Source organism: Nonomuraea sp. NPDC005650, assembly GCF_040605375.1.
In the GTDB taxonomy this organism is placed as follows: Bacteria; Actinomycetota; Actinomycetes; order Streptosporangiales; family Streptosporangiaceae; genus Nonomuraea.
The window spans coordinates 84,352-128,992 of the sequence record NZ_JBEXCR010000040.1 but is presented as its reverse complement, the minus strand read 5'-3'; the positions used below and the strand labels follow the sequence as shown (position 1 = coordinate 128,992).

48 protein-coding genes and 1 rRNA gene (1 of these 49 cut by a window edge) are annotated in these 44,641 nt (G+C 69.2%); 22 read left to right on the top strand and 27 right to left on the bottom strand.

The window, feature by feature from the left end:
• Positions 1–88 (top strand): 5S ribosomal RNA (gene rrf, locus ABZS69_RS49600); the annotation flags it as partial.
• A 54-nt stretch (positions 89–142) separates the two neighbouring features.
• Here the strand turns inward: rrf and ABZS69_RS49595 are convergent.
• Positions 143–1,129: a hypothetical protein gene (locus ABZS69_RS49595; RefSeq protein ID WP_355386615.1), complete on the bottom strand. Its 987-nt coding sequence runs from the start codon at positions 1,127–1,129 to the stop codon at positions 143–145.
• Between the two features lie 36 nt (positions 1,130–1,165).
• On the bottom strand, positions 1,166–1,618 hold the full coding sequence (locus tag ABZS69_RS49590) for an Lrp/AsnC family transcriptional regulator (RefSeq protein WP_355386612.1): 453 nt from the start codon (positions 1,616–1,618) through the stop codon (positions 1,166–1,168).
• A gap of 127 nt (positions 1,619–1,745) precedes the next feature.
• Here ABZS69_RS49590 and ABZS69_RS49585 point away from each other — a divergent pair, with 127 nt between their 5' ends.
• Together ABZS69_RS49585 and ABZS69_RS49580 are read left to right on the top strand one after the other, a co-directional pair.
• Positions 1,746–2,633, top strand: coding sequence for a phenylalanine 4-monooxygenase (locus tag ABZS69_RS49585; protein ID WP_355386609.1), 888 nt, complete (start codon positions 1,746–1,748; stop codon positions 2,631–2,633).
• A 33-nt stretch (positions 2,634–2,666) separates the two neighbouring features.
• Positions 2,667–3,605: a serine hydrolase gene (locus ABZS69_RS49580; protein ID WP_355386606.1), complete on the top strand. Its 939-nt coding sequence runs from the start codon at positions 2,667–2,669 to the stop codon at positions 3,603–3,605.
• On the opposite strand, the gene ABZS69_RS49575 is transcribed toward ABZS69_RS49580, so the two are convergent.
• The 5 genes from ABZS69_RS49575 to pstS are packed head-to-tail and all read right to left on the bottom strand — an operon-like array spanning position 3,574 to position 8,053.
• Positions 3,574–4,299, bottom strand: a complete 726-nt coding sequence (locus tag ABZS69_RS49575; protein ID WP_355386603.1) for a response regulator transcription factor — start codon at positions 4,297–4,299, stop codon at positions 3,574–3,576. The two genes, ABZS69_RS49580 and ABZS69_RS49575, sit on opposite strands and share 32 nt — an antisense overlap.
• The gene (gene pstB, locus ABZS69_RS49570; protein WP_355386600.1) at positions 4,299–5,075 is read right to left on the bottom strand and encodes a phosphate ABC transporter ATP-binding protein PstB; all 777 of its coding nucleotides are present in this window, start codon (positions 5,073–5,075) and stop codon (positions 4,299–4,301) included. Before pstB ends, ABZS69_RS49575 begins: the two co-directional genes overlap by 1 nt.
• Before the next feature lie 15 nt (positions 5,076–5,090).
• Positions 5,091–5,966, bottom strand: a complete 876-nt coding sequence (gene pstA, locus ABZS69_RS49565) for a phosphate ABC transporter permease PstA (RefSeq protein ID WP_355386597.1) — start codon at positions 5,964–5,966, stop codon at positions 5,091–5,093.
• Complete coding sequence (gene pstC / locus ABZS69_RS49560) at positions 5,963–6,943, bottom strand: phosphate ABC transporter permease subunit PstC (protein ID WP_355386594.1); 981 nt, start codon at positions 6,941–6,943, stop codon at positions 5,963–5,965. Before pstC ends, pstA begins: the two co-directional genes overlap by 4 nt.
• Positions 6,944–6,949: 6 nt before the next feature.
• The gene (pstS, locus tag ABZS69_RS49555) at positions 6,950–8,053 is read right to left on the bottom strand and encodes a phosphate ABC transporter substrate-binding protein PstS (protein ID WP_355386591.1); all 1,104 of its coding nucleotides are present in this window, start codon (positions 8,051–8,053) and stop codon (positions 6,950–6,952) included.
• Positions 8,054–8,175: 122 nt separating this feature from the next.
• Between pstS and ABZS69_RS49550 the strand changes: the two genes are divergently transcribed.
• Positions 8,176–8,649, top strand: a complete 474-nt coding sequence (locus ABZS69_RS49550; protein WP_355386588.1) for a low molecular weight protein-tyrosine-phosphatase — start codon at positions 8,176–8,178, stop codon at positions 8,647–8,649.
• Positions 8,636–9,421, top strand: coding sequence for a fructosamine kinase family protein (locus ABZS69_RS49545; protein ID WP_355386586.1), 786 nt, complete (start codon positions 8,636–8,638; stop codon positions 9,419–9,421). The genes ABZS69_RS49550 and ABZS69_RS49545 overlap by 14 nt, the downstream gene beginning before the upstream one ends.
• Here the strand turns inward: ABZS69_RS49545 and ABZS69_RS49540 are convergent.
• Complete coding sequence (locus ABZS69_RS49540) at positions 9,418–10,251, bottom strand: TetR/AcrR family transcriptional regulator (protein WP_355386583.1); 834 nt, start codon at positions 10,249–10,251, stop codon at positions 9,418–9,420. The genes ABZS69_RS49545 and ABZS69_RS49540 overlap by 4 nt on opposite strands.
• A 63-nt stretch (positions 10,252–10,314) precedes the next feature.
• Between ABZS69_RS49540 and ABZS69_RS49535 the strand changes: the two genes are divergently transcribed.
• Positions 10,315–12,021: a right-handed parallel beta-helix repeat-containing protein gene (locus tag ABZS69_RS49535; RefSeq protein WP_355386581.1), complete on the top strand. Its 1,707-nt coding sequence runs from the start codon at positions 10,315–10,317 to the stop codon at positions 12,019–12,021.
• On the opposite strand, the gene hisN is transcribed toward ABZS69_RS49535, so the two are convergent.
• The 3 genes from hisN to aroA form a co-directional block, all read right to left on the bottom strand.
• Positions 11,996–12,793, bottom strand: coding sequence for a histidinol-phosphatase (gene hisN / locus ABZS69_RS49530; protein WP_355386642.1), 798 nt, complete (start codon positions 12,791–12,793; stop codon positions 11,996–11,998). The two genes, ABZS69_RS49535 and hisN, sit on opposite strands and share 26 nt — an antisense overlap.
• A gap of 707 nt (positions 12,794–13,500) precedes the next feature.
• A complete protein-coding gene (gene rsgA, locus ABZS69_RS49525; protein WP_355386639.1) occupies positions 13,501–14,544 on the bottom strand; it encodes a ribosome small subunit-dependent GTPase A in 1,044 nt (347 codons plus the stop codon).
• A gap of 249 nt (positions 14,545–14,793) precedes the next feature.
• Entirely contained in the window at positions 14,794–16,080 is a 1,287-nt protein-coding gene (aroA, locus tag ABZS69_RS49520; RefSeq protein ID WP_355386579.1) for a 3-phosphoshikimate 1-carboxyvinyltransferase, read from the bottom strand.
• Between the two features lie 389 nt (positions 16,081–16,469).
• Between aroA and ABZS69_RS49515 the strand changes: the two genes are divergently transcribed.
• Both ABZS69_RS49515 and ABZS69_RS49510 read left to right on the top strand, forming a co-directional pair.
• On the top strand, positions 16,470–17,216 hold the full coding sequence (locus ABZS69_RS49515) for an SOS response-associated peptidase (RefSeq protein ID WP_355386576.1): 747 nt from the start codon (positions 16,470–16,472) through the stop codon (positions 17,214–17,216).
• Between the two features lie 155 nt (positions 17,217–17,371).
• The gene (locus tag ABZS69_RS49510; protein ID WP_355386573.1) at positions 17,372–17,704 is read left to right on the top strand and encodes a TraR/DksA C4-type zinc finger protein; all 333 of its coding nucleotides are present in this window, start codon (positions 17,372–17,374) and stop codon (positions 17,702–17,704) included.
• Between the two features lie 74 nt (positions 17,705–17,778).
• Here the strand turns inward: ABZS69_RS49510 and ABZS69_RS49505 are convergent, their stop codons facing one another.
• Entirely contained in the window at positions 17,779–18,519 is a 741-nt protein-coding gene (locus tag ABZS69_RS49505; RefSeq protein WP_355386570.1) for a methyltransferase domain-containing protein, read from the bottom strand.
• 132 nt (positions 18,520–18,651) lie between these two features.
• On the opposite strand from ABZS69_RS49505, the gene ABZS69_RS49500 reads away from it, so the two are divergent.
• From ABZS69_RS49500 to ABZS69_RS49470, 7 genes are all read left to right on the top strand, one after another.
• Complete coding sequence (locus tag ABZS69_RS49500; RefSeq protein ID WP_355386567.1) at positions 18,652–19,356, top strand: sigma-70 family RNA polymerase sigma factor; 705 nt, start codon at positions 18,652–18,654, stop codon at positions 19,354–19,356.
• Positions 19,356–19,622, top strand: coding sequence for a mycothiol system anti-sigma-R factor (rsrA, locus tag ABZS69_RS49495; RefSeq protein ID WP_355386564.1), 267 nt, complete (start codon positions 19,356–19,358; stop codon positions 19,620–19,622). The genes ABZS69_RS49500 and rsrA overlap by 1 nt, the downstream gene beginning before the upstream one ends.
• 9 nt (positions 19,623–19,631) lie before the next feature.
• Positions 19,632–20,573, top strand: coding sequence for an NAD-dependent epimerase/dehydratase family protein (locus ABZS69_RS49490; RefSeq protein ID WP_355386561.1), 942 nt, complete (start codon positions 19,632–19,634; stop codon positions 20,571–20,573).
• 222 nt (positions 20,574–20,795) lie between these two features.
• Complete coding sequence (locus tag ABZS69_RS49485; RefSeq protein WP_355386558.1) at positions 20,796–22,145, top strand: HD-GYP domain-containing protein; 1,350 nt, start codon at positions 20,796–20,798, stop codon at positions 22,143–22,145.
• Positions 22,142–23,434, top strand: a complete 1,293-nt coding sequence (locus tag ABZS69_RS49480) for an HD domain-containing phosphohydrolase (protein WP_355386555.1) — start codon at positions 22,142–22,144, stop codon at positions 23,432–23,434. The genes ABZS69_RS49485 and ABZS69_RS49480 overlap by 4 nt, the downstream gene beginning before the upstream one ends.
• 123 nt (positions 23,435–23,557) lie before the next feature.
• A complete protein-coding gene (locus tag ABZS69_RS49475; protein WP_355386552.1) occupies positions 23,558–24,913 on the top strand; it encodes a biotin carboxylase N-terminal domain-containing protein in 1,356 nt (451 codons plus the stop codon).
• 32 nt (positions 24,914–24,945) lie between these two features.
• Positions 24,946–25,158 (top strand): biotin/lipoyl-binding carrier protein, encoded by a 213-nt coding sequence (locus tag ABZS69_RS49470; protein WP_355386549.1) that lies wholly within the window; start codon positions 24,946–24,948, stop codon positions 25,156–25,158.
• Here the strand turns inward: ABZS69_RS49470 and ABZS69_RS49465 are convergent.
• The gene (locus ABZS69_RS49465; protein ID WP_355386546.1) at positions 25,148–25,537 is read right to left on the bottom strand and encodes a hotdog domain-containing protein; all 390 of its coding nucleotides are present in this window, start codon (positions 25,535–25,537) and stop codon (positions 25,148–25,150) included. The genes ABZS69_RS49470 and ABZS69_RS49465 overlap by 11 nt on opposite strands.
• Before the next feature lie 260 nt (positions 25,538–25,797).
• On the opposite strand from ABZS69_RS49465, the gene ABZS69_RS49460 reads away from it, so the two are divergent.
• Positions 25,798–27,384 (top strand): protein kinase, encoded by a 1,587-nt coding sequence (locus ABZS69_RS49460; RefSeq protein ID WP_355386543.1) that lies wholly within the window; start codon positions 25,798–25,800, stop codon positions 27,382–27,384.
• A gap of 3 nt (positions 27,385–27,387) precedes the next feature.
• Here ABZS69_RS49460 and ABZS69_RS49455 read toward each other — a convergent pair whose 3' ends face one another.
• A complete protein-coding gene (locus ABZS69_RS49455; RefSeq protein ID WP_355386540.1) occupies positions 27,388–29,028 on the bottom strand; it encodes an acetolactate synthase in 1,641 nt (546 codons plus the stop codon).
• A gap of 276 nt (positions 29,029–29,304) precedes the next feature.
• Here ABZS69_RS49455 and ABZS69_RS49450 point away from each other — a divergent pair, with 276 nt between their 5' ends.
• Positions 29,305–30,834, top strand: a complete 1,530-nt coding sequence (locus tag ABZS69_RS49450; protein WP_355386537.1) for a transposase — start codon at positions 29,305–29,307, stop codon at positions 30,832–30,834.
• Here ABZS69_RS49450 and ABZS69_RS49445 read toward each other — a convergent pair.
• From ABZS69_RS49445 to ABZS69_RS49425, 5 genes are all read right to left on the bottom strand, one after another.
• The gene (locus ABZS69_RS49445; RefSeq protein WP_355386535.1) at positions 30,717–31,496 is read right to left on the bottom strand and encodes a hypothetical protein; all 780 of its coding nucleotides are present in this window, start codon (positions 31,494–31,496) and stop codon (positions 30,717–30,719) included. The genes ABZS69_RS49450 and ABZS69_RS49445 overlap by 118 nt on opposite strands.
• Complete coding sequence (locus tag ABZS69_RS49440; RefSeq protein ID WP_355386532.1) at positions 31,493–32,149, bottom strand: response regulator transcription factor; 657 nt, start codon at positions 32,147–32,149, stop codon at positions 31,493–31,495. The genes ABZS69_RS49445 and ABZS69_RS49440 overlap by 4 nt, the downstream gene beginning before the upstream one ends.
• Positions 32,140–33,300 carry a histidine kinase gene (locus tag ABZS69_RS49435; protein ID WP_355386529.1) on the bottom strand — a complete coding sequence of 387 codons (1,161 nt, stop codon included), beginning with the start codon at positions 33,298–33,300 and terminating at the stop codon, positions 32,140–32,142. The genes ABZS69_RS49440 and ABZS69_RS49435 overlap by 10 nt, the downstream gene beginning before the upstream one ends.
• Positions 33,301–33,406: 106 nt before the next feature.
• Positions 33,407–34,117 (bottom strand): dethiobiotin synthase, encoded by a 711-nt coding sequence (bioD, locus tag ABZS69_RS49430; RefSeq protein ID WP_355386526.1) that lies wholly within the window; start codon positions 34,115–34,117, stop codon positions 33,407–33,409.
• Positions 34,118–34,156: 39 nt separating this feature from the next.
• Positions 34,157–34,441 carry a hypothetical protein gene (locus ABZS69_RS49425; protein ID WP_355386523.1) on the bottom strand — a complete coding sequence of 95 codons (285 nt, stop codon included), beginning with the start codon at positions 34,439–34,441 and terminating at the stop codon, positions 34,157–34,159.
• 353 nt (positions 34,442–34,794) lie between these two features.
• Here ABZS69_RS49425 and ABZS69_RS49420 point away from each other — a divergent pair, with 353 nt between their 5' ends.
• The 3 genes from ABZS69_RS49420 to ABZS69_RS49410 all read left to right on the top strand — a co-directional run bounded on the left by ABZS69_RS49420 (position 34,795) and on the right by ABZS69_RS49410 (position 37,238).
• On the top strand, positions 34,795–35,046 hold the full coding sequence (locus ABZS69_RS49420; protein WP_355386520.1) for a GntR family transcriptional regulator: 252 nt from the start codon (positions 34,795–34,797) through the stop codon (positions 35,044–35,046).
• A gap of 135 nt (positions 35,047–35,181) precedes the next feature.
• Positions 35,182–36,942, top strand: coding sequence for a hypothetical protein (locus tag ABZS69_RS49415; protein WP_355386517.1), 1,761 nt, complete (start codon positions 35,182–35,184; stop codon positions 36,940–36,942).
• An 8-nt stretch (positions 36,943–36,950) separates the two neighbouring features.
• On the top strand, positions 36,951–37,238 hold the full coding sequence (locus tag ABZS69_RS49410; RefSeq protein WP_355386514.1) for a hypothetical protein: 288 nt from the start codon (positions 36,951–36,953) through the stop codon (positions 37,236–37,238).
• Positions 37,239–37,263: 25 nt separating this feature from the next.
• Here the strand turns inward: ABZS69_RS49410 and ABZS69_RS49405 are convergent, their stop codons facing one another.
• The 3 genes from ABZS69_RS49405 to ABZS69_RS49395 form a co-directional block, all read right to left on the bottom strand.
• On the bottom strand, positions 37,264–37,704 hold the full coding sequence (locus tag ABZS69_RS49405; RefSeq protein ID WP_355386511.1) for a hypothetical protein: 441 nt from the start codon (positions 37,702–37,704) through the stop codon (positions 37,264–37,266).
• Between the two features lie 274 nt (positions 37,705–37,978).
• Positions 37,979–38,698 carry a GntR family transcriptional regulator gene (locus tag ABZS69_RS49400; protein WP_355386508.1) on the bottom strand — a complete coding sequence of 240 codons (720 nt, stop codon included), beginning with the start codon at positions 38,696–38,698 and terminating at the stop codon, positions 37,979–37,981.
• Positions 38,695–38,952, bottom strand: coding sequence for a hypothetical protein (locus ABZS69_RS49395; RefSeq protein WP_355386505.1), 258 nt, complete (start codon positions 38,950–38,952; stop codon positions 38,695–38,697). Before ABZS69_RS49395 ends, ABZS69_RS49400 begins: the two co-directional genes overlap by 4 nt.
• 226 nt (positions 38,953–39,178) lie before the next feature.
• Here ABZS69_RS49395 and ABZS69_RS49390 point away from each other — a divergent pair, with 226 nt between their 5' ends.
• Positions 39,179–40,648 (top strand): histidine kinase N-terminal domain-containing protein, encoded by a 1,470-nt coding sequence (locus ABZS69_RS49390; protein WP_355386502.1) that lies wholly within the window; start codon positions 39,179–39,181, stop codon positions 40,646–40,648.
• Between the two features lie 296 nt (positions 40,649–40,944).
• Here ABZS69_RS49390 and ABZS69_RS49385 read toward each other — a convergent pair whose 3' ends face one another.
• Entirely contained in the window at positions 40,945–41,199 is a 255-nt protein-coding gene (locus ABZS69_RS49385; RefSeq protein WP_185068358.1) for a WhiB family transcriptional regulator, read from the bottom strand.
• 274 nt (positions 41,200–41,473) lie between these two features.
• Positions 41,474–42,421 carry a diacylglycerol kinase family protein gene (locus ABZS69_RS49380; RefSeq protein WP_355386636.1) on the bottom strand — a complete coding sequence of 316 codons (948 nt, stop codon included), beginning with the start codon at positions 42,419–42,421 and terminating at the stop codon, positions 41,474–41,476.
• Between the two features lie 97 nt (positions 42,422–42,518).
• On the opposite strand from ABZS69_RS49380, the gene ABZS69_RS49375 reads away from it, so the two are divergent.
• Positions 42,519–42,902, top strand: a complete 384-nt coding sequence (locus ABZS69_RS49375) for a hypothetical protein (RefSeq protein ID WP_355386498.1) — start codon at positions 42,519–42,521, stop codon at positions 42,900–42,902.
• On the opposite strand, the gene ABZS69_RS49370 is transcribed toward ABZS69_RS49375, so the two are convergent.
• The 3 genes from ABZS69_RS49370 to sodN all read right to left on the bottom strand — a co-directional run.
• Complete coding sequence (locus tag ABZS69_RS49370; protein ID WP_176573444.1) at positions 42,899–43,678, bottom strand: RNA polymerase sigma factor SigF; 780 nt, start codon at positions 43,676–43,678, stop codon at positions 42,899–42,901. The two genes, ABZS69_RS49375 and ABZS69_RS49370, sit on opposite strands and share 4 nt — an antisense overlap.
• 17 nt (positions 43,679–43,695) lie before the next feature.
• Positions 43,696–44,121, bottom strand: a complete 426-nt coding sequence (locus tag ABZS69_RS49365) for an anti-sigma factor (RefSeq protein ID WP_127936220.1) — start codon at positions 44,119–44,121, stop codon at positions 43,696–43,698.
• 128 nt (positions 44,122–44,249) lie between these two features.
• A protein-coding gene (gene sodN / locus ABZS69_RS49360; RefSeq protein WP_350729297.1) for a superoxide dismutase, Ni crosses the window boundary here: on the bottom strand, positions 44,250–44,641 show its 3' portion. 10 nt of this gene lie beyond the right edge of the window; 392 of the gene's 402 nt are visible here — the last part of the coding sequence; the start codon falls outside the window, past its right edge; the stop codon is at positions 44,250–44,252.

Here is a 44,641-nt window from a genome sequence, read left to right as displayed (position 1 = left end):
CGGTTACATTCCGAACCCGGAAGTTAAGCTTCTCTGCGCCGATGGTACTGCACTCGGGAGGGTGTGGGAGAGTAGGTCGCCGCCGGACAATCTTTATAGAAAGGCCCCACGCCTCGGCGTGGGGCCTTTCTTGTTTTGCGGGCTAATCCGCCGCCCGCACCAGCTCGATCAGCTCTGACCTGGGCGGACGCGTCTCTCCGGCCTTCGTGTAATGCCCCGTCCGGGTGTCGACGCGGAAGACAATCTCGTGGAACAGAACGTCCGTCCCGCAGCTCAGCAGAACCTCCTGAGAGCTCGACCACTGACTGACATCGCAAATGCCTGACCTGTCCTTCAGCGGAAGCGAAAGGCGTACGTCGTGGAGCACCTTTCCGGTCCCGGTGTCGATGGTGACCAGCCGGGCCGGGCGGATGTCGGCGCCGCCGGCGGGGAAGTTTCTGGAGACGACCTGCGCGGCCTGGCCCGTCCCGTTCGGGGCCAGGGTGCCGGTCGCCTCGACGGTGCGGAGCCGGGCCGGTAGCGGCGTCGTGGTGGTGCCCGAGGCGTCGATCACCGAGAACGACTTGTCGCCCGCGACCATGAGCCTCGACCCGTCGTCGTCCAGCTCGACCAGCTGTGTGTCCCCGGGCAGCCGCCACATCGTCCGGCCGGTGGCGACGTCCACCACGAAGCCGGGAGGCTCCTTCACGCCGTCCTGTACCGCGGCGTAGGACACGTACAGCCAGCGCCCCTTGTCCAGCAGCGTGGGCCGGGACTCCAGCAGGTCCGTAGCTACCCCTGGCGCGGCCTCCTGGGCCGCGCGGACGGTTCCTCCCACCAGGTCCCGGACCACGAGGCGGCCGTCGCCGGCCCGCTGGTAGGCCAGGTAGCGGCCGTCCGCGGTGAGGTCGACGTGGCCCCCCTTCACCGCGTCCGTGAGCTGCCAGGTCTTCCCGCCGGACGTCACCACGAACCAGTGGTCGCACTTCTGGTCCTGGCTGTCGCACAGGTACGCGTAGGCGGCGGGCTCGCCGGCCTGCGTGGCGGGCCGGGCGCGTACCGGCTGATCCGGGGCACGGGCGGCGGTCCACACCAGGATCAGGGCCGCGCAGGCCGCCACCACGGCGGCGATCACTACAAGTTTCCTCATGACATCCCTCCCATCAGGTTGGATGCCGACGAGGTTCTAGCGGTTTTCGAGGAGGGGCTCGATGCGGTAGGGGATCTGGGTGGACAGGGCGATGGTCGTGTCCGTGCGTCGCACCGCCGGAGACGCCAGGATGCTGGCGATGATCTCCTGCAGGTGTTCGGTGGTGTGCGCGACCACCCGGCACAGCAGGTCGTGCTGGCCGCTCGTGCCGTGCACCTCCAGGATCTGCGGCACGGCACGCAGCGCTTCCACCGCCTCCGTCAGCCGCCCCTGGGCGATCTGCAGCCACACGAACGCCAGGATGGGGTAGCCGGCCCGGGCCGGCGACACGTTCGGGCCGAAGTCCTCGATCACGCCGCGCGCCGTCAGCTTCTCCACCCGGGCCTGTACGGTGCCGCGCGCCACCCCCAGCAGCCGGGCCAACTCCGTCAGGCCGACGCGGGGATGGGCGCGCATGGTCACCAGCAACCTGGCGTCGAGGTCGTCCATGGCGGTCCCTCCCCGGACTGTGCGATTCGACCAGAAGATGTGGACTTCGGGGTGCGGAATCAAGCGTATCGCGCAGCAAAACTGGGCGCTCTTGCCAGGAAAACCCGGAGTTGCTGTCATTTGGAACATGTTTGAGGAAGCACAGTACTTCGCCCCGATCGCTGCCCAGGAAGACGGGTCGGTGGTGGTCGAGCTGTCCGCGTCCCACCCGGGGTTCGCGGACGAGGTCTACCGGGCGCGGCGGAACGCGATCGCGGGGCTGGCGGTCGACTACCGTCCGGGGACGCCCATTCCGGCGGCCGAGTACACCGAGCAGGAGCACGGGGTCTGGGCCCTGGTCACCGGGGAGCTGGCGGTCAAGCACGCCAAGTACGCCACCGCCGAATACCTCGACGGCACCGCGCGGCTGGGGCTGCCGCAGGAGCGGATCCCGCAGCTCGAAGAGGTCTCGCGGCTGCTGGAGCCGCTGACCGGGTTCCGGTATCTGCCCGCCGCGGGGCTGGTGCCGCTGCGGGACTTCTACGGGGTGCTGGCCGACGGCCACTTCCACTCGACGCAGTACATCCGGCACCACTCCGTGCCCTTCTACACGCCGGAGCCCGACGTCATCCACGAGGTGATCGGCCACGCCAACGCGCTGGCCAGTGATCGGTACGCCGCCCTGTACCGCCTGGCCGGGCAGGCCGCGCGGCGGGTCCAGTCCGACGAGGCGCTGGAGTTCGTGTCGAAGGTCTTCTGGTTCACGCTGGAGTTCGGGGTGATGGCGGAAGGGGACGAGCTCAAGGCGTACGGTGCCGGGATCCTGTCGTCGTACGGGGAGATCGAGGAGTTCTGCGGGATGGACATCAGGCCGCTGGACCTGTCCGCCATGGGGACGACGCACTACGACATCACGAAATATCAGGACGTGCTGTTCCGGGCCGAGTCCCTCCAGCATCTGGAGGACGTCGTGGGGGACTTCTGGGCCACGTGCGACGACGATTCGATCGCGAAATTTATCGCCGCTGCCATCTAGCGGCCTGTCACGATTTTTCGTGATAATTCGTCAATGATCGCGGGCCGCGCCCAGGCGATACCACGAGCGGTCATCGCCCTCGCCCTGCTCACAGCTCTCGTACCGATGCCTGCCCAGGTTCAGGCCCGGTCACCGGCGCCCGTGCGGCGGGAGCCCCAGGCGGCCCTGGGCGTGCGCGAGGCGGCCTTCGGGGCGCGGCTGGAGGAGATCTCGGCCGAGGAGAACCTGGCGCCGATCCCGGCCAAGCGGATCGGCGAGCGGCTCGACCGGTATCTCGCGGGCCGGTCCGGGCGGGTCAGCGCCATGGTCAAGGACCTGGCGACCGGCCGGCTCTACCGCTACCACCCGGGCGAGCGCCTGATCACCGCCAGCACGGCCAAGGTGCAGATCCTCATGGCGCTACTGCTGCGGACCTCGTGGAAGAAGCTGCCCGCGGCCGTCCGGCACGACGCCGACCTCATGATCCGCTACAGCGACAACCACGCCGCCGACCGCCTCTGGTTACGCGCCGGCGGCGCGCCCGGCTTCACCAGGGCGGGCAGGACGTTCGGCCTCAAGGACACCCAGGGCGTCCCGGGCGAGTGCGTGGACCTGTACTGCTGGGGAATTACCCGAACGTCGGTGGACGACCAGATCCGCCTCATGCGGGCTCTGGTGTCCGGCAAGAGCCCGCTGAAGGCCAAGGACCGCGGCCAGGTGCTGAATCTCATGGGGCGGGTCGTCGACGGCCAGAACTGGGGCATCAGCGCCGCCGCGTGCGCCGGCGACCGCGTGGCCCTGAAGAACGGCTGGCTCAAGCGCGTCTCGACGAAGCTCTGGGCCACGGTCAGCGTTGGCCTGATCAGGGGCGACGGCCACGACTACGCCGTTGCCGTACTCACCGAGGGAAGTCCCGAGGTGGGGTACGGCATAGCGACGGTCGAAGGCGTGACAAAGCGGATCATGCAGGATTTTCGGAAGTGCCCGGCGTGACCAGGCGGTAGCCGACGCCCCGTACGGTCTGGATGAGCTGGTCGTCCTCGTCGCCCAGGCGGGCGCGCAGGCGTTTGACGTGCACCGCGATCGTGTTCGTCGAGGTGTTGGCCGCGGCGTGCCACACGTGGCGCATGATCTGCTCGCGGGTCACCGTGCGATCGGCGTTGCGCATCAGGTACTGCAGTAATTCGAATTCCCGCAGGGGCAGGTGGACAGCCCGGCCGCCCACCCGTACCTGGTAGGCCTGCACGTCCAGCTCGACGCCGCCCACGGACAGCACCTGGCGGGCGCCGGGCGAGGCCGCGTGGATGAACGGCAGCAGCTCGGCGATCCGGTAGGGCCTGGCCACGCAGGCGGCCGCGCCGGCGGCGAGCGCGCGTACCGCCTGCTCGGCGTGGCCCTCGCCGACGCCGAGCAGGACGGGCACGGCACGTGCGAGCCGTACCGCGCGGACGAACTCCACCGCGTCTATGACCGGCAGGGTGGCCGACACGAGCACCACATCAGGCTGCAGGGCTCCGGCCTGGAGGAGACCCTGAGCCCCGTCGGACGCGCCCGTGACGGACACACCCTCCCTTTCGAGCGCCGTGGCGAGGTCTTCCACGACCGCGCCGTCGGGGTCGGCGATAAGCAGTACGGGCTTCGTCCGCGCGTCCCCGAACACCGTGGATGCCGCCTGCTGTTGGGTCATCAGCCGAAGCGCCCCGTGATGTAATCCTCTGTTGCCTTCTGGGACGGATTGGTGAACATGCGGGACGTCTCGTCCATCTCGATCACCTTGCCGGGCTTGCCCTGCTCAGCGAGGTTGAAGAACGCGGTCCTGTCGCTGACCCGGGCGGCCTGCTGCATGTTGTGGGTGACGATGACGATGGTGTAGTCGTCCTTGAGCTTGGCCATCAGGTCCTCGATGGCCAGCGTGGAGATCGGGTCGAGCGCCGAGCACGGCTCGTCCATCAGCAGGACCTGCGGCTTGACCGCGATGGCCCGGGCGATGCAGAGGCGCTGCTGCTGACCGCCGGACAGGCCGGCGCCCGGCTTGTTCAGGCGGTCCTTGACCTCGTTCCAGAGGTTGGCGCCCTTGAGCGACGCCTCCACGATCCCGTCGAGCTGCGACTTGCCGACCCGGCCGTTGAGCTTGAGGCCGGCGGCCACGTTCTCGTAGATCGACATCGTCGGGAACGGGTTGGGGCGCTGGAAGACCATGCCGATCGACCGGCGCACCGAGACGGGCTCGACGGTGGGGGCGTACAGGTCCTCGCCGTCGAGCAGGACCTTGCCCTCCACGCGCGCGCCCGGGATGACCTCGTGCATACGGTTGAGCGTGCGCAGGAACGTCGACTTGCCGCACCCGGACGGGCCGATGAACGCGGTGATCGAGCGAGGTTCGATGGTCATCGACACGTCCTCGATCGCCTTGTGCGACCCGTAGTACGCGTCGAGACCCGAGACCTGGATCTGCTTGGACATTGCGGCGGAAACCCCCTATCGGCCCCTGGCGGGCGCACGCCACCAGGCGATCAGGCGCGCCACCAGGTTGAGCAGCATGACGATCAGGATGAGCGTGAGGGCGCCGGTCCACGCCCGGTCGACGGCGGTGTCGTTGGGGCGAGCCGCCTGGTCGAACACGAAGAGCGGCAGGCCCATCTGCGGCCCGGTGAACGGATCGTTGTTGATGGAGTTGGTGAAGAACACCGTCATCAGCAGCGGCGCGGTCTCGCCGGCGACGCGGGCCACGGCCAGCATGACGCCGGTGACGATGCCGGTGAACGCCGTCGGCAGCACGACCTTCATGATCGTGCGCCACTTGGCCACACCCAGCGCGTACGAGGCCTCGCGCAGGTCGTTGGGCACCAGCCGGAGCATTTCCTCGGCCGATCTGACCACGGTCGGCATCATCAGGATCGACAGCGCCAGCGCGCCCGCCCAGCCGGAGAACTGGAAGCCCAGGACGAGGATCCAGAACGCGAAGACGAACAGGCCGGAGACGACCGAGGGGATGCCGGTCATGACGTCCACGAAGAAGCTGATCGACCGGCTCAGGCGGCCGCCGTTGCCGTACTCGACCAGGTAGATCGCGGTGAGCAGGCCGATGGGGACCGAGATGGCCGAGGCGAGCAGGACCTGCTCCAGAGTCCCGATGATCGCGTGGTATGCGCCGCCGCCCGCGTCGCGGGCGCCGATGCCGCGCATCGAGTGGGTCAGGAACTCGAGGTCGAACCGGGCCATGCCGTTGGAGATGACCAGCCAGAGCACCGAGATGAGCGGCACCACGGCCAGCGCGAACGCCAGGTAGACCAGCCCCTGGACGATCTTGTCCTTGATCCGGCGGCTGGTCGAGATGTGCTGGAGTGCTGTCATGCGCCGGCCCTCGAGTACTCTTTGCGGCGGTTGATGATGAGGCGCGCTCCCATGTTCACCAGCAGCGTGATGACGAACAGCACCAGACCGGAGGCGATCAGCGCTCCGCGGCCGATCTCGGTCGCCTCGCCGAAGCCGTTGGCGATGTTCGCCGCGATGCTGTTGGCGTGCGGCGTGAGGATCTCGAACGTGATGTCGAAGGTCGCGGGGAAGATCAGCGCGACCGCGATGGTCTCGCCCATGGCGCGGCCGAGGCCGAGCATGGCGGCGCTGATGACGCCCGGGCGGCCGAACGGCAGCACGGCCATCCTGATCATCTCCCAGCGGGTGGCGCCGAGCGCCAGGGCCGCCTCTTCGTTCATCTTCGGCGCCTGGAGGAACACCTCACGAGAGATCGCCGCGATGATCGGCAGGATCATGATCGCCAGCACGATCGAGCCCGCGAGCATGGTCTTGCCGCCGATGGCTCCTTCTCCGGCGAACAGCGGGAACCAGCCGAAGGTCTCGTTGAGCCACTGGGACGGCTCTCGGATCAGCGGCACCAGGAACGCCAGGCCCCACAGGCCGTAGACCACACTGGGCACGGCGGCGAGCAGGTCGACCAGGTAGCCGAGCCCCGCGGCCAGGCGGCGGGGCGCGTAGTGGGAGATGAACAGCGCCACGCCGACCGCGATCGGGGTGGCGATGACGAGCGCGAGTGCCGAGCTGAGCACGGTGCCGAAGGCCAGGGCGGCGATGCCGAACACCTTCTGGCCGTTGGGGTCCCAGGTCAGCTCGGTGAAGAAGGACGCCTTGTTCGCCTGCAGGGCGGGGATCGCCTCGCTGATGAGGAACACGGCGATGGCCGCCATGATCGCCAGCAGGAGGACGCCCGCCGCCGTGGAGAGGAAGCGGAAGGTGCCTTCACCATGGCTGCGCCGCGAGGCGGACCGGCTCATGGCCGGTCCGCCGTCACGGGTCTTCAGATCGTTGGCCATCGGCGGCTAGGAGATCGCCTCGACAGCGGTGCGGACCTTGGTGAGCAGGTCGCCGGCCAGCGGGGCGTAGCCCAGCTCCTTCAGGGCCGCCTGACCCTCGTCACTGGCGGTGTAGGTGAGGAAGCCCTTGACCAGCTTCGTCTCCTCCGCCGACAGGCCCTTCTCGCAGGTGATCTCGTACGTCACCAGGACGATCGGGTAGGCGCCCGGGGTCTTGGTGGCGTAGTCGATCGACAGGGCGAGGTCGTTGCCGGTGCCCTTGACCGTGGCGGTCTCGATGGTCTTGGCCGCGCTCTCGGGGGTGAGCTCGACGAACTCGTTGGCGCCGTTGGCGACCTTGGCCTTCTGCAGCGAGGAGTTCTCGGCGTAGGAGAGCTCGACGTAGCTGATGGCGCCCTCGGTGTCCTTCACCGAGGAGGCGATGCCGTCGGAGCCCTTGGCACCCTGGCCCTTGGCCTCGGCGGGCCACGCCTTGGCGGGCTCGTAGGCCCAACCGGCGGTGGCCTTGAGGAACTTGGTGAAGTTGTCGCTGGTGCCCGACTCGTCCGAGCGGTGGAACGCCTGGATCGGGGTGGCGGGCAGCTTGGCGCTGGGGTTGTCGGCCTTGATGGCGGCGTCGTCCCACTTGGTGATCTTGCTGTCGAAGATGCCGCCGAGGGTCTTCGGCGACAGCTGCAGGCCCTCGACGCCGGGCAGGTTGTAGACCACCGCGATGGGGCCGGTCACCATCGGGATGTTGATGGCCTTGCCGGTCTTGCAGCGGGCGTCGGCCTGCGCGGGCTGGTCATCCTTCAGCGCCGAGTCAGAGCCGGCGAAGGCGATCGTGCCCTGAATGAACGACTGCACACCCGCGCCGGAGCCGCTGGGCTGGTAATTGATCGTGACACCGGGGTTCGTGGCCGTGAAGTTCTTCGTCCACTCGGTGATCGCATTGGCCTGGGCCGAGGATCCGGCGGCGTTGATCGTGCCACTCAGACCATTGTCATTGCCCGCGGCGGGCGCGCTGGCGGACGAGGTGCTCCCCGCAGGGGCATTGTTGTCTGTGCCGCACGCAGCGAGGGAGAGCGCGCCGACGACGGCGACGGCGGCGAGCCGGCCTGCATACTTCACGGTTGGGTTTCCTCCCACTTGGTCCTTAGTCGCCATGAAAGCTATGCAGCCAAGGTGACCGCAGCCCCCTGACAAGGGTGAACGTTCGGTGAACGGGCCCGGTCGCCCCCATGATGGGAGTTATGACTTATCGCGTATGCCTGGTGTGCATGGGCAACATCTGCCGATCCCCCATGGCGGAGGTGGTGCTCCGCCAGACGCTCGAGGAGCGCGGGCTGGGTGACCGCGTCACCGTGGAGAGCGCCGGAACCGGCGGCTGGCACGCCGGGGACCCCATGGACGAGCGGGCGCTGGCCATCCTCGAACAGCACGGTTACGACGGCTCGGCGCACCGGGCCCGGCAGTTCACCAAGGACTGGTTCGACCGCTACGACCTGGTGCTGGCCATGGACCGGGACAACCTGGCCAATCTGCGGCGGATGGCGCCCGCGGGGGTGGAGGCTCGGCTGTTCCGCTCGTTCGATCCCGCGGCGGAGGAGGGGGCCGAGGTGCCTGATCCGTACTACGGGGGCCGCGAGGGGTTCGAGGAGGTGCTCGGGCTGGTCGAGTCGGCCTCCGAGGGCGTGGCCAAGCACATCGCCGATGAGATCGACTGAGGAGCTGGGCGCGTCGCACGGCCGGCGGCTGCTGCGGGGCGTGCTGGACGACGGGCGCGAGGTGTTCGCCAAGACCGGGGACGCCTCCGAGGTGTTCGCCTCGGAGGCCGCCGGGCTGCGGTGGCTGGGCGAGGCCATCGAGGTGCCCGAGGTGGTGGAGGTGGGGCCCGATCGGCTGGTGTTGTCGTGGGTGCGGGAGGAGGCGCCCAGCGCGGCGGCGGCCGAGCGGTTCGGGCGTTCGCTGGCCCGGCTGCACCGGTCGGAGGCCGCGGACTTCGGGGCGCCGTGGCCGGGGTTCATCGCCGAGCTGCCGATGGACAACTCGCCCGCGCCGGACTGGCCCGCCTTCTACGCCATCCGGCGGGTGCTGCCCTTCCTGCGGCAGGCGCGGCTGCCCGCCGCGGACGTGGCGCTCATCGAGCGGGCCGTGGAGCGATTCGCCGAGGTCGCGGGGCCTGCCGAGCCGCCCGCGCGCATCCACGGGGACCTGTGGAACGGGAACGTGCTGTGGTCGGGCGGGTCGGGTGTGCTGATCGATCCGGCGGCCCACGGCGGGCACCGGGAGACCGATCTGGCCATGCTGGCGCTGTTCGGGCTGCCGTACCTCGATCGGGTGCTGGGGGCCTACCGGGAGGAGTTCCCGCCGGCGGAGGGGTGGCGGGGGCGGGTGCCGCTGCACCAGCTGCATCCACTGCTCGTTCACGTGGTGTTGTTCGGCGGGTCCTATCGTGACGGGTTGATGAACGCGGTGCGGGCGGTGCTGGCGCTCTAGCCGGTCTTGCGTTTGCGGTAGGCGCGTTGCTGGCAGGCGCGGGAGCAGTAGACGCGGGGACGGCCGGACGGCGCGGGCTCCAGTGGTGTGCCGCATTCCGGACAGCTGGAGCTTTCGTCACGACTTTCATCACGCTCGTGGACGAGGACCTCGATGCCGTCGAGCTGGCGGCGCAGGCCGAACTCGAACGAGTCCTCCGGGTGGTCCCAGCCGCCCTCCTCCCAGAGGCGGGAAAGGGTGGGGAAGCTGTTGAGGCGCTCGTAGAGGGCGTCCTGCGCGCCCCACCACTCCTGCTCGGACACGCCGCTGCGCCGCTCCTCGCGCAGGGTCTCGACCAGGGTCAGGGCCTCGGCGTCCACGAACCGGCCCAGCATGTTCACGACGGCGATCACCTCGGACGGGGTGAGGCCGGTGTCGGCGAGGGTGCTCAGCATGTGGTCGAAGTGCGCGATGGCGTTGGGGCCGGGCAGGTGGCGGGTGCCGCGCACCTCGGCCATCCAGGGGTGCCGCCGGCGCAGCCGCCATCCCTGCCTGGCCGCGGCCTCCAGCCGCTCCCGCCATCCCTGCCCTTTTTCGGGCGGGTCCGGCCGCTCGCCGTAGGCCTCGTCGAGCATCAGGTCCACGAGCTGGTCGCGGCCGGGGACGTGGCGGTAGAGGGACATGGTCGTGAAGCCGAGCCGGTCGGCGACCTTGCGCATCGACAGGCCCTCCAGGCCCTCGGCGTCGGCGATCTCGATGGCGGCCCGCACGATCCTGCCCACGCTCAGGCCGGGTCTCGGCTCGCGGTCCTGCTCCCGCCAGAGCAGCTCGATGTCGGGGTCGGTTGTCATATCGCCTCCTCCTGTTTATGGTGTCTACTACGTGTACGGCATAAACAGCAAAGGCGGTCTTCGATGTTCCACTTCCACGTCTCATCCTCCGGCGACGACTCCGGGCCCGGCTCGGCCGATCGCCCGTTCGCCACTCTTTCACGCGCGCGCTCCGCGGCCCGCGAGGCGGCCGGCGGCGCCCTCGTACACCTCCGGGGCGGGACCCACGTGCTCACGGAGCCGTTCTCGCTCGGCGAGGCCGACTCGGGGACGGTCTACCAGGCGTACGGGCACGGCACGCCCGAGCAGGAGGAGGCGGTGGTGAGCGGCGGCCGGCCGATCACGGGGTGGCAGGTGCGGGACGGCGTCTGGGCGGCGGAGGTCGGCGACCTCGACACGCGCCAGCTGTACGTGGACGGCCGCCGGGCCGAGCGCGCCTGGATCGCCGGCCTGCCCGGCGACGCTCGGGCGACCGCCACCGGTTACGTCACGGACGAGCCGCTCGGGTGGCGGAGCCCGGGGGACGTCGAGTTCGTCCATCGGGGCGTCTATCCGTGGACCGAGGCTCGCTGCGGGGTGGCGTCGGTGTCCGGAGGCACGGTGATCACGATGGCGCAGCCGGCGTTCGGGTGGGCGACCGAGCTGTACAACTCCACCTGGGATGGGCAGACGTCGCGCGGTCCTGGGCTGCCGACCAGGATCGAGAACGACCCGAGCTTCCTGCGCGAGCCCGGGACCTTCGTGCTCGACCGCTCGCGTCCCGGGCGCCACGTGCTGCTCTACCTGCCCCGGCCGGGGGAGGATCCCGCTCGTACGCGGGTGGTGGCGCCCGTGCTGGAGACGCTCGTGAGCGTCGTGGGGGCGCGGGACGTGGCGTTCAAGGGGCTGGTGTTCGCGGACGCGACGTGGCTGCGGCCGAGCCGCCCGGAGGGGTTCCTGCATTATCACGGGAACGGCTACTACGAGGGCGGGGGTGTCGAGACGGCGGTTCTCGGCGAGGGGGCGTCCGTGACGTATCCGACCGCTTCCGTGACGATTCCCTCTTGTGTGACGTTCGAGGATGCGGTCGGGGCCGAGATCGAGGGCTGCCGGTTCACCCGGCTCGGGGCCACGGGGCTGGGGGTCTCCGGCGGCGCCGATCTGGTGGTGCGGGCGTGTGACTTCAACACCCTGTCGGGCGGCGGCGTCGTGGTGTCCGGGGCGCGGAACGCCTCGATCGAGGACAACAGGGTTCACCACGTCGGGCTCGAATACAGCGGCTCGCCAGGGATCGGCGTGACGGGCACGTACGGATGCGTGGTCGCGAACAACGAGGTCACGGACGTCCCGCACTGCGGCATCGTCGTCGGCCCGGGGGAGGGCACGCGCGTCCTCCGCAACCTCACCAAGGACACCATGGGGGTGCTGGCCGACGGGGGCGGCGTCTACCTGTCCGGGCGGCAGGGCGACTCGGCCGAGAACCAGGCGCTGGTGCAGGGGAACGTCATCAAGGACACGCGGACGCCGTACAACTTCGCGCTCTACGCCGACTACGGCGCCTCGTGGGTGACGATCGAGGGGAACGTCGTCATGCGGGCCGACAACACCGCCGTCCTGGAGGTCGGACCGCCGCTGGAGAACGTGGTCTTCCGGGGCAACTTCTGGGACTCCGACCCCATCGGCCACGACAACCCGCCGAGCGGGGTCGGCTACGAGGGCAACGTGACGATCAAGGACGGCTCCGAGCTCGACGCCGCCACCGCCGACATCCAGTCCCGGGCGGGGGTCAGGAGAGCAGAGTGGTCCCGTTGAGGCGGTTGATCACCTCGGTGTGCAGGATGCCGTTCGTGCAGACCAGGCTGCCGCCCTCCAGGCCCTTCACGCCGGAGACGTCGGTCCACTTGCCGCCGGCCTCCTCGAGGATCACGGTGAGCGCCGCCATGTCCCACGGTGACAGCTCGGGCTCGGCCGACAGGTCCACCGATCCCTCGGCGACCATCATGTGCGACCAGAAGTCCCCGTACGCCCTGGTACGCCAGCAGGATCGGCTGAGGTCGAGGAAGTTGTCGAGCTTGCCCGTCTTCTCCCATCCGCCGAAGCTGGAGTAGGAGAACGACGCGTCCTCCAGGCTCGACACGGAGGACACCTGCATCCGGGACGCCTTGGTCAGGCTCTTACCGGTCCACGCGCCGCCCTCGGTCGCCGCCCACCACCGCCGGCCGAGCGCGGGGGCCGACACCAGGCCGACGACGACCCTGCCGTACTCCATGAGCGCGATGAGGGTCGCCCAGACGGGGACGCCGCGCACGTAGTTCTTCGTGCCGTCGATGGGGTCGATGATCCACGAACGGGCGCCCCAGCCGGTCTTCCCGAACTCCTCGCCCACCACGGCGTCGCGCGGCCTGGCGCGGCGCAACGTGCCCCGGATGGCCTCCTCCACGGTGCGGTCGGCGTCGCTGACCGGGGTCAGATCGGGCTTGGTGTCGACCTTGAGATCGACCGCCTTGAACCGCCGCATGGTCAGGTCGTCGGCGGCGTCCGCCATGACGTGCGCCAGTCGAAGATCGTCGTTGTAACCCTGCACGATCGCCCACGCTACCGTGTCGGCCATACAGAACATCAGTCACCAACGCCCCTTTTCTAGTAACGGTGTCTATCTCGCGCGTGTCGCCACCGCTCCGGAGCGTGGTGTCGCCGGCACGGGAACACCACGCCACCGCCAGGCGGGAGCCCACCGCCCGCCCCAGCCCCCCGACTGGCGGCAGGCCACCGGTGGCGCTTTTGCACACGCCTTGGCCGGGGCTCAGGGGGCGCGCGGCCTCGGCGGAGGCATCGGCGGGCTGCGGCCGGTGTGGCGGGGCTATGCGGTGGTGCGGTGGTGCGTCGGGCTACCGGACGACGTGGCGCGGTGCGGTGCGGCGAGCTTCCCGGGCGTGGCGGGCGGTGTGGCGAGCTGTCGAGCGACGTGGTGCGGTGTGGCGGGCTTGGGGTGGTGCGGTCCCCCGGCGTCTCGCTGCAGGTCGGTGCGGTGCGATGGGGCGGTGCGATGGGGCGGTGCGATGGGGCGGTGCGATGGGATGGCGTGCTGCCCGGCGGCGCGCTGTGGCGTGGTGTGGTGCGAGCGACGCATTGCCCCCGCGCGCATTGCGTCAGCGCGACGCCCTTGACGTGGGTCGGTGGCTGATGTCCCGGATGCGGCTTGGTGGGTGGGTGTCTCGGGTGCGACCGGTGGGCGGGGCGTGGGTGATGGATGTTTCGGGTGTGATCCGTGGGAGGGCCTGGCCGGCGGGGTCAGGGGGTGTCGTCGAGGGTGCCTTCGCGGCTGGAGAGGAGGCGGCGGAGGGATTCGAGGCGGGCCGGGCCGGCGTTGCCGGCGGCGACCCAGGCGTCGAGGGCGCACTCCGGGCCCAGGTGCGTGCAGCCCTTCGGGCAGTCGACCGTGCCCTCCACCAGGTCCGGGAACGCGGCCAACACCGTCTCCATGGACACGTGGGCCAGGCCGAAGCTGCGCACGCCCGGGGTGTCGATGATCCAGCCGCTCTCCGGCAGCTCCAGGGCCACGGCCGAGGTGGAGGTATGGCGGCCGCGGCCCGTTACGGCGTTGACCTGGGAGACGGCGCGATTGGCGTCCGGGACCAGGGCGTTGACCAGGGTGGACTTGCCGACGCCCGAATGGCCGACCAGAACGCTGACGCGGCCCTTCAGGTGGTCGCGGAGCTCCTCCAGGGAGCCGCCCTTGTGGACGACGACGTGCGGGACGCCCAAGGGCTCGTACAGGGCCACCAGCTCGTCGGGCGGGGCGAGGTCGGACTTGGTGAGGCAGAGCAGGGTGTCGATCTCGGCGTCGAAGGCGGCCACCAGGATGCGGTCGATCATGCGGGGCCGGGGCGGCGGGTCGGCCAGGGCGGTGACGATGACGAGCTGGTCGGCGTTGGCCACGACCGGGCGCTCGATGCCGTCGGTGTCCTCGGTGTCGTCGGCCGAGCGGCGCAGCATCGACGTGCGGGGCTCCACGCGGACGACCCTGGCCAGGGTGTCGGGGCGGCCCGAGACGTCGCCGACGAGGGCCACCCGATCGCCCACCACGATGCCCTTGCGGCCCAGCTCACGGGCCTTCATGGCGACCACCAGGCGGCGCTGCGGCTGCTGCTTGCGTTTCTGCGCGGACCCCTTCGGGCGCTCCGGCTCGACCAGCGTCGTGTAGCGGCCGCGGTCCACGGCCACCACGAAGCCCTCCACGGCGTCCTCGTGCGCAGGGCGGATCCGGGTCCGCGGCCTGGAGCCCTTGCCCGGCCTGACCCGTACGTCGTCCTCGTCGTACTCCCGCTTCCTCAGCGGTCTGCTCCCATGCCCTCGCTCGCTTTCCCTCGATGACCTGTGCGGTGTCCCCCGGCTCGGCCAGGAGGCATGTCGGCCGGTCGGTGCTGATGGGGGATCGAACGCCGCCGCGGGCAGGCCGGGGTGGCGCCGTGCTGGTGGATCTCTGCCTCGCCGTACGGGTGGCGGACCCTCACGGGTCGCCCATTTCCGACGTGCCCGGCGTTTCCAGCGCGAAACCCGCGCCCAAGGGCAGGCGCCGCCGGGTCACCGCGCCTCCAGCATGCCTGCCCACATCTGGACGAACTCCGGCAGGGTCTTGGCGGTCGTCGCGATGTTCTCCACCTCGACGTCGGGCACCCTGAGACCGATCACGGCTCCGGCCGTGGCCATGCGGTGATCGTCGTAGCTGTGGAAGGTGCCGCCGTGCAGCGCGCGGGGGCGGATGATCAGGCCGTCGGCGGTCTCCTCCGCGTCGCCGCCCAGCCGGTTGATCTCGGTGGCCAGCGCGGCCAGCCGGTCGGTCTCGTGGCCGCGCAGGTGGGCGATGCCCCGGATGCGGCTCGGGGTGGTCGCGAGCGCGGCGAGGGCGGCGATCGTCGGGGTCAGCTCGCCCACCTCGTGGAGGTCGGCGTCGATGCCGGTGATCTCGCCGGTGGGCCGCCCGGTGACCACCAGGTCGGCTCCGTCGGGGGAGCGGGCCACGGTGGCGCCCATCGCGGTGAGCAGGCCGCGCAGCGCGTCGCCGGGCTGCGTGGTGTGGGCCGGCCAGGTGGGGATCGTGACGGTGCCCCCCGTGACCAGGGCGGCGGCCAGGAACGGGGCCGCGTTGGACAGGTCGGGCTCGACCGTCATGTCCCTGGCCGCGATCGGGCCGGGCTCGACGCGCCACACGTCGGACTCGCTGTCGTCCACGGTGACGCCGGCCGCCCTGAGCATCTCCACGGTCATCTCGATGTGCGGCTGCGAGGGCACCGGCGGGCCCACATGGCGGATCGTGATGCCCTTCTCGAACCGCGCCGCCGTCAGCATCAGCCCCGACACGAACTGCGACGAGCCAGACGCGTCCAGCGTGACCTCGCCGCCCACCAGCGGCCCGCTGATCGTGAACGGCAGCGCGTCGTTGTCGATCCTGGCGCCCAGCGAGCGCAGGGCGTCGAGGATGGGGCCCATCGGACGCTTGCGGGCGTGCGGGTCGCCGTCGAAGGAGACCGGCCCGTCGGCCAGGGCGGCCACCGGCGGGACGAACCGCATGACCGTGCCGGCCAGGCCCGCGTCGATGCTCGCGCCGCCCCGGATCGGGCCCGGCGTCACGTGCCAGTCGACCGCCGTGGCGCTCTCGTCGGCGGGCGTCAGGGTGGCGCCCAGGGCTCGCAGGGCGGACGCCATCAGGTCCGCGTCGCGGCTGCGCAGCGCCCGGCGCACGACGCCGGGGCCGTCGGCGAGCGCGGCCAGGACGAGCGCGCGGTTGGTCACCGACTTGGAGCCGGGCAGCGGGACGGTGGCGGTGACCGGAGCGGTCGCCGTGGGCGCGGGCCAGTGCGGAGCGGGCATGGTCAAAGAGTACTGGGAGTGGTAGGGCGAGGGTCACAGCCTGTGGACAGCGCCCGAACGTGCCGTCGCGCCTGTGGACAACACCCGGACGACACTTTGGCAACGCCCTCCGGGGCGGCAGGGGCGGATGAGGCAAACCCGCCGAGTGACCGGGCGGGTGGCGCGAACCCGTCGGGTGGTCTGGGTGGATGGTGCGAGCCCGTCGGGTGGTCTGGGCAGGTGGTGCGAGCCCGTCGGGTGGCCTTGTCTGGTGGCGCGAACCTGTTGGGTGGCCTTGTCTGGTGGCGCGAACCTGTTGGGTGGCCTTGTCGGGTGGTGGGAACCCGTTGGGCGGCTCGGGTGGGTGAGGCGAACATGCGGGCGAAAGCCGTACGTGGCAGTGTGGGGTCATGTGCGGTAGATACGCGTCGGCGCGCAAGAAGCACGAGTTGCTCGAGGAGTTCCAGGTCGAGCAGGACGGCGACCCCGACCAGGAGCTCGGGGCCGACTACAACGTCGCGCCGACCAAGAACGTCTACGCCGTGCTGAGCCGGGTGCCCAAGGACGCACCGCGGGCGGTGCGGCAGCTCAGGATCGTCAAGTGGGGCCTGGTGCCCGCGTGGGCGAAGGATCCGTCGATCGGGTCCAGGCTGATCAACGCCAGGATCGAGACGGTGGCCGAGAAACCGTCGTTCCGCCAGGCGTTCGCCAAACGCAGGTGCCTCCTGCCGGCCGACGGCTATTTCGAGTGGATGCCGGTCGAAGGCGAAAAGAAGAAGAAACAGCCGTACTTCATCCATCCGGAGGACGGCGGGGTGCTGGCGATGGCGGGCCTGTACGAGTTCTGGAAGGACCCGTCGCGGGCCGACGACGATCCCCTCAAATGGCTGGTGACCTGCACCGTCATCACCACGGACGCAGAGGACGAGCTCGGCCGCATCCACGACAGGATGCCCATGATGATCGAGCGGGATCGCTGGGCCGAATGGCTCGACCCCAAGGTCACCGACGTCGAGCAGGCCTCGCGGCTGCTGGTGCCCGCTGAGCAGGGGCGGCTCACGGCGTACCCCGTCTCCACGGACGTCAACAACGTCAGAAACAACGGCCCGGACCTCATCAAACCTCTACCGGAAGAAGGGGAAACCGCACTTTTCTAAAGGTGTAAGAAGCGCGGTAAGTGGGCATTCGGTGAGGAAAGCGATGCATCCGTTTACTCGGTGTCACCGCCATAAATGCCCCCTAATTGCACCGGGCGGGACAACCGGGGAGTCCCAGCCGCGGGCTGCCGTGATTCACCCGGAGGTGCGGATTCGTGGATGTCACGACCGCTCGTGAGCGGCTGGAAGACATGCTCGTGGAACTGGACCGATCGATCGGGGTCCTCCAGGGCGATCCCGTCGCCGTCCGCGAGCATTCGGCGGCCGACGCAGGCTCGGACCTGACGGACGCCGATCGGGCCCAGGCCATGATGACCGTGGCCACATCACAGCGGCGCGCTGTGGTCGAGGCCATCAAACGCCTGGAGCAAGGCGTGTACGGCCGGTGCGTCGACTGCGCCAAGCCGGTGCCGGAAGGGCGGCTGGAAGCCCGTCCGGAGGCCGCGCGGTGCGTGCAGTGCCAGGGCAAGCGCGAGCGGCGCCGCTGACCGAGCCGGGAACACTGAAGAGCTGCCGCCGGACACGAAGAACGGCGGCACACCTCTTCCGCAGCCGGGCGGAGTCAGCTTTTGCGGCAGCTGGCGACCAGATGGATGCCGACGGTGTCGTCGTCGTCCGGATGGGCCTCCAGCTCCGTACGCACCAGGTAGTTCAGGGCGCGTGCGTCGGCCCCGAGCACGTGGTCGACCGTGGACGGCGACAGCACCGTGCGCGGCCGCATCCACTCCACCTCGAGCCCGGCGCCCACCAGCAGCTCGCGCAGTTGCCCGCTGCTGAAGCACCGCGTGATGCTGCCGTCCGGCCACGGCACGAGCATGACCTCGCCGGTCTGCCGCAGGTGCTGCCACTGCTCCTGCTCGGCCAGGATCGCCATGCCCAGCACCAGCGAGTCGACGCACACCAGCGCCCGCCCGCCCGGCCGCAGCACTCTGGCCACGTCGCTCATCGCCGACTCGGCCATCAGCTCGATCGACATCACGCGCTCCTCGGCGAGCACGGCGTCCACGCTCGCGTCGGGCAGGAACGCCAGATCGTCGGCGCGTACATGACGAACCCGGTCGGCATCCCGCAATCCGGACCGGACATCGACGGTGCGGCGGAAGTCGAGCACCTCGATCACCTTGTGCCCTGCCTTGGCCACCTGGCCGGACCAACGCCCCCGGCCGCCGGAGAGATCGAGGACGACGGAGGGCTCACCGGGGAGCCAGCGGTTGAGTTGTTCGGCGGCGACGGCGCGGTAGAAGGTCCAGTACGGCCCAAGCGTCCCTGAGCCGTTCAGTTCCTCGGCCGGAATGGGCAGCACACGCGACTCCTGAGTTCCGGGTAAAGGGCTACCAGCCGGTACGTATGGACGTTCCCCGCACCGGGTGCTTCGTACCTTCTATCTTGCGGGAACAGACAAGGGCGCGGGCGTGTTGCGACGAGCATGCTCACAATGGCAAGACTCCTCCCCACTGACCGGCAAGGCACCGGCCAGCGGGTATCCTCCCCTGAGTACGGTGTTCCGCAACAGCCGGCCACCGGTGATCTTAGGGGGGTGGGTCCGGTGCCCGCGACAGGCGCGGAGACGCTGGAGCAGCGAAGCGAGCGATTCGAGCGCGATGTCATGCCGTATCTCGAGCAGCTCTACTCCGCCGCGCTCCGGATGACCCGGAATCCCGCGGACGCGGAGGACCTGCTGCAGGAGACCTTCGCCAAGGCGTTCGCGTCGTTTCATCAGTTCCAGCAGGGCACCAACCTCAAGGCGTGGCTCTACCGGATCCTGACGAACACGTTCATCAACAGCTACCGCAAGAAGCAGCGTGAGCCGAAGCAGTCCGGCACGGAGGAGATCGAGGACTGGCAGCTCGCGCGGGCGGAGTCGCACACTTCGACCGGGCTGAAGTCGGCCGAGGTCGAGGCCCTTGAGCATCTGCCCGACGGCGACATCAAGCAGGCGCTGGCGGCCCTGCCGGAAGAGTTCAGGATCGCGGTTTACCTGGCCGACGTCGAAGGCTTCCCCTATAAAGAGATCGCCGACATCATGGGCACTCCGATCGGCACTGTGATGTCGAGGCTGCACAGAGGACGCAGGCAGCTCCGGGGCCTCCTTGAGGACTATGCTCGTGAGCGGGGTCTGGTCCCGGCGGAGGGATCGTAATGAGCTGTGGCAACCCGCATGACACCGACTGTCGTGAGGTGCTCGACAAGGTCTACGCCTACCTCGACGGCGAGCTGACCGACAACGACGTCGTCGAGATCCGCGTGCATCTCGAGGAGTGCAGTCCGTGCCTCCAGGAATATGACCTCGACAAGGCGATCAAGGCCCTCGTGCACAAGCACTGCGGCTGCGACCCGGTCCCCGGCGATCTGCGCTCCAAAGTGCTGGCGCGCATCGCGCAGGTGAGGGCGGAGCTGGCCGACTAGGATTCCCCCATGCGCGTGTTGGTCACCGGGGGTGCCGGGTTCATCGGGTCCAATCTCGTCGATCGCCTCCTCTCCGAGGGGTACGAGGTCGACGTGGTGGACGACCTGTCGTCGGGGTCCAGGGAAAACCTGGCCGGGGCGGCCTCCAGCGACCGTTTCCGGTTGCACGTGCTCGACGTGCTCGACCCCGCGCTGACCGGCCTGGTGGCCGAGCTGCAGCCGGAGGTCGTCTGTCACCTGGCCGCGCAGATCAGCGTGCGCAAGAGCGTGGCCGATCCGAGGCGCGACGCCAGGATCAACGTAGAGGGCACCGCCTCCGTGCTCGCCGCCGCCCACGAAGGGCGGGCCCGCAAGGTGCTGTTCGCCTCGTCCGTGGCCGTCTACGGCAGGCCCGCCACGATCCCCGTGCCCGGTGACGCGCCCACCGACCCGCGCTCGCCGTACGCCGCCTCGAAGCTGGGCGGCGAGACCTACCTCGCCGCGTTCCGCGCGCTGCACGGCATCGAATACACCACGCTGGTGCTCTCCAACGTCTACGGCCCGCGCCAGTCGCCCGAGGGCGAGGCGGGCGTGGTGTCGATCTTCACCGACGCGCTGCTCGGCGGCACGCCCACGGTCGTCTACGGCGACGGCACCCAGACCCGCGACTACGTCTACGTCGAGGACGTCGTCGACGGCTTCGTCAAGGCGCTCGGGCAGCAGGGCAACGGCCGGCGGTTCAACCTCGGCACCGGCATCCAGACCACCGACCGCCGGCTCCACTCGCTCATCGCCGACGCGGCGGGGGCTCAGGACAAGCCGGGGTTCGCGCCGCCGCGCCTGGGCGACCTGCCCGCGATGGCGGTCGATCCGGTGCCGGCCCACGAAGGGCTCGGCTGGCAGCCGCGTACGGACCTGCCGACAGGTGTGAAGAAAACCGTCGAATGGGCCCGAAATCGTCGCGTGAAGTAGTGGCTTGATTACGCTTTGCTTGCGATTTCCGACTACGCCCATGCAGCGACGTCGTCTTCTGTAGCGTTGAACCCCAGAACTCGACGTGGAGGCATGTGGATGTTCAAGGCACTGGTCGCCCGGCTGCTCATCGCCGCCGTCATGCTCACTCCTGTGGTCATGCTGATCGGGGGAGCGGTTCCCCCAGGGGTGTCCTGGACCTGATGTCCGTAGGGGGCCGCAATGCGTGATCTGCCGTGGCCTGCGAGGGTCTATCTGATCGCCGTGATCGGCGCGGCGGTCGCCCTCCTGGCGCGCAGCGTCATGGTCTCCGGGGCCCCCGTGGCCCCGGAGGACCTTGACGTCCTGCTGGTGCTCGCCCTGCTGTTCCTGGTGTGCGAGTCGATGCCGACGCTGCTCAACGTGGAGCAGTTCGCGGTGTCGGTCAGCTTCTCCGCCTCGCTGGCGGCGGTGGTGCTGATCGGCCCCGAGGGCGCCGCACTGGTGGGGCTGACCGCGATGGTGAGCGTGCGGCCCGGGCTGCCGCTGATCAAGCGGCTGTTCAACGGCGCGCAGTTCGCCATCTGCGGCTACGTGGCCGGGCGGGTCTACGAGGCGCTCCACGGCCAGGTCGGCGTGCCCCTGGTCAACGCGTTCGACGATCTCATCGGCCCCTACGCCGCCGCCATGGCGGTCTTCGTGCCGCTCAACATCGTGCTCACGCTGACCATGATCGGGCTGGCCACGCGGGTGCGGGCCACCGAGGTGCCGCTGCGCGGCATGGCCCAGTTCCTGCTGTCGTACCTGGGATACGGCACGTTCGGGCTGCTGGTGGCCGGGCTCTGGGCGACCGTGCAGTCGATCTCGGCGGTGCTGGTGCTGCTGCCGCTGTTCGTGGCGCGGTGGGCGTTCGGGCAGTATCACGCGCAGCAGCGCTCGTACGACGCCACGATCGCCGCGCTCTGCCAGGCCGTCGAGACGAAGGACTACTACACCCGGGGCCACTGCACGCGGGTCTCGCTCGCCTCCTCCATGATCGCTCAGGAGATCGGCATGGGCACCGAGCGCGTGCGGGCCATCCGCTACGCGGGCATGTTGCACGACGTGGGCAAGCTCGGAGTGCCCACCAAGGTGCTGCAGAAGGACGGGCCGCTCACCGAGGAGGAGTTCGCCGCGATCCAGCTCCACCCGATGCGGGGCCTGGAGATCGTGCGCGGCATCGGCTTCCTCGACGAGGCGTACGCCGGGATCATGCACCACCACGAGCGCCACGACGGCACCGGCTACCCGATGGGGCTGGCCGGTGACGAGATCCCCGAGTTCGCCAAGGTCATCGCGGTGGCCGACGCGTTCGACTCGATGACCTCCGACCGCTCCTACCGGGGCGCCAGGCCCGTCGCGGAGGCGCTCGACGAGCTGCGCAAGACCGCGGGCACCCACTTCGACCCCGTCATGGTCGCGGCCTTCATCCGCGTGCTCGACCGGGAGCCGTGGCAGCCGCCGCGCAAGGTCGACGCGCCGCCGCCCGACGAGACCCCGATCAAGGACCACGACGACCCGACCATGCCCATCGAGGTCGTGACCGGGCAATGATCACCACGGAGCGCCCGAGGCGCGCAGAACGCTCACTGAACACGGTCTTCCGCCGGCTCGACTCCGGCCAGCTGCTGCTCATCTGCGCGGCGGGGCTGGTCGCGATCGCGGGCGTCGCTCACACCGCCGCCGTCGGGCTCGACCGCACGGAGATCGCGGTCGGGTTCGGGGCGCTGATCGCGGTCGGCGAGCTGGCCAGGCTCACCATGCCGGGCAACAGGGAGGTCGCGCCCATCGGCGCGGCCGCCGCGCTGGGCTACACACTGCTGCTCGACCTCAGCCAAAACCCGCTGCGCCACTCCGCGCTGCAGGTCGTCGCCGTGATCGCGGTCGGCATGGCGGCCGGCGCGCTCCCGCACCTGGCCGTCGGCCGCCCGCCGCGGCTGGACGCGATGGCGCGGCGGCTGCTCACCGGCGCGCTGCTGGCCTTCGCGTTCCGGCCGCTGGCCGACCCGCTCTACCTGCTGACCAAACCGCCGACCAGCACCTGGTGGCCGGCGCTCGCGGTGATGGTCACGCTCATCGCGATCACCCTGCTGATCGACGTGCTGATCGCCGCGCTGCTGCGGGCCGAGCAGCTGCGCACCTCGTTCCGGGTGGCCGTGCGCGACGAGGTCAACATGGCCTTCCCGCTGGGCGCGGCCGTGGCCTCGTCGGGCGTGCTGCTCGCGCTGGCCACGCACAGCATGGACCTGGTGGCGCTGCTGGTGTTCGCGGCGCCGCTGCTCGTCACGCAGGTGGCCTTCCGGAAGTACGCCGGGATCCGCGCCACCTACCTGCAGACCGTCCGCGCGCTGTCGCGGGTCACGGAGGTCGGCGGCTACGTCGAGCCCGGCCATTCGCGCAGGGTGAGCCGCCTGGCCGTGGCGATCGGCAGAGAGCTGGGCATGGCCGAGCCCGAGCTGCTGGAGCTCGAATACGCCTCGCTGATGCACGACATCGGTCAGCTCTCGCTGCGCGACCCGATCCCCGGCGGCGCCACCGTGCTCACCGAGCCCGACCAGGCGCGGCGCATCGCCGAGCTGGGCGCCGAGGTGATCAGGCAGACCGGCGTGCTCGACCGGGTGGCCGACGTGGTGCGCCGCCAGTGCGATCCGATCACCGACGACCCGCCCCTGTCGAGCCGCATCATCAAGGTCGCCAACGCCTACGACGACCTGGTGGGGCCCTCGACCGACCGCGACCGCGCCGGGGCCGCGCTGGAGCGCATCCGGCTGTCGTCGGGCAGCGCGTACGATCCGCATGCGATCGAGGCGCTCACCCGGGTGATCGGCCGCGGGCGCGTCTAGTCCGTACAAGCGCTGTGGGGTTTTCGTCCGTTCACAATTGTGGGGTTCCTACAGATCATGATCGCCGGATCGGTGGTTTAGGGGGAAAGGAGCCGCGGCGGTCGCGGCCGTAGGGTGGTCGGCGTGCTTACTGAGACGCTCGGACCCGTTCTGATCGCCAATCGGGGGGAGATCGCGCGGCGGGTCATCCGTACGGTCAAGCGGCTGGGGCTGCGGGCCATCGCCGTCCACTCGGATGCCGACGGCGAGTTGCCGTTCGTGCGGGAGGCCGACGAGGCCGTGCTGATCGGTCCGGCCAGTCCCGCGCAGAGCTATCTCGACGCCGACAAGGTGCTGGAGGCGGCCCGCGCGACCGGTGCCAGGGCGATTCACCCGGGTTACGGGTTCCTCGCGGAGAACGCCGCGTTCGCCAGGGCCGTGATCGACGCCGGGCTGGTGTGGATCGGTCCCGCGCCCGAGGCCATCGACAGGATGGGCGACAAGATCAACGCCCGGAACCTCATGGAGAAGGCCGGCGTGCCGGTCGCCGCGGGCACCCGCGAGCCGGTCACCGACCTGTCGCAGGCGCTCAAGGCCGCCGACGCCATCGGCTACCCGGTCATGGTCAAGGCCGCGGGCGGTGGCGGTGGCATCGGCATGAGCGTGGCCCACGACGACGAGGGCCTGGGCAAGGCGTTCGAGCAGGCGGCCAGGGCGGCCGCCAGGTTCTCGGGAGACGCGCTCGACGGTCCGGCGGTGCTGCTCGAGCGCTACATCGAACGGGCCCGCCACGTCGAGGTGCAGATCCTCGGCCTGCCCGACGGCCGGGTCGTGGCGCTGGGCGAGCGTGACTGCTCGGTGCAGCGCCGCCACCAGAAGGTCGTCGAGGAGTCGCCGTCCCCGGGCATCACCCCCGAGCTGCGCGAGCGCATGCTGGCCGCCGCCGTGCGCGCCGGCGAGGCCGTCGGCTACCTCGGCGCGGGCACCGTCGAGTGCCTGGTCGACGCCGACGCGCAGGACTTCGTGTTCCTGGAGATGAACACCCGGCTGCAGGTGGAGCACCCGGTCACGGAGCTGGTCACCGGGCTCGACCTGGTCGAGCTGCAGCTGCGCGTGGCGGCCGGCGAGAGCCCCGAGGTGCGGCCCGCGACCACCGGGCACGCGATCGAGTTCAGGGTCTACGCGGAGGATCCCCAGCGGTTCTTCCCCGGGCCTGGCACGATCACCGCATGGGTCGAACCGGACGGAGAGGGCGTACGCGTCGACTCCGGCTATGCGGCCGGCAACACGGTCACCCCGTTCTACGACCCGCTGATGGCCAAGCTCTGCGTCCACGGCGAGACCCGCGCCGACGCGCTGGAGAAAGGGCGCAAGGTCGTGGCGGCCTTCGTCGTCGAGGGGCCCAAGAACAACCTGCCGTTCTGCGCGGAGCTGCTGAACAACGCGGAGTTCGTCACCGGCGACTATGACACTGGACTTGTCGGCCGGATGCGAGCCTAAGGTGAGTACATTGACGACAGATGGGAGTCCCGGTGGCTGAGGTACGCGCTGAGATGGTGGCGAACGTGTGGAAGGTCGTCGTCAAGGAGGGTGACACCGTTTCCGACGGCGACACGCTGGTCATCCTCGAGTCCATGAAGATGGAGATCCCGGTGCTCGCCGAGGACGACGGCGTGGTGGCGCAGCTCAAGGTGGCCGAGGGCGAAGTGATCCAGGAAGGCCACCTGATCGCGGTCATCGAGTAGATTGTTGCGCTCTCGCCAGGAACCTGGCGCGGTCGACCACGACGCGTTCGATCGTGCCGCGGCCCACGACGGTGTGTTTGTCGTGGGCCTCGAAGGCGAAGACCAGCCGTCGCCCGTCGACCTCGGTCAACTCGACGCCGATCTGCACGTGCGTGCCCAGCGGGCTGGCGGCCAGGTGTTCGAGCGTGACCCTGGTGCCGACCGACGTCTCGCCCGGCGCGAGGTGCTTCTCCACGGCCCGTACGGTCGCCGTCTCGGCCAGCGCGAGCAGCCGGGGAGTGGCGAGCACGGGCACGTCCCCGCTGCCGAGCCTCTTCGCGGTGTCCTCCATCTCGACCATGATGAGCAACTGGGCGCGGAGACCGGGAGCGAGCGTCATGGGGGCCAGCCTACGGTGGACCGAATTCGGTGCCTCGCTAATGGGCCCGCTGACTTCCCGGAAACGCGGACAAGTGCGTGCATAAGGCCCCAGGATAGGGTGTGTACGGCTTAAGACATTTGAGTGGCATGTGAGACAGGTGAGTCGTACACTCTCTGAGTTCCGTGACCACTGTGTGACCTGACCGCGACCAAAGTTCGCTTTGTTGGAGAGCCGCGGGGTGCAAGAGGTTACTGGTGTAGGGGGGTAGCGGGGGAGTCATGGTGGCCCAAGGGACGACGCTGGCGGGGCGGTATCGGCTGGATACCCGCATCGGCGCCGGCGGCATGGGCGAGGTGTGGCGCGGAGAGGACATCGTCCTGGCCCGCACCGTCGCCGTCAAGGTGCTGCTTCCCGGCCGTACGCAGGACCCTGGGTTCGTCGCTCGCTTTCAGGGGGAAGCGCGGGCGATGGCCACGATCAATCATGCCGGGGTCGTGGACGTCTACGACTACGGTGTCAGCGGAGACACCGTCTACCTGGTGATGAAGTTCGTCGACGGGGAGCCGCTCGACCGGTTGCTGGCCAGGCTGGGGCGGATCCCGCCACAGGCGGCCATGGAGCTGATCGCGCAGGCCGCGTCGGCGCTGCAGGCCGTGCACGATCGGGGGATCGTGCACCGCGATGTCAAACCGGGCAACCTGCTCGTCCAGCGCGACGGCACGCTGGTGCTGACCGACTTCGGCATCGCCCGCTCCGATCTGGCCAACCGGCTGACCGACGCCGGCATGGTGCTCGGCACGGCCGCCTACTGCGCCCCCGAGCAGGCCGAGGGCGCCCCTGTCACGCCCGCGGTCGACATTTACGCGCTCGGCGTGGTCGCGTACGAGTGCCTGGTGGGGCAGCGGCCGTTCGACGGCGACAGCGCGGTCACGATCGCGCTCAAGCACATCCGCGAGGCCCCGCCGCCGCTGCCCGCCGACATCCCCCAGGCCGTGCGCACGCTGGTCGAGGTCGCGCTGTCCAAGGACCCGGCCAGGCGCTACCCGACCGCCAGGGCCATGAGCGAGGCGGCCAAGGCCATCGCCAGCGGGCAGACGCCCGCCGCGCTCCCCGAGCAGCCGGTGCTGTCCACCGGGGCCACCATGGCGCCGCCGGTGGACGCGTACCAGACGGGTGCCCACCAGGCGCGTCCCGCCGAAGAGACGACCACCGTGACCGAACGGCGCCCGGGCGGCCGTCGCGCGGCCAAGGCGCCGCGCAGGACCGGGCTCATCGCGGGCATCGCCGTCGCGGCCGTGCTCGGCGCGGGCGCCACCGCGGTCGCGCTGACGGGCATGACCACCACGGGCGAGCCCACACCGACGAGCACCACCTCTCAGATGGCCGACGGCTCGCAGAGCAGCCCCAAGGTCACCAAGCCCAAGCCCACGAAGATCAGGACCCCCTCGGAGGAGCCGACCCCGGACCCCGAGCCGACGACCACGAAGCCGAGGCCCACGGAGACCGAGGAGCCCAAGCCGCCGACGAAGACGCCCTCCAGCACGCCGAGCGTCACCAGGACGCCGTCCAAGACCCCCACGAGCTCCCCGACGCCGAGCGTCAAGAGAGTACGCATGCCCAAGGTGGTCGGGTTGCCGTTCCAGCAGGCGCAGGAGATGGTCGAGGCGGCCGGCTTCGAGGAGATCATCCCCGACGACCGGACCGCCACCTCCAACGGCATGCGCTGTGGCAAGATCACCCGGACCACGCCGAGCGGTGGGACGGTGCAGGACGTGACCAAGCCGGTCACGCTGGTCGTCATCGACGGCGTCTGCCCGGAGGACAGCACAGGCAGCCCCTCGCCCAGTGCCACGCCCAAGTCGTAGCTCTCACACCCCCGTGGTGGTGCGGGGATAGGCGATCTGCGGGTCGGTGGCGATGTTCACCATGTACGGGATGCCGGAGTCGAACGCCCTGCGCAGTGCCGGCCCGATCTCCGACGGCTTGGTGACCAGCTCGCCACCTCCGCCGAGCGCGGTCACGACCTGGTCGTAGCGGCACTGCGGCTGGAGCTCGGCGGCCACGTCGTAGCCGTACAGGAACTGCATGGGGTGCTTCTCCAGGCCCCAGATGCCGTTGTTGCCGCAGACCATGACGACGGGCAGCTTGTGGCGTACGAGGGTGTCGACGTCCATGAGCGAGAACCCGGCGGCGCCGTCGCCCAGCAGCAGCACCACCTGCGAGGACGGCCGGGCCAGGCGGGCGGCGACCGAGTAGCCGAGGCCGGTGCCGAGGCAGCCGTACGGGCCGGGGTCGAGCCAGTTGCCCGGCTGCTTCGGCTCGACGTACTTGCCCGCGTAGGAGACGAAGTCGCCGCCGTCGCCGATCACCACGGCGTCGTCGGCCAGGACCTTGCCCAGCTCGCCGTACACGCGCATGGGGTGGATCGGGTCGGAGCCGGAGGCCAGCAGCTCGGCGTCGCCCGCGATGGCCGCGGCGGCCGTGTCGGCCAGCTTCGACACCCAGGAGGCGTACGCGTCGGGCTTGACCCCGGCGTCGCCGCAGGCGGTGCCGAGGCTCCAGAACACCACGGACAGGTCGCCCGCGGCGGACGCGACCGGCCGCATGTGGGTGGCCAGCTGGGACGGCGCGTCGGCGATGTGCACGACGCGGGCCAGCGCGTCCTTGCTGCCGAACCAGCCGTAGTTCAGGCGGAAGTCGAGCGGCGTGCCGATCACGATGACCAGGTCGGCCTGCTTGAACGCCAGGCTGCGGGCCCGCGTGACCAGCAGCTCGTGGCCCGAGGGCAGGATGCCGCGGCCCTGGCCGTTGGGGATGACCGGCAGCCGCCACGTCTCGGCGAAGTCGCGCGCGGCCTCCTCGGCCCGGTCCATCCACACGTCGGAGCCGTAGACGAGCACGGGCCGCTCGGCCTCGGCCAGCAGCCGCGCGATGGCGGCCAGGTCGTCGGGGTCGGGTTCGAGCGGCGACGGCGTCTGCGTCCGCACCTCGTGCTCGGGCGAGGGGGAGAACAGGTGGTCCATGTAGAAGTCGAGGAAGACCGGGCCGCGGTGGGGGGCGACCGCGGTGCGGAAGGCCATCTCGACGTCCTGGCCGACGGACTCGGCGCCGGTCGCGGTGAACGACAGCTTGGTGATCGGCTTGAGCAGCGGCGGGTGGTCCAGCTCCTGGAGGGCACCGCTGCCCCAGCGCGCCTGGGGCGCCCGGCCGCCCATGACGACGACGGGGGAGCCGTTGAAGTGGGCGGTCGCGACGCCGCTGACGCCGTTGGTGATGCCGGGGCCCGCGGTCAGCACGGCCAGGCCCGGTTTTCTGGTCAGGCGGGCCGTCGCCTCGGCGGCGAAGACCGCGCTCTGCTCGTGGCGTACGTCGAGGATGCGCATGTCCTCGTGTACGGCGCCGTCGTAGAGGGGGAAGACGTGCCCTCCCGACAGCGTGAACATGGTCTCGACGCCGTAGGCCTTGGAAACGGCGACGGCGGCGTCACCGGCGTGCTTCGCAGACTCCATGCCGGGAACTTACAACTTACCGAAGGTCCCCAGAAAGCCTCGACCCTCAAATCAGGTCGAGGATGGATGCGATCCCCGTCAGGGGAGGACCTTGCGGAGCGAGGGACCAGAAGCGGCCGTAAATGATGGCGCGGTTGACGCACCCGGTGACCAGGTGGGCAATCGCGGAGAGCACGTGCCTGCCGCTCCGGTATTCCGCTTTCTGGCTCGTGGACCAGGCGATAGTATGTTCGAACTGATGTGGTGTGAGATGCTGATGGGGGAGGTGTTTCACACGTGCTGGCGGGCCGGAAGTACCGGTTGGAGTTCGACTTCGGCCAAAAGTTGTTCGCCGAGCGGCTGGGCGGCATCTGCCGCAGCGTGTGGAACACCGGTCTGGAACAGCGCCGTGCCTATCGACGCCGGGACGCGTTCATCGGCTACGCCGAGCAGTGTCGTCAGCTTGCCGAGGCCAAGGCCGACCCGGATTGCGCTTGGCTGGCCGAGGCGCCCGCGCAGGTCATCCAGCAGACGCTGAAAGACCTGGACGAGGCGTGCCGCAGGCACGGCACCTGGAAGGTGCGGTGGAAAGTGCGGGCGAGGTGGCGGCCGTCGTTTCGATTCCCGACGGCACAGCAGATCCCGATCCAGCGGATCAGCCGCACGTGGGGGCGGGTGTTCCTGCCGAAGTTCGGGTGGGTGAAGTTCCGCCTGTCCCGCCCCCTGGGCGGCAGGGTGAAGTCGGCGACCGTGGCCCGCGACGGCAGGCACTGGTTCATCAGCTTCCTAGTGGACGACGGGCTTGCCGAGGTGAGTGAACACGCTCGTCCCGGTCGGCATGTGGGAGTGGACCGGGGGGTTGTCACCGCCGCGGTCACCAGTGACGGGGAGTTCTTCGACCGCCGTCACGCCGATGAGAGGAGTGTGTCGTCGATGGCGCCGCCGACGGTCACGACCGGCGACGCTCCCGGCGACACGGGGTTTCTCACGGCGGGTGAGGCGAGGCGGTATGTGCGACTGCAACGACGGCTCGCGCGTTCGAAGAAGGGGTCGAACCGGCGTAAGCAGGTGGTCCGGGCACTGGGGGATCTGATGCGGCGAGCGTGGTGGCGGCGTGCGGACTTCAACGCCCAGGCCGCGCACCGGCTCACCCGCGACTACGCGATCGTCACGCTGGAGAAGCTGAACATCCGGGCGATGACAGCGTCTGTCGCGCCGAGACCCGACCCTGGCACGCCGGGCGCGTACCTTGCTAGCGGGCGCGCGGCGAAGGCCGGGCTGAACAGATCGATCGTGGACAAGGCCTGGTACGGACTGGAGACCGCGTTGCGGTCCAAGGCCCGCTACACCGGAACCGACATCCGAGTCGTTGATGCCGCGTACACGTCAATGACCTGCTCGAACCCGGACTGCGGGAAGGTGGACGCGAAGAGCCGCGAGAGCCAAGCGGTCTTTCGATGCACCTCCTGTGGGCATGTCGAGCACGCCGACGTGAACGCTGCCAAGAACATCAAAGCCAGAGGACAGACGGCCGGGCCGGTCGTGTCAGGGCGTGGAGACCCGACCGGGTCGGTGAAGCGTCAAGCGCCCCGTACCACAGTTCGCGGCTCCCACGCCGCAGGCTGCCGCGTGAGCGGCACGGGAATCCCCGTCAGCTTCAGGCCGGGGAGCGAGTCAACAACCAGTCACCAGAGTGATCTTAAGGATCTTCAGTCGCAGCAGACGGACACCCTGCCCTTCGGCGCCTTCGCGACGATCTTCCGCAGTGACGCGGGGTTCCGGTCGACGTCGATCTCGGTGTCGACCCCCTCCGCCGTCACGTCGTAGACCGTCGTCGGCAGGTCGAGGTTGACGTTGCCCACCGTCCGCACCACTGCTTTGACGGACGTGGGAGCGCTGATGAACGACAGATCGACGTTCCCCGAGCCGATCTCCACGTCGGCCCCCTCGACGTCGAGCCCCCTGGCATCGACATTGCCCGTGCCGCTCCTGGCCCAGATGGCGCCGGAGAGGTTCCTGACGTTGACGTCGCCGGCGACGGTGGACAGGCGCACCTTGCCGAAGAGATCGCTGACGTCGAGTATGCCGTTGCCCGTGCCTGCCTCCAGGTCGATCTCCGGCGGCACGAAGATCACGTAATCGGCCATGCAGATGGGGCCAGTTGGCTGCTCCTCACCTGGGCAGACGGCGTCGAGCCGCAGGGTGCTGGAACGGGAGTCCCAATCCTCGGTGATGGTCGGCCGGTCCCTCGACCAGCGCAGCGACCTCGCGATGAGCAGCTCGCCGGCCTTGCCCGGCAGGATGGTCAGGTCGACCTGGGTGCCCTTGCCCGTCTTGATGCGCAGGTTCTTCTGCTCGAAGGCGATGGACCTCTGCGTGCGCTCCTCCGGAATGCTGGCCCGCGCGAACCCGCGCCAGAGCCCCAAGGTGGAGATCAGCAGCGCGATCACGGTCGCCACCGCGCCCGCCGCCAGCCAGGCGACTCTCACGGCAGGCTCCTGATCTTGAGGAACTGCAGGACGGCCAGCACGCGCCGGTGGTCGCCCTCGGCCGGTGACAGGTCGAGCTTGGCGAAGATGTTGCCGATGTGCTTGCCCACCGCCCCTTCGCTGAGCACCAGGGCCTGGCCGATGCCGGCGTTGGACCGGCCCTCCGCCATCAGCTTGAGCACCTCGTGCTCCCTGGGCGTGAGCCGTTCGAGCGGGTCGCTGTTGCCGCGCAGCAGGAGCTGGGCCACCACCTCGGGGTCGAGCGCGGTGCCGCCGGCGGCCACCCTGCGCAGCGCGTCGATGAACTCCGTCACGTCCGCCACCCGGTCCTTGAGCAGGTAGCCGACCCCGCCCGTCGCGGCCGAGGCGAGGAGCTGGGCGGCGTAGCGCTCCTCGACGTACTGCGAGAGCACCAGGACGGGCAGGCCCGGCTGCTGGCGGCGCAGCACGAGCGCGGCCCGCAGGCCCTCGTCGGTGTGCGTGGGCGGCATCCTGACGTCCGTGATGACCAGCTCGGGCTTGTGCTCCTCGGCCGCCCGCAGCAGCCCCTCCGCCTCGTCCACGGCCGCCACGACCTCCATGCCGGAGGCGCCCAGGAGCCTGATCAGCCCCTCGCGCAGCAGTACGGAGTCCTCGGCGAGCACTACTCGCACGGCAGATCCACCTCGATCGTCGTAGGGCCGCCCAGCGGGCTGGACAGCCGGAGCGACCCGTCCACCGAGTCGATCCGCTGGGCCAGGCCGCGCAGCCCCGTGCCGCCGTCCAGCCGGGCGCCGCCGCAGCCGTCGTCGTACACGAGCATGTGCAGGCGGTCGCGCTCGCGCCGCACGCTCACCTCGGCCTTGGTGGCCGCCGCGTGCTTGGCGATGTTGGTCAGTGCTTCGGACACGATGAAGAAGGCCACCGCCTCGATGGTCGGACTTGCCCGCCGCTCGATGTCGACGTGGAGTTTCACGGGGAACGGCGCGCGGGCCGCGACGCCGGACAGCGCCGCGTCCAGGCCCTGGTCGTTCAGTACGGCCGGATGCAGGCCCCGTACGAAGTCGCGCAGCTCCTTGAGCGCCTGCTTGGCCTCCTCGTGCGCCTGCGCGATGGCCTCGCGGGCCGGCTCGGGCAGGTCGGTCAGGGTGGCCCTGGCCAGGCCGAGGTTCATGGCCAGCGAGACGAGCCGCTGCTGGGCGCCGTCGTGCAGGTCACGCTCGATCCTGCGCCGCTCGGCGTCGGCCGCGTCGATGACCCCCGCCCGGCTCTCCGTCAGCGTCTCGATCCGCTGGCCCAGCTCCGAGCGGCTGGGCCCGAGCAGCGTACGCGCCACCGACAGGTCCAGCGCCGCCATGCCGCGCGCCAGCACCGGCGCGAGCAGCAGCAGCACGAGCCCGATCGCCATGAAGACCAGCACGACCTTCCCGTCCCTGAGGTCGAACTCGAACTCCAGCGGCGGGGGCTGCAACTTCCGCGGCAGGAACGCCAGCAGCCCCACGATCGCCCCACCCCACGCGATCGCCACCAGGAACGCGCCCACGGCCCCCACGAACGGCGACAGCAGGTGATAGCTGATCTGCCGCCACGTGGCCGGGCTGCGCCAGCTGCTCGGGGAGACCACGGGCGGGATGCGCGCACCCAGGAACGCCTCGAACCTCGACCGCTGCACCCTCGTGAACAGCGGCACGCTCCGCATCAGCAGGGGCGGCGACACGGCCAGGACGAGCGTCAGCCCGCCGAGCAGCACGGCGACCGGCAGACCGATCATCACGTGGGCCGTGTCGAGCCACGCCCGCGCCGACCACGGACGGGGGACCTTCATGCCCTCAACGGTATTGAGCAGCGGGGGAGACACGAAATAGCCCTGGTGTGCCGATGAATGGTGGGGTTTTCCCCACCCTCAAAGCGGGCGGGGGTTTTCCCCGCCATCAAAGCGCCGCCTTGAACCCGGCCGGATCGAAAGAGCCCCCCAACATCGCACCCAACCCTCTCCGCGCCACCTCGGCGAACTCCTCCCTACCCAACCCCCCGGCCCCCTCCGGCAGCACCCCGGCCAGCGGCCGCGCGGCCAGCATCTCGAGGTCGCACACGCAACTCCGCTCGACGATCCCGGGCTCACCGGGCCAGCGCCCGATGACGATCCCCGTCGGCTCCAGCCCCCTGTTGGCCATCGCCTCCAGGGTGAGCGCGGTGTGGTTCACCGCCCCCCGCCCGGGCCGGACCACGACGACCACCTGCGCGCTCAGCGCCCGGGCCAGATCCCCGATGGTCCCGCCGTCCTCGTCGAACCGCTCCAGCAACCCCCCGGTGCCCTCCACGACCACCATCCGATTGCTCTCGGCGAGCTCCCGTACGAGCAGCTCCACCTCGGCCAGGGACACGGGCGGCACCCCGGCGACCCGGGCGGCGGCGGCAGGCGGCAGCGGCTCGGCGAACCGCCGTACCTCAAAGGTCGTGCTGACGCCGGCCAGCCGGATCACCTGATCCACATCCCCGGCCTCCCCTGGCGCGACCCCGGTCTGCGCGGCCTTCACCACGGCCACGGACGCCCCACGCCCTCTGGCCAGCACCGCGAGCGCCGCCGTCACGACGGTCTTGCCGACCCCGGCATCGGTACCTGTGACGACGAGAACACTCACGTGACCAGCCTAGACGCGGTGCCCGCTCAACCCGGGCTCTCATCGGGCCTCGCCGTGCAAGATCTGCTCGAAGGTATGTCTGGCGGCTGCGCTCAAGGTCCACGAGGTTTCGTGGACGGTCCGCTTGTCGCGGTCGGTACGGCGGACGAATCCCAGGCCAGCGGCACTGCACAGCTCGTACGTCGTCCCGCTGCATTCGCAGGTGTGCGAGACCACGCGGATGCGCGACGCCCGGCGGTCTGGTTGGTACCAGGTCAATACCAGGTGGCCCGGCAGGGGCGGCGCGGCGTGCGGGCCGTGGAAGTCAGGAATCTCGCCCGCCATCTCAGCAGATCCTTCCTTCGAAGATCTCGACGAGGTTCTTGAGTGCGATGTCGACGCGGGCCATGACGAGTTCGCGGATGTGATCGCCGCCTGGAGGCAGCCGGTATCCGTGCTTCTCGAGAACGGCTCGGATCTCGGCTGTCAGGCGAGGATCGAATCGTAGGTCTGTGGTTCTGTTTGCAGCCACGGGCCGGACCTCCATTGTCCGATCAAGGGCCCGACCAGCAGGGCCTGTTGGTGGGACCCCGACTTCGAGGACCGAGGGATGACGACATGGTAGCCGACCCGGCCAGGGCTGGCCATGGCAGGGCCTGCCTATCTTGGGATAATCCTGGCCGCCTAGCCTTCAAATCGTGAGAATCGATCCGGATGGGCTGCGAGCGCCCTACCTCCAGCTTGCGGACGCGCTCCGCGCCCGCATCGAGGCAGGCGAGATCCCACCTGGCCGCAAGGTGCCATCTCAGACGGAGTTGGAAGAAGAATCCGGCCTGTCCCGGAACACCGTGAAGAAGGCGCTCGACGTACTCAAGAACGAGGGTCTTCTGATCACCGCGCCTGGACGCGGCCTGTTTGTCGCCGAACGTCACGACACCAAACCGGCCTGATGCCGAGGGCTTGTGGCCGTCGGAGTTCTCTGATCGGCCAGACCCAGTAGCTATGCCAGTACTTGAGGCATTTACCTGTATTGCCCGCTGTGTTTAACTCCCGCCCTGTAACCCACACCCTCTGGGAGGAGACCCATGGGGGAGTTCGTTGGGATCGACCCCGGTAGAGCCGATCAGCTCATCCAGCAGATGGAAGCCGGCAAGAGAGTCCTGGCCAGCACGCGACCTGGACTCGAAGCGGCCATCGACGAGGCGAGGGAGGCATGGACCGGCCAGCAAGGCGTAATCGTCATGCACAGGTCCTGGGCGTTCTTCGACGAGAACCAGCGAGACCTCAAATGGCGGATCGACACGATCCGGCGCATGGTTCCGAGCGGGGCACAAGGTCTGGTCACCGTGTTCTTCACCTTCGCCACCGAGTCCGAGGCTGCCCAGCAGGGAAAGAGAGACGCCGCGACCATTTCCGAGGCGCTCAAGCGGCACGATGTCGAGACCACTGTGGAGAGCTGGCACAAGGTAGCCGATGCGCTGGCGGCTACCGGCGAGAAGGTCGACGATCCCGCTTACGCGGCTGCTTTGCTGGGAGCGCTGGGTCCGGACACGTTCCGGGCCACGTTTATGCATTGGATGAGGGACAAGGGACCGGCTGTCATGCAAAGAGGCGTGCCGCCGGGCACTCTTGAGCAGGCCCAGGACACCCTCGGCCTGCTCGCCCGGGCCTACAGCAGCGCGGGAGGTGCCGGGCGATTGGGTGATGAGTGGCGCGAAAAGCTGGTGGAAACAACCGAACCTAGTGTTCTGACCTCGCTGCTCACGCTGGCCAAGCAGTCTGGCACTTTCCTCAACCAGGTGGCCACGCGCCTCCTGAGCCGCCACCTTGCCGCCGAGTCCTCGGCTGGGCAGAACTGGAACTTGAACGCCCTGGTAGAGGCCTACGACGCAGACCCCCAGCCGCTGCAGAGCCTGCTTGCCGAGAACAAGCAGGTCGCGGGCTGGTTGCTGCATCCGGGACGATTTCGTACGACCGGAATCTCCGGTTTCGAAGAGAGGCTGGCAGGAGTGCTGGACAAGGCGTTGAAACCAGGTGCCGGCGTAGCCGACCTGCGTGACCGAGCGTGGCTCAACCTCATCAACGGCCTCGGCGCCGAAGACACTCCATGGATCGGCGGTCAATGGGGAACCTTCAAGGACTCGCCGGTCAGCCGCACATTGGCCGAGAACGTAACGCCTTACCTTGACCAACTCGCCCGTGGCCAAGCCAAGCTCTCTTCGCCGGATCTCGTCACACTGCATCCAACTCCTCCCTGGGACAACCTCGATCCAAGCGTGGCTTCCCGGTTCATGGGGGCGTTGATGCAGGACAAAGCGGCGGCGAGCGCTCTGATGATGGCATCACACGACTACACGGTTGGTCTGGACATTGGGCGCTTCCGGCCGTTCGGGGATGAGAGTACGCAGGCGGAGTACACGTCGCGGACCGCTTTGGCGGGCGGGTTGGCGAATCTGGTGCTTAGCGGGTCCACGCAGGCAGAGTGGAGCGACGACGAGTACGCGGAGTGGCTCGCGGACACCATGACCTTGCCCATCGACTGGCTCTCGAACAAGTACTGGCCGATCAACGATCCAACGACGGCCACGGTTCGGGACAAGGGCTTGGACGACACCAAGAACGTGTTCAAGGACATGATCACGGGGTACTTCGACGAAAAGACCCCAGAGAACGCGAGAAAGGTTGCCGACCAGATCGCGGTGCAGCAGGCTCGGTTGGTTTTCGAATCGCTGGAGCAGTATGGCCAAAAGCCGCTGACCATCTATCAACAGGATGAGGTGCGCATGGCCTTCCGCGGAAGACTCTACAACGGACTGGTTGATGCGCTAGAAAAGCGAGGCGGGTAAGGATGACAATGCCGACGCAGGGCGAGCTGTTCCGGAAGGCCGCCGACAAGGAACTCCTTGCCACCGCCTTCACCCGTTATGCGGAGAATCTGAGCGAGGTTTTCCATGGACACCTAGTAAATCCACGGCATATCGACGCGTTCTGGAAAGGGCCAGCTGCGGATCATTTCACGGCCCAGGCCATGCAGTTGGTACGCGAGATCGGTCAGCTTCGAGAGGCGTGCACGACAACGGCCGACCATCTGCGCAAACAAGCCCAGCTGTTGCGCAGTGAGGCGGCCCAACTGTCGAGCTGACTACAGGAGTGAGTCTCCCTTCGGGTTAGCCGCCGCGCTCGTAGCAGCTGGTCTTTCCGACGATCATGATGTTGGGGTTCTGTCCATTGCGCACGGTCACCAAGAATGTAATTCCTGCCCGCGAGTTCTGCGACAACGTCACGCCCAGATTCTCATCGCGGAGATCCAGTTCGTCCGCGATTTTGTCATAGCCCAAGCTTTCCAGCTTGCCCAGCATTAAGCCGGCCGAATTACTCGGTGAATTCACGTCCGGCGGAGGATTGAAATCGCCCTGCGCCCGGAAGAACCGCTGAACTTGGCCTTGTAGACACCCGACTTCGCTGTCTTTGTCCGCGCGTTCGGTCACGGTTACCGTTCCTGCGGCGGTCAACTCCCGGGACGCCACCAACTTCTCGCCGTCGGCAACGAGCTGTGCCGCCGCCGCCTTCAGCGTGGGTCTCTCGGACTCTGCCGAGCAGGCTGACATGACGGCGAGGCACGTAAGCAACGCAGCAACAGATATACAACGGCCACGAAGTCGCACGTCCCGGACCCTACCGAATCCTCACCCTGTCGTATATGCGCTATGCCGATTGCGGTTTCATCCGTTGGCCGGCCGAGACTTCAGGCTTGGACAGAGTTGCTGATCCTCCGGCCCGGCTCCTCAGCCTACGCGCCTGGCCATACGACCACGTGGGCCCACTGCCTCACAGGCCGCTCCGCCCAGCCACTGGAACACCCATTGGTAGGCCCGAGAAACTCTACGGCCGCCGCAGGCGGGTGACGAACTTGTACCGGTCGCCGCGGTAGAGGGACTGGGCCCACTCGACGGGGTTGCCGTCGGCGTCGAAGGCGTGGCGGGTCAGGAGGAGCATGGGGAGGCCGACGTCGACGCCGAGGGCCTTGGCGTCGTACGGGGTGGCCAGGACGGTCTCGATGATCTCTTCGGCGTCCGTGAGCCGGACGTTGTAGGCGTTGTGCAGCGTCTCGTACAGGGACGCGTGGACCTCGAGCTCCCGCCGCAGCCGGGGGAAGCGGCGCGCGGACAGGTGGGTGGTGTCGATGGAGACCGGTTCGCCGTTGGCCAGCCGGAGGCGGTGGATGCGCAGCACGCGACCGCCGGGGTTGATGGCCAGGCGCCTGGCCAGGGCCTCGTCGGCGGTGATGTAGCCGATCTCGAGTATCTTCGTGTCCGGTTCGAGGCCCGCCGTGCGCAGGTCGCCGATGTACGAGGTGAGCTGCAGCACCTGCGCCACCTTCGGCTGGGCCACGAACGTGCCCTTGCCCTGGATGCGCAGCAGCCGGCCCTCCACCACGAGCTCGGTCAGCGCCTGCCTGACCGTGGTGCGGGAGGTCTCGAACCGTACGGCGAGCGTGCGCTCCGGCGGCAGCGCCGTGCCCGCGGGCAGGGTCTTCGTGAGCTCCAGCACGCTGCGTTTGACGTCGTAGTACTTCGGTACGCGGGGGCTGTCGTCTGTCACGCGCTCACCTTCACTTCTGCCACGGCGGTGAGGGCGTGTCTGATCACCGCGAGATCATCGGAACTCACATCGGCCCCAGCGGTCAACAGCCGACTGTGACGGCAGACCGGCACCGGGCGGGTACGGTTGCCGGCACGCACGGATCCGGGCAGCTCAGGCTGATTGTGAAGGATATCCACAGCGGCGAGCGCGATCGCAACCGAGGCCGGTCCGTGAGCCGTGTCGCGGCGGAACCACCTGCCCGTGTCGATCACCTCCGAATCGCCCGTCTGCGGTTCGGGCAGCTCTCATGGTGTGACGGTTCTCACAATATGAGATTCCCGATATGTCGAGTTGGGTGCACGATGCCGTATCTGCCGTCACTGTGCGAATGAGCGGGTGTGCGGCTTCGTCATGCGGAGTCCTGCCCGCGCATTCGGGCGCGCATTCAGCCAGGGAGCCGGTTTGGTTGTTGCGGGGAAAAGCACGCATGATGCACCTGTGCCGACTCTCAGCGACCTCGTAGCCCGCCACACCGCCCTCGACGAGGCGGATCTCGACTGGCTGCACTCGCTGGTCTCCGACTGGCAGCTGCTGGCCGACCTGTCGTTCGCCGATCTCATCCTGTGGGCGCCGCTGCTGGGCGAGAGCGGGTGGATCGCGATCGCGCAGATGCGCCCGACCACCGGCCCCACCGTCTACCACGACGACATCGTCGGCAGCGTCGCCGCCAAGGGCGAGCGCCACCTGATCGACACCGCCTGGAACGAGCGCCGCATCTGCCGCGAGGGCGACCCCGACTGGTCCACGGGCGTGCCGGTGCGCGAGGAGACCATCCCCGTGCGGCGGACCGTCGAGGGCGGCGAGGGGCGGTTCCTGGCGGTGATCCAGCGCTCCACGAACCTCTCCTCCGCCCGCACCCCGTCCCGCCTGGAGCTGACCTATCTCCAGAGCGCCTCCGACCTGGCGCAGATGGTGGCCGAGGGCCGGTTCCCGTTCTCGGGCGAGGAGCCGATCCTGGTGCGCTCGCCGCGCGTCGGCGACGGCCTGCTGCGGCTCGACCGGGCCGGGCGCGTCACGTACGCCTCGCCGAACGCCCTGTCCGCCTACCGGCGGCTCGGCCTGCACGCCGACCTGGTCGGGGCCGAGCTGGGCCGGGTCACCGCGACGCTCTGCTACTCCGACGAGCCGATCAACGAAGACCTCATGATCGTGGCCAGCGGGCGCGCGGCCAAGGAGACCGAGGTCGAGTCGGGCGGCACGATCGTGCAGCTCAGGGCCATCCCGCTGATCGTCGGCGGCGGCCGCATCGGCGCGCTCGTGCTCATCAGGGACGTGACCGAGCTGCGGCGCCGCGAGCGCGAGCTGATGACCAAGGACGCCACGATCCGCGAGATCCACCACCGGGTGAAGAACAACCTGCAGACCGTCGCCGCGCTGCTGCGCCTCCAGGCCAGACGGCTGCAGGTGCCCGAGGGCCGGGAGGCGCTGGAGGAGGCGGTGCGCAGGGTCGGGTCGATCGCGATCGTGCACGAGACGCTGTCCCACGCGCCCGAGGAGTTCGTGGACTTCGACGAGATCGCCGACCGGGTGTTCGCGATGGCGGGGGAGGTGTCGGCCGCGGAGGTGGGCGTCATGCCGCGGCGCGTCGGCGGCTTCGGCGTGCTGCCCTCGCTCATCGCCACGCCGCTGGCCATGGCGCTGACCGAGCTGCTGCAGAACGCGATGCAGCACGGGCGGCCCAAGCGGCTGGAGGTGGTGGTCGAGCCCACGCTCGACCGGCTCAACGTCACGGTGTGGGACGACGGCCGCGGGCTTCCTGAGGGCTTCGACCTCGACAGCTCCACCAGCCTGGGGCTGCAGATCGTCCGTACGCTGGTCGAAGGGGAGCTTTCCGGCCGGCTGTCCATCGAGCCGAGGCTCGGAGGGGGTACGGAGGTCACGCTGTCGATCCCGCTCCCGGCGGCCTGATCCCGGTCCGTACGCGTCCGCCGGGGTTCGACGGGAGTACGGGGGCCCGGCGCGTCGGGTGCGGGCACGTCGAAGGGCGGCGGTGCGTCGGCCGAGGTGACGGCTGGGGCGGTGGCGCGTCCGGCGGGTGGCGCGGCGGCCGGCGGCGACGCATCGGGCGGGGAGGGGTGCGGCGGCGCGCGAGCCGATCGGGGCTCGGGCGTCGCGGGGTCAGCTGAAAGTCGCGGTCAGACGAGTCGCGGTCAGATGAGAGGTCGCGGTCAGGTAAGAGGTCGCGGTCAGATGAAGGTGGCGGGTCAGGCGGTGAGGCGGGCGCGGTGGCGAGCGGTGCGGCGCTTGAGAGCGCGGCGCTCGTCCTCGCTGAGGCCACCCCAGACGCCGGCGTCCTGCCCGGACTCCAGCGCCCACTTCAGGCAGGCTTCGACGGCCGAGCAGGAACGGCAGACCTGCTTGGCTTCTTCGATCTGCATGAGTGCCGGGCCGGTGTTGCCGATCGGGAAGAACAGCTCGGGGTCCACGTCACGGCAGGCAGCTCGGTGGCGCCAGTCCATGCGTCCACTCCTTAGTAGATGGAGCCTCTGGTCGGCTCCGTGCGGCTACTACTTTGTGAAGAGTTTCACTAACTCGCGCGAACAATGCCCTGGACCTGTGTGGACCCGGGATTGCCCGCTGACACTCGGGGAGAACCTTGGGGTTGTTAAAGGTCCTACGTTCCGACGTCAGTCTTGAGACTGTCAGCCACGCTGAGTGCACGCAAGAGGGTTGACGGGAAGTTTTGGCTGTTATGGATGTCGGATGCGTCACACAATGACCGAATGTAACCGTCTAGACCAAAACTTGTAACGCGTTCGGTGTAGACCGAAACGTTACGGTCTCGCATTCGCCCAGGTAGTCCCCGTCCAGTTGGAAGGCCACGGGCCGGTCCGCGGTGAGCGTCACCTCGGCCTCGTCGTGCAGCTGAACGAGGTGCCGGCCGCCCGGAAGTGCGTCACTCTCCGTGAGAATCTGCCGGATCACCGACGCGATTGACATCGGCCCCATCCGGCGCAGTCCGAGAAGGTCGAGCCCGGTCTCGAAGCTCGCCCACGGGGTCGGGTGCACGGCTCTGCTGCCGACGTACGTCCACGGCGAGGTGTTCGAGACGATCGCCATGAACAACCCCCGGGCCGTCGGGATGCCGGGACCGGTCAGGGTCATCGCTGGATGCCGCTTGTCCGTGGCCAGATAGTGCCGTAGGGCGGTGTTCACATACCGTGCAGGTGTTGCTTTACGGCCGGTGCCTCTCAGGCCTTCTACGGCCCGTACGACCTCCGCGTCGTAGCCCATGCCCGAGCAGAAGGTGAAGTATCGGCTCCGGCCTTCCCAAAGGGCTTGCCCCAAACCCACGGTCCTGCGCCGGTCCTCCCTGAGCGCCTCCAGCACCGCCCCCGTGGACTCCACCGGGTCGTTCGGCAGCCCCAGCGCCCGGGCGAACACGTTCGCGCTGCCCCCGGGGATGACGATCAGCGCGGGCCGGCCCTCGCTGCCGGTCGGGACGTCGTCGCCGTTGACCGGGTTGAGCAGGCCGTTCACGGCCTCGTTGATCGTCCCGTCGCCGCCGAGCACCGCCACGACGTCGTACCCCTTGGCCCGCGCGGTGGCGGCCAGCGCCGCGGCGTGCCCGCGGTAACGGGTCTCCTCCACCGTCAGCTCCACGGCCGCGCCGAGTGCGCGGATCAGCACGTTACGCGTACGGGCGTTCGTGGTCGTGGCCTTGGGATTCACCAATAGCATGGTGCGCATATCGCCAGCGTATCCGCTGGACTTGTGGGCGTTATCGGCCGAACGTCCTATTTCTCGGACCGGCTTGCCCGGGGGGTAGGGTACGGGCGTGAATCGTCGTCCGGTCACCCTCGTCATCGCCGCCGCCATCGTCGCCCTGGAAGGCCTGGTGGCGCTCGGGCTCGGCATCTACGTCGGCGTGGAGACCCTGGTCAGCACCCCGGACAACCTCACCACCGCCATCGCCGAGTCGGCGTTCGGCGTGCTGATCGGAGCGGGGCTGCTCTGGGTGGCGTGGGGCGGGCTGTTCAAGATGGAGCGCTGGGGGCGGTCGCCCGGCGTCCTGACGCAGATCTTCATCGTGCCGATCTCCGTCACGCTCATCCAGTCGGGCCAGCCCCAGCTCGGGATCCCGCTGATCGTGATCGCGCTGGCGGGGTTGGCGACGCTGCTGGCGCCGCCCACCACCCACGCTCTCTACGGAGACGGCTAGTCTTCGGCGGTCAAACCCTCGCGCAGCTGCGCGAGGGTGCGGGCCAGCAGGCGCGAGACGTGCATCTGCGAGATGCCCAGCTCTGTGGCGATCTGCGACTGCGTCATATTGCCGAAGAAGCGCAACAGCAGGATGCGCTTCTCCCGTGGCGGCAGCCGTTCGAGCAGCGGTTTCAGCGACTCGCGGTATTCGACGCCCTCGAGCGACTCGTCCACGATGCCCAGCGAGTCGGACACCGCGGGGGCGTCGTCGTCGCCGGAGTCGGGCGCGTCGAGCGAAACCGTCGAGTAGGCGTTGGCCGACTCGAGGCCCTCGAGCACCTCCTCCTCGGTCATCTTCAGGTAGGAGGCCAGCTCGGCCACGGTCGGCGCGCGGCCCTCGCGCTGCGAGAGGTCGCTGATCGCCTTGGTCAGCGAGAGCTTCAGCTCCTGCAGGCGGCGCGGGACGCGGACGGCCCAGCCCTTGTCGCGGAAGTGACGCTTGATCTCGCCGACGATCGTGGGCGTGGCGTACGTGGAGAACTCCACGCCGCGGTTGAGGTCGAACCGGTCGATCGACTTGATCAGGCCGATGGTGGCGACCTGGGTCAGGTCGTCGAGCCACTCGCCCCTGTTCCGAAAGCGGCGGGCCAGGTATTCGACCAGGGGAAGGTGAAGCTCGACCAGCTCGTCTCTGATGCGCTGGCGGCGCGGCTCCTCGGGGCCCAGCTCGGCCAGCTCGGCGAAGAGCATGCGGGCACGCACCCGGTCGGGCACGGCGTGTTCGCTGGTGGCCATGGCTCCAGTCCTTTCCGTCACGCCGGCCTCGCTGCGCCTCGGCGCTTACGCAGGACGATAGCCATGCGATCTGGGGAGTCGGTCACCGCGTCGACGTCGTCGGCCAGGGCGGTCAGCACCATCCAGGCGAAGTCATCGCGTTTGGGCGCGGAGCTGCCGACCGTGGCCACTTCGACCCTGACCTGCATCTCATGGCCGGTCAGCTCGAACTCGGCGGTGAGGTCGGTGCCGGGCACCGCCTCGCTCAGCAGCATGGCGCACGCCTCGTCGACCGCGATCCGCAGATCCTCGATCTCGTCGAGCGTGAAGTCAAGCCGCGCCGCCAGCCCGGCGGTAGCCGTACGCAGCACAGACAGGTAGGCACTGGCGGCGGGGAGCCTGATGCTCACCACGTCGCGGATGCCGGCCACGCCCTCCGCGCGCGTCTCGGTTTCCTCGGTCACGTTCCTCCTCGCGTTTCCGACGCCAACTGCAACTTACCGCCCCGGGGAGGTGCTTGGACGATTCAGACTCGCCATCAACGGAAAAGGCTCTGTGCGACCTGCTGCCGCACAGAGCCTTATGTGCCGTTTTAGGCGGCCTTGGTCTCCCAGAAGATCTTGGAGATTTCGTCGATCTTGCCCAGCAGGTCCTCGGCCTTGGCGACGTCGACCGTGCCCTTGGCGCCGGCGGCGCCCGCGAGCTTGGTGGCGTCCCAGAAGAGCTGGTGAAGCTGAGGGTACTGCTCCAGGTGCGGAGGCTTGAAGTAGTCGGTCCACAGCACCCACAGGTGGTGCTTGACCAGCTCGGCCCGCTCCTCCTTGATGGAGAGCGCGCGGGCGCGGAAGACCGCGTCCTCGTTGGCCGCGTACTTTTCCATGATCGCCTTGACCGACTCGGCCTCGATGCGGGCCTGAGCGGGGTCGTAGACGCCACAGGGCAGGTCGCAGTGTGCGGAAGCGACATGCTTGGGTCGTAGCAGTC

Coding starts and splice junctions, on each gene's coding strand:
- ABZS69_RS49575 (WP_355386603.1), bottom strand. CDS start 4,299: ATGACCCAACAGCAGGCGGCATCCACGGTGTTCGGGGACGCGCGGACG.
- pstB (WP_355386600.1), bottom strand. CDS start 5,075: ATGTCCAAGCAGATCCAGGTCTCGGGTCTCGACGCGTACTACGGGTCG.
- ABZS69_RS49480 (WP_355386555.1), top strand. CDS start 22,142: ATGATCACCACGGAGCGCCCGAGGCGCGCAGAACGCTCACTGAACACG.
- ABZS69_RS49410 (WP_355386514.1), top strand. CDS start 36,951: ATGCCGACGCAGGGCGAGCTGTTCCGGAAGGCCGCCGACAAGGAACTC.
- ABZS69_RS49580 (WP_355386606.1), top strand. CDS start 2,667: ATGATCGCGGGCCGCGCCCAGGCGATACCACGAGCGGTCATCGCCCTC.
- ABZS69_RS49465 (WP_355386546.1), bottom strand. CDS start 25,537: ATGACGCTCGCTCCCGGTCTCCGCGCCCAGTTGCTCATCATGGTCGAG.
- ABZS69_RS49460 (WP_355386543.1), top strand. CDS start 25,798: ATGGTGGCCCAAGGGACGACGCTGGCGGGGCGGTATCGGCTGGATACC.
- ABZS69_RS49380 (WP_355386636.1), bottom strand. CDS start 42,421: ATGCTATTGGTGAATCCCAAGGCCACGACCACGAACGCCCGTACGCGT.
- ABZS69_RS49515 (WP_355386576.1), top strand. CDS start 16,470: ATGTGCGGTAGATACGCGTCGGCGCGCAAGAAGCACGAGTTGCTCGAG.
- ABZS69_RS49485 (WP_355386558.1), top strand. CDS start 20,796: ATGCGTGATCTGCCGTGGCCTGCGAGGGTCTATCTGATCGCCGTGATC.
- ABZS69_RS49535 (WP_355386581.1), top strand. CDS start 10,315: ATGTTCCACTTCCACGTCTCATCCTCCGGCGACGACTCCGGGCCCGGC.
- ABZS69_RS49425 (WP_355386523.1), bottom strand. CDS start 34,441: ATGGCGGGCGAGATTCCTGACTTCCACGGCCCGCACGCCGCGCCGCCC.
- ABZS69_RS49545 (WP_355386586.1), top strand. CDS start 8,636: ATGAGATCGACTGAGGAGCTGGGCGCGTCGCACGGCCGGCGGCTGCTG.
- pstA (WP_355386597.1), bottom strand. CDS start 5,966: ATGACAGCACTCCAGCACATCTCGACCAGCCGCCGGATCAAGGACAAG.
- aroA (WP_355386579.1), bottom strand. CDS start 16,080: ATGCCCGCTCCGCACTGGCCCGCGCCCACGGCGACCGCTCCGGTCACC.
- rsrA (WP_355386564.1), top strand. CDS start 19,356: ATGAGCTGTGGCAACCCGCATGACACCGACTGTCGTGAGGTGCTCGAC.
- ABZS69_RS49595 (WP_355386615.1), bottom strand. CDS start 1,129: ATGAGGAAACTTGTAGTGATCGCCGCCGTGGTGGCGGCCTGCGCGGCC.
- ABZS69_RS49500 (WP_355386567.1), top strand. CDS start 18,652: ATGGCAAGACTCCTCCCCACTGACCGGCAAGGCACCGGCCAGCGGGTA.
- ABZS69_RS49385 (WP_185068358.1), bottom strand. CDS start 41,199: ATGGACTGGCGCCACCGAGCTGCCTGCCGTGACGTGGACCCCGAGCTG.
- ABZS69_RS49455 (WP_355386540.1), bottom strand. CDS start 29,028: ATGGAGTCTGCGAAGCACGCCGGTGACGCCGCCGTCGCCGTTTCCAAG.
- pstC (WP_355386594.1), bottom strand. CDS start 6,943: ATGGCCAACGATCTGAAGACCCGTGACGGCGGACCGGCCATGAGCCGG.
- ABZS69_RS49540 (WP_355386583.1), bottom strand. CDS start 10,251: ATGACAACCGACCCCGACATCGAGCTGCTCTGGCGGGAGCAGGACCGC.
- ABZS69_RS49590 (WP_355386612.1), bottom strand. CDS start 1,618: ATGGACGACCTCGACGCCAGGTTGCTGGTGACCATGCGCGCCCATCCC.
- ABZS69_RS49435 (WP_355386529.1), bottom strand. CDS start 33,300: ATGAAGGTCCCCCGTCCGTGGTCGGCGCGGGCGTGGCTCGACACGGCC.
- ABZS69_RS49585 (WP_355386609.1), top strand. CDS start 1,746: ATGTTTGAGGAAGCACAGTACTTCGCCCCGATCGCTGCCCAGGAAGAC.
- ABZS69_RS49415 (WP_355386517.1), top strand. CDS start 35,182: ATGGGGGAGTTCGTTGGGATCGACCCCGGTAGAGCCGATCAGCTCATC.
- ABZS69_RS49405 (WP_355386511.1), bottom strand. CDS start 37,704: ATGTCAGCCTGCTCGGCAGAGTCCGAGAGACCCACGCTGAAGGCGGCG.
- ABZS69_RS49550 (WP_355386588.1), top strand. CDS start 8,176: ATGACTTATCGCGTATGCCTGGTGTGCATGGGCAACATCTGCCGATCC.
- ABZS69_RS49370 (WP_176573444.1), bottom strand. CDS start 43,678: ATGGCCACCAGCGAACACGCCGTGCCCGACCGGGTGCGTGCCCGCATG.
- ABZS69_RS49490 (WP_355386561.1), top strand. CDS start 19,632: ATGCGCGTGTTGGTCACCGGGGGTGCCGGGTTCATCGGGTCCAATCTC.